Annotated in this window: 51 protein-coding genes (1 of these 51 only partly in view); 26 read left to right on the top strand and 25 right to left on the bottom strand. The window is 67.5% G+C overall.

Going from position 1 to position 55,794, the window contains the following annotated elements:
* The 7 genes from WA983_RS08285 to WA983_RS08255 all read right to left on the bottom strand — a co-directional run.
* Nucleotides 1–632, bottom strand: the 5' portion of a protein-coding gene (locus tag WA983_RS08285; protein ID WP_424249002.1) for an ABC transporter permease. Its footprint begins 127 nt before the window's first position; only the first 632 of its 759 coding nucleotides appear in the window; the start codon lies at nt 630–632; its stop codon lies off the left edge, out of view.
* A 29-nt stretch (nt 633–661) separates the two neighbouring features.
* On the bottom strand, nt 662–1,453 hold the full coding sequence (locus WA983_RS08280; protein ID WP_424248976.1) for an ABC transporter ATP-binding protein: 792 nt from the start codon (nt 1,451–1,453) through the stop codon (nt 662–664).
* A gap of 210 nt (nt 1,454–1,663) precedes the next feature.
* The gene (locus WA983_RS08275; RefSeq protein WP_424248974.1) at nt 1,664–2,314 is read right to left on the bottom strand and encodes an MlaC/ttg2D family ABC transporter substrate-binding protein; all 651 of its coding nucleotides are present in this window, start codon (nt 2,312–2,314) and stop codon (nt 1,664–1,666) included.
* 74 nt (nt 2,315–2,388) lie between these two features.
* Nucleotides 2,389–3,228 (bottom strand): MlaA family lipoprotein, encoded by an 840-nt coding sequence (locus WA983_RS08270; RefSeq protein ID WP_424248972.1) that lies wholly within the window; start codon nt 3,226–3,228, stop codon nt 2,389–2,391.
* A 65-nt stretch (nt 3,229–3,293) separates the two neighbouring features.
* Nucleotides 3,294–3,797 carry an outer membrane lipid asymmetry maintenance protein MlaD gene (gene mlaD, locus WA983_RS08265; protein WP_424248970.1) on the bottom strand — a complete coding sequence of 168 codons (504 nt, stop codon included), beginning with the start codon at nt 3,795–3,797 and terminating at the stop codon, nt 3,294–3,296.
* Nucleotides 3,798–3,834: 37 nt separating this feature from the next.
* Nucleotides 3,835–4,623, bottom strand: coding sequence for a lipid asymmetry maintenance ABC transporter permease subunit MlaE (gene mlaE, locus WA983_RS08260; protein ID WP_424248968.1), 789 nt, complete (start codon nt 4,621–4,623; stop codon nt 3,835–3,837).
* The gene (locus tag WA983_RS08255) at nt 4,620–5,441 is read right to left on the bottom strand and encodes an ABC transporter ATP-binding protein (RefSeq protein ID WP_424248966.1); all 822 of its coding nucleotides are present in this window, start codon (nt 5,439–5,441) and stop codon (nt 4,620–4,622) included. Before WA983_RS08255 ends, mlaE begins: the two co-directional genes overlap by 4 nt.
* Before the next feature lie 129 nt (nt 5,442–5,570).
* Between WA983_RS08255 and WA983_RS08250 the strand changes: the two genes are divergently transcribed.
* From WA983_RS08250 to WA983_RS08225, 6 genes are all read left to right on the top strand, one after another.
* Complete coding sequence (locus tag WA983_RS08250) at nt 5,571–6,119, top strand: RNA polymerase sigma factor (protein ID WP_424311902.1); 549 nt, start codon at nt 5,571–5,573, stop codon at nt 6,117–6,119.
* 15 nt (nt 6,120–6,134) lie between these two features.
* Complete coding sequence (locus WA983_RS08245; protein WP_424248962.1) at nt 6,135–6,563, top strand: anti-sigma factor family protein; 429 nt, start codon at nt 6,135–6,137, stop codon at nt 6,561–6,563.
* The gene (locus WA983_RS08240) at nt 6,560–7,021 is read left to right on the top strand and encodes a Spy/CpxP family protein refolding chaperone (protein WP_424248960.1); all 462 of its coding nucleotides are present in this window, start codon (nt 6,560–6,562) and stop codon (nt 7,019–7,021) included. The genes WA983_RS08245 and WA983_RS08240 overlap by 4 nt, the downstream gene beginning before the upstream one ends.
* Nucleotides 7,022–7,103: 82 nt before the next feature.
* Complete coding sequence (locus WA983_RS08235) at nt 7,104–7,598, top strand: hypothetical protein (RefSeq protein ID WP_424248958.1); 495 nt, start codon at nt 7,104–7,106, stop codon at nt 7,596–7,598.
* Between the two features lie 273 nt (nt 7,599–7,871).
* Nucleotides 7,872–12,563: a glutamate synthase-related protein gene (locus WA983_RS08230; protein WP_424311901.1), complete on the top strand. Its 4,692-nt coding sequence runs from the start codon at nt 7,872–7,874 to the stop codon at nt 12,561–12,563.
* Nucleotides 12,564–12,577: 14 nt separating this feature from the next.
* Entirely contained in the window at nt 12,578–14,041 is a 1,464-nt protein-coding gene (locus WA983_RS08225; protein ID WP_424248955.1) for a glutamate synthase subunit beta, read from the top strand.
* Nucleotides 14,042–14,119: 78 nt separating this feature from the next.
* On the opposite strand, the gene dhbA is transcribed toward WA983_RS08225, so the two are convergent.
* From dhbA to WA983_RS08165, 12 genes are all read right to left on the bottom strand, one after another.
* Nucleotides 14,120–14,920 (bottom strand): 2,3-dihydro-2,3-dihydroxybenzoate dehydrogenase, encoded by an 801-nt coding sequence (dhbA, locus tag WA983_RS08220; RefSeq protein ID WP_424311900.1) that lies wholly within the window; start codon nt 14,918–14,920, stop codon nt 14,120–14,122.
* Nucleotides 14,917–15,555, bottom strand: coding sequence for an isochorismatase family protein (locus tag WA983_RS08215; RefSeq protein ID WP_424311899.1), 639 nt, complete (start codon nt 15,553–15,555; stop codon nt 14,917–14,919). Before WA983_RS08215 ends, dhbA begins: the two co-directional genes overlap by 4 nt.
* Nucleotides 15,556–15,616: 61 nt before the next feature.
* The gene (locus WA983_RS08210; protein WP_424311898.1) at nt 15,617–16,837 is read right to left on the bottom strand and encodes an isochorismate synthase; all 1,221 of its coding nucleotides are present in this window, start codon (nt 16,835–16,837) and stop codon (nt 15,617–15,619) included.
* Nucleotides 16,838–16,845: 8 nt separating this feature from the next.
* Nucleotides 16,846–17,973: a YncE family protein gene (locus tag WA983_RS08205; RefSeq protein WP_424311897.1), complete on the bottom strand. Its 1,128-nt coding sequence runs from the start codon at nt 17,971–17,973 to the stop codon at nt 16,846–16,848.
* Entirely contained in the window at nt 17,970–22,013 is a 4,044-nt protein-coding gene (locus WA983_RS08200) for an amino acid adenylation domain-containing protein (protein ID WP_424311896.1), read from the bottom strand. The genes WA983_RS08205 and WA983_RS08200 overlap by 4 nt, the downstream gene beginning before the upstream one ends.
* Nucleotides 22,010–22,252 (bottom strand): phosphopantetheine-binding protein, encoded by a 243-nt coding sequence (locus WA983_RS08195; RefSeq protein WP_424247220.1) that lies wholly within the window; start codon nt 22,250–22,252, stop codon nt 22,010–22,012. Before WA983_RS08195 ends, WA983_RS08200 begins: the two co-directional genes overlap by 4 nt.
* A gap of 33 nt (nt 22,253–22,285) precedes the next feature.
* Complete coding sequence (locus WA983_RS08190) at nt 22,286–24,034, bottom strand: (2,3-dihydroxybenzoyl)adenylate synthase (RefSeq protein ID WP_424247218.1); 1,749 nt, start codon at nt 24,032–24,034, stop codon at nt 22,286–22,288.
* Between the two features lie 47 nt (nt 24,035–24,081).
* Nucleotides 24,082–24,729 (bottom strand): 4'-phosphopantetheinyl transferase family protein, encoded by a 648-nt coding sequence (locus WA983_RS08185; protein WP_424247216.1) that lies wholly within the window; start codon nt 24,727–24,729, stop codon nt 24,082–24,084.
* Nucleotides 24,730–24,806: 77 nt separating this feature from the next.
* Nucleotides 24,807–25,658: an alpha/beta hydrolase gene (locus tag WA983_RS08180; RefSeq protein WP_424311895.1), complete on the bottom strand. Its 852-nt coding sequence runs from the start codon at nt 25,656–25,658 to the stop codon at nt 24,807–24,809.
* Nucleotides 25,655–26,866 carry an ABC transporter substrate-binding protein gene (locus tag WA983_RS08175; RefSeq protein WP_424247212.1) on the bottom strand — a complete coding sequence of 404 codons (1,212 nt, stop codon included), beginning with the start codon at nt 26,864–26,866 and terminating at the stop codon, nt 25,655–25,657. Before WA983_RS08175 ends, WA983_RS08180 begins: the two co-directional genes overlap by 4 nt.
* A 7-nt stretch (nt 26,867–26,873) precedes the next feature.
* Entirely contained in the window at nt 26,874–27,659 is a 786-nt protein-coding gene (locus WA983_RS08170) for an ABC transporter ATP-binding protein (protein WP_424247210.1), read from the bottom strand.
* Nucleotides 27,660–27,661: 2 nt separating this feature from the next.
* Complete coding sequence (locus WA983_RS08165) at nt 27,662–28,717, bottom strand: FecCD family ABC transporter permease (protein ID WP_424247208.1); 1,056 nt, start codon at nt 28,715–28,717, stop codon at nt 27,662–27,664.
* Nucleotides 28,718–28,803: 86 nt separating this feature from the next.
* Here WA983_RS08165 and WA983_RS08160 point away from each other — a divergent pair, with 86 nt between their 5' ends.
* Nucleotides 28,804–29,598 (top strand): alpha/beta hydrolase, encoded by a 795-nt coding sequence (locus WA983_RS08160; protein ID WP_424247206.1) that lies wholly within the window; start codon nt 28,804–28,806, stop codon nt 29,596–29,598.
* Here the strand turns inward: WA983_RS08160 and WA983_RS08155 are convergent.
* Together WA983_RS08155 and WA983_RS08150 are read right to left on the bottom strand one after the other, a co-directional pair.
* Complete coding sequence (locus tag WA983_RS08155; protein WP_424247204.1) at nt 29,595–30,167, bottom strand: DUF937 domain-containing protein; 573 nt, start codon at nt 30,165–30,167, stop codon at nt 29,595–29,597. The two genes, WA983_RS08160 and WA983_RS08155, sit on opposite strands and share 4 nt — an antisense overlap.
* Nucleotides 30,168–30,174: 7 nt before the next feature.
* Entirely contained in the window at nt 30,175–30,549 is a 375-nt protein-coding gene (locus tag WA983_RS08150; RefSeq protein ID WP_424247202.1) for a DUF3597 domain-containing protein, read from the bottom strand.
* Nucleotides 30,550–30,755: 206 nt separating this feature from the next.
* Here WA983_RS08150 and WA983_RS08145 point away from each other — a divergent pair, with 206 nt between their 5' ends.
* The 5 genes from WA983_RS08145 (at nt 30,756) to WA983_RS08125 (ending at nt 38,346) form a co-directional block, all read left to right on the top strand.
* Nucleotides 30,756–31,265 carry an RNA polymerase sigma factor gene (locus WA983_RS08145; RefSeq protein WP_424247200.1) on the top strand — a complete coding sequence of 170 codons (510 nt, stop codon included), beginning with the start codon at nt 30,756–30,758 and terminating at the stop codon, nt 31,263–31,265.
* 71 nt (nt 31,266–31,336) lie between these two features.
* Nucleotides 31,337–32,131: a FecR family protein gene (locus tag WA983_RS08140; RefSeq protein WP_424311894.1), complete on the top strand. Its 795-nt coding sequence runs from the start codon at nt 31,337–31,339 to the stop codon at nt 32,129–32,131.
* 106 nt (nt 32,132–32,237) lie between these two features.
* Complete coding sequence (locus tag WA983_RS08135) at nt 32,238–34,685, top strand: TonB-dependent siderophore receptor (protein ID WP_424311893.1); 2,448 nt, start codon at nt 32,238–32,240, stop codon at nt 34,683–34,685.
* A gap of 42 nt (nt 34,686–34,727) precedes the next feature.
* Complete coding sequence (locus WA983_RS08130; protein ID WP_424311892.1) at nt 34,728–35,867, top strand: YncE family protein; 1,140 nt, start codon at nt 34,728–34,730, stop codon at nt 35,865–35,867.
* A 190-nt stretch (nt 35,868–36,057) separates the two neighbouring features.
* Nucleotides 36,058–38,346: a TonB-dependent siderophore receptor gene (locus WA983_RS08125; RefSeq protein WP_424311891.1), complete on the top strand. Its 2,289-nt coding sequence runs from the start codon at nt 36,058–36,060 to the stop codon at nt 38,344–38,346.
* A gap of 26 nt (nt 38,347–38,372) precedes the next feature.
* Here the strand turns inward: WA983_RS08125 and WA983_RS08120 are convergent, their stop codons facing one another.
* On the bottom strand, nt 38,373–39,107 hold the full coding sequence (locus WA983_RS08120) for a hypothetical protein (RefSeq protein ID WP_424250332.1): 735 nt from the start codon (nt 39,105–39,107) through the stop codon (nt 38,373–38,375).
* A 188-nt stretch (nt 39,108–39,295) separates the two neighbouring features.
* Between WA983_RS08120 and WA983_RS08115 the strand changes: the two genes are divergently transcribed.
* From WA983_RS08115 to WA983_RS08075, 9 genes are all read left to right on the top strand, one after another.
* Nucleotides 39,296–41,719 carry a 3-hydroxyacyl-CoA dehydrogenase/enoyl-CoA hydratase family protein gene (locus tag WA983_RS08115; RefSeq protein WP_424250333.1) on the top strand — a complete coding sequence of 808 codons (2,424 nt, stop codon included), beginning with the start codon at nt 39,296–39,298 and terminating at the stop codon, nt 41,717–41,719.
* A 61-nt stretch (nt 41,720–41,780) separates the two neighbouring features.
* The gene (locus WA983_RS08110) at nt 41,781–42,977 is read left to right on the top strand and encodes an acetyl-CoA C-acyltransferase (protein WP_424250335.1); all 1,197 of its coding nucleotides are present in this window, start codon (nt 41,781–41,783) and stop codon (nt 42,975–42,977) included.
* Nucleotides 42,978–43,163: 186 nt separating this feature from the next.
* Nucleotides 43,164–44,768, top strand: a complete 1,605-nt coding sequence (pgi, locus tag WA983_RS08105) for a glucose-6-phosphate isomerase (protein WP_424250352.1) — start codon at nt 43,164–43,166, stop codon at nt 44,766–44,768.
* A gap of 226 nt (nt 44,769–44,994) precedes the next feature.
* Nucleotides 44,995–46,479 (top strand): nucleobase:cation symporter-2 family protein, encoded by a 1,485-nt coding sequence (locus WA983_RS08100; RefSeq protein ID WP_424250337.1) that lies wholly within the window; start codon nt 44,995–44,997, stop codon nt 46,477–46,479.
* Between the two features lie 61 nt (nt 46,480–46,540).
* Entirely contained in the window at nt 46,541–46,786 is a 246-nt protein-coding gene (locus tag WA983_RS08095; RefSeq protein ID WP_424250339.1) for a CopG family transcriptional regulator, read from the top strand.
* Nucleotides 46,780–47,139, top strand: coding sequence for a type II toxin-antitoxin system VapC family toxin (locus WA983_RS08090; RefSeq protein ID WP_424250340.1), 360 nt, complete (start codon nt 46,780–46,782; stop codon nt 47,137–47,139). Before WA983_RS08095 ends, WA983_RS08090 begins: the two co-directional genes overlap by 7 nt.
* 2 nt (nt 47,140–47,141) lie before the next feature.
* Entirely contained in the window at nt 47,142–47,702 is a 561-nt protein-coding gene (gene nusG / locus WA983_RS08085) for a transcription termination/antitermination protein NusG (protein WP_424250342.1), read from the top strand.
* Nucleotides 47,703–47,866: 164 nt separating this feature from the next.
* Nucleotides 47,867–48,145 (top strand): BrnT family toxin, encoded by a 279-nt coding sequence (locus WA983_RS08080; RefSeq protein WP_424250344.1) that lies wholly within the window; start codon nt 47,867–47,869, stop codon nt 48,143–48,145.
* Nucleotides 48,120–48,398, top strand: coding sequence for a BrnA antitoxin family protein (locus WA983_RS08075; protein WP_424250346.1), 279 nt, complete (start codon nt 48,120–48,122; stop codon nt 48,396–48,398). Before WA983_RS08080 ends, WA983_RS08075 begins: the two co-directional genes overlap by 26 nt.
* Here WA983_RS08075 and WA983_RS08070 read toward each other — a convergent pair.
* The gene (locus tag WA983_RS08070) at nt 48,395–49,699 is read right to left on the bottom strand and encodes an O-antigen ligase family protein (RefSeq protein ID WP_424311890.1); all 1,305 of its coding nucleotides are present in this window, start codon (nt 49,697–49,699) and stop codon (nt 48,395–48,397) included. The two genes, WA983_RS08075 and WA983_RS08070, sit on opposite strands and share 4 nt — an antisense overlap.
* A gap of 97 nt (nt 49,700–49,796) precedes the next feature.
* Between WA983_RS08070 and galE the strand changes: the two genes are divergently transcribed.
* The 3 genes from galE to WA983_RS08055 all read left to right on the top strand — a co-directional run bounded on the left by galE (nt 49,797) and on the right by WA983_RS08055 (nt 53,513).
* Nucleotides 49,797–50,801: a UDP-glucose 4-epimerase GalE gene (gene galE / locus WA983_RS08065; RefSeq protein ID WP_424311889.1), complete on the top strand. Its 1,005-nt coding sequence runs from the start codon at nt 49,797–49,799 to the stop codon at nt 50,799–50,801.
* 106 nt (nt 50,802–50,907) lie between these two features.
* The gene (locus WA983_RS08060) at nt 50,908–51,288 is read left to right on the top strand and encodes a helix-turn-helix domain-containing protein (protein WP_424311888.1); all 381 of its coding nucleotides are present in this window, start codon (nt 50,908–50,910) and stop codon (nt 51,286–51,288) included.
* Nucleotides 51,289–51,404: 116 nt separating this feature from the next.
* Nucleotides 51,405–53,513 carry an autotransporter outer membrane beta-barrel domain-containing protein gene (locus WA983_RS08055; RefSeq protein ID WP_424311887.1) on the top strand — a complete coding sequence of 703 codons (2,109 nt, stop codon included), beginning with the start codon at nt 51,405–51,407 and terminating at the stop codon, nt 53,511–53,513.
* A 22-nt stretch (nt 53,514–53,535) separates the two neighbouring features.
* On the opposite strand, the gene WA983_RS08050 is transcribed toward WA983_RS08055, so the two are convergent.
* Complete coding sequence (locus WA983_RS08050) at nt 53,536–53,811, bottom strand: type II toxin-antitoxin system RelE/ParE family toxin (protein ID WP_424250910.1); 276 nt, start codon at nt 53,809–53,811, stop codon at nt 53,536–53,538.
* A 35-nt stretch (nt 53,812–53,846) separates the two neighbouring features.
* Nucleotides 53,847–54,065, bottom strand: a complete 219-nt coding sequence (locus WA983_RS08045) for a stability determinant (protein WP_424250908.1) — start codon at nt 54,063–54,065, stop codon at nt 53,847–53,849.
* Between the two features lie 295 nt (nt 54,066–54,360).
* On the opposite strand from WA983_RS08045, the gene wbpD reads away from it, so the two are divergent.
* Nucleotides 54,361–54,936: a UDP-2-acetamido-3-amino-2,3-dideoxy-D-glucuronate N-acetyltransferase gene (gene wbpD / locus WA983_RS08040; RefSeq protein WP_424250906.1), complete on the top strand. Its 576-nt coding sequence runs from the start codon at nt 54,361–54,363 to the stop codon at nt 54,934–54,936.
* 25 nt (nt 54,937–54,961) lie between these two features.
* The coding region (locus WA983_RS08035) for a DegT/DnrJ/EryC1/StrS family aminotransferase (RefSeq protein ID WP_424311886.1) at nt 54,962–55,794 on the top strand (833 nt) is incomplete at its 3' end.

The following is a 55,794-nucleotide window of genomic DNA, read 5'->3' as shown; positions in this document are numbered from 1 at the left end:
CGGAAGCCGTCGATCATGTAGAACACCGGGTTCCAGCGTGAGACTTCCTGCCAGAAGGGCGGCAGACTGTGAATCGAATAGAACACGCCCGACAGAAAAGTGGCGGGCAGGATCAGGAAGTTCTGGAAGGCCGCCAACTGGTCGAATTTTTCCGACCACAGGCCGGCGATCAGGCCCAGAACCCCCAGGATCCAGCAGGACAGCACCGCGAAGACCAGCAGCCACAGCGGGGCCGTGACCGGCAGGCGCACGAAGAACAGTGCCACCAGCCAGACACAGACGCCCACGGCCAGCCCGCGGGCGACCGCCGCCAGGATGTAGGCGGCGAAGATCTGGCGATGGGAAAACGGCGGCAGCAGCACGAAGATCAGGTTGCCGGTGATGCGGCTCTGGATCAGGGACGAGGACGGATTGGCAAAGCTGTTTTGCAGCATGCTCATCATCATCAGTCCGGGGATCAGGAAGGCGGTGTAGGAAACGGCGTCGTACACCTGCACACGGTCTTCCAGCACATGGGAGAAGATCAGCAGATACAGCAGCGCCGTCACCACCGGGGCGGCGATGGTCTGCAGGCCGACCTTCCAGAAGCGCATCAGCTCTTTGTGCAGCAGGGTCGGAAAGCCCGAACCCATCTCGGGGCGGGTCTGGGAGACGGGGCGGATCACAGTTCGGCCTCCAGCACGGAATCGTCGTGCATGATGCGTACGAAGGCGTCTTCAAGGTCGGCGCCGCCCACCCGTGCCATCAGCGACTGGGTGGTGTCCAGCGCCACGACCTGGCCGGCTTTCAGCATCGCCACGCGCCCGCACAGGGATTCGGCCTCTTCCAGGTAATGGGTGGTCAGCAGGATCGTGTGTCCGGCCTGGTTCAGGCGTGTGATGAAGTCCCACAGGGTGCGGCGCAGGTCCACGTCCACCCCGGCGGTCGGCTCGTCCAGGATGATCACGGGCGGACGGTGCACCAGGGCCTGTGCCACCAGCACACGGCGCTTCATCCCGCCGGACAGCTCGCGCATATTGGCATCGGCCTTGTCCAGCAGCCCCAGGTTGTCCAGGATCTCGTCGATCCAGTCGTCGTTGTTCCGCAGGCCGAAATACCCGGATTGCAGCCGCAAGGTTTCACGGACGCTGAAGAAAGGGTCGTAGACGATTTCCTGGGGCACGACGCCCAGCGACTGACGGGCCTGGCGGAAGTCGTTGACCACGTCGTAGTCGCAGACCCGGGCGCTGCCCCGGGTGGCGTGGGACAGTCCGGCCAGGATGGAGATCAGCGAGGTCTTGCCCGCTCCGTTGGGGCCCAGCAGGCCGAAAAATTCACCGTGCTCGACCGTCAGGCTGACGTCGCGCAGGGCCTGGAAGCCTGCGGACGCAGGGCGGCCGCTCAGGCGGTCGCGCCAGGATCGCTGGTGCGGGGCGTAGATTTTGGAGACGTGTTGCAGATCGAGAGCAGGCATGGGCAGGCAATGCGCCCTCAAGTGGGCGCCATCGGACATTATAGGCGGTCGTGAGGCGCCGGCGGCTTCCGAAGGGAGAGCGGGAGACAAGGCGGGTACTGTTTGAGGCCGTAGGCCGAGTTTGCCCGCCGCCCGTTCGTACGAGGAAGGACCGCCGAACAGGGCGGCCCTGCCTTCATGCCTGCGTGCAGGCGTGTTTAGAACACAAAATCACTGTTTCGCGTTCAGCGCCGAGATCAGCCCGTCGATGCCGCTGCGGTTGATTTCGGAGGCGAACTGGTTGCGGTAGTTCTGGATCAGCCAGATGCCTTCTACGTTCAGATCGTAGACCTTCCAGCCCGCGTCCGTCTGTTCCAGCCGGTAGTCCACCCCGATCGCCGGGCTGTTCTGCTGCGAGATCGTCGTGCGAACGACCGCGTCGTCCGCCTTCGGGTCGCCCCGGAAAGGCAGCAGCGAGATCGTCGTGCCCGACGTCACCCGCGTGAACGCCCCGCTGTAGGTGCGGATCAGTGTGCCCGTGAAAGCCTGGACCAGCGCATCCTGTTGAGCCGCCGAGGCCTGGCGCCAGTAGCGGCCCGCGGCCAGACGCGTCGTCTTGTTCATGTCCACGTAGGGGATGGCGTAGCGGCGCACCAGGTCCGCAATGTGGCCCGGGTCGCCGTGCAGCGCCTGGGGATCGGCCTTGACCGCGTCCAGCATGTTGTTGGCGACGGCTTCGAGGAAGTCGTTCGGTGCGGCCTTGGGGTCGACCGTGCGTTCGGCCGCGCCGGCGGAGGCGGCGGACAGGCCCAGGGCTGCGCCCAGCAGGCACGGGCCGATCGCTCGGCGCAGGGTCGGGAGGAAAGAAGAAAAGTGCATCATCGTCTCCGTGTGGCCGTCCACCCGCGTGGGGCGGAGCGGTGCCCGGGTCGAACGCGCCCCCGGGCTGGTTTGCATTATTTCGCCGGCGTCTCGTCCGGATCGTCGTAGACCGGCAGATTCGTATCGGCCGGCGCCGCCTCGCGGTCCAGGTCGTCTGCCGTCGAAGCGCGGCCGCCCTGCTGGCGGCTGTCCAGCATGGACTTGCGGCGCTGCAGGTAGGCGTCGCGGATGAAGCTGTACTTGTCGAGCGCGATCTGGTCCACCAGGCGGTCGGCTTCCAGCAGGTTGGCGCGCGTGTCGACGATGTACAGGCCCAGGATGGAATTGCGGACCGGCACGTTGTCGATGGTGAAGACGGCGGCGGCCGGGCTCGAAGGCACCGTCAGGGCGACGGCCGTGCCGACCCCGTCGCGCACCGTGCTGGGGCCCATGAAGGGCAGGACGAAGTACGGCCCCTGGCCAAAGCCCCAGACGCCCAGCGTCATGCCGAAATCGTTGGGAATCTTGCGGGCGCCGTGCATCGAAGCGACGTCGATGCAGCCGCCCAGGCCCGCCGTGGTGTTGAACAGCACGCGTCCGAAGGTGTCCACGAAATCGCGGCCACGCCCCTGCAGCAGGCTGTTGACGCCGGACCAGACGTCGCTCAGGTTGCTGAAGATGTTGTGGATACAGGTGCGCACCGGGCGCGGCGTGACGGTCTCGTAGCCCGTGGCGATGGGCTTGAGCACCGCGCGGTCCACCGTATCGTTGAAGGCGTACATGCCCCGGTTATAGGATTCCCAGGGATCGTTGGGCGAGGGGTGCGGCACCTGCGCGCAGCCGGCCAGCAGGGCGGCGGTCGCCAGGGCCAGCCCGGTGCGGGCCGTGAAGCGTCGGGAACGCGGCGTGGCCAGCGTCGGGGCGGTGGAATTCATGTCGTGTCTCGTGGGGTCGGGGTCCGGGAGGACGTCGAAGTGTCGCATATTGTAAGGGCAGCCGCTCAATGGCTGGCTGCCGGTGCGACGGCGCCCTCCGCGCCCTTCGAGCCTTCTTTTTCGGCCGAGCTGTAGAGGAATTTGCTGATCAGGTCTTCCAGTACCACGGCGGATTGCGTGAACTCGATCGTGCCCCCATCGGCCAGGTTCTTGTCGTCTCCGCCCGGGGTCAGGCCGATGTATTGCTCGCCCAGCAGGCCCGAAGTCAGGATCGAGGCCGAGGAATCCTTCGGGAAGACATAGGGCTGTTCCAGGTCCATCGTGACCGTGGCCTGGAAGCGCTGGTTGTCGAAGCCGATGGCGGACACCCGCCCGACCACCACGCCGCTGCTCTTGATCGGCGCGCGGATCTTCAAGCTGCCCACGTTGTCGAAATGCGCCTGCACCCGGTAGGTGGGGGCGAAGGAAAAGGAGCTCATGTTGCCGGCGCGCAGCGCCAGGAACACCAGAGCGATCAGGCCCAGCAGGATGAACAGGCCTACCCAGAAATCGGTTTTTTCGCGTGTCATGAATTCGTTCCGCAGGTTTCAGTTGGCGAACAGGCCCTTAGTGGGCGAACATCAGCGCCGTCAGCAGGAAATCCAGCCCCAGCACCGCCAGGGCGCCGCTGACCACGGTGCGGGTGGTGGCCCGAGAGACGCCTTCGGGCGTGGCGCGTGCCGTCCAGCCCTGGTAGAGGGCGATCAGGGTCACGACGATACCAAAGACCAGGCTCTTGATCACGCCGTTGAGCACGTCGTCGACCACGTCCACCCCGCCTTGCATCTGCGACCAGAACGCGCCCGGGTCGATGCCGATCAGCACCACGCCCACGAACCAGCCGCCCAGAATGCCGACCATGGAAAACACCGCTGCCAGCACCGGCATGGCGATCACGCCGCCCCAGAAGCGCGGCGCCAGAACACGGCGGATGGGGTCCACGGCCATGACTTCCATGGCCGAGATCTGTTCGCCGGCCTTCATCAGGCCGATCTCCGCCGTCAGCGAGGTGCCGGCCCGCCCGGCGAACAGCAGCGCCGTGACCACCGGCCCCAGTTCGCGCGTCAGCGACAGGGCCACCAGCAGGCCGAGCGCCTGTTCCGATCCGTAGCGGTTCAGCGTGTAATAGCCTTGCAGGCCCAGCACGAAGCCCACGAACAGACCCGAGACCCCGATGATCAGCAGAGAATGATTGCCGATGAAATGGACCTGCTGGGCCGTCAGGCGCGGGCGGCGCAGCAGCACGCTGCTGCGCGCCAGAATGGCACCGAACAGGCGGACAAAGGCGCCCAGGCCGGCGATCATGGACACGAAGCCGTGCCCCAGCGCAGCGATGCGTTGCGCAAACGTACTCATCCTGCCCTCCGGGCGGCCAGCCAGCGATCAAAGGCCGGCGTCTGAGGATAGTGGAAGCCGATCGGCCCGTCGGGCCGACCCTGCAGGAACTGCTGCAGATACTCGTCTTGCGAGGCCGACAGTTCTGCCGGTGTGCCGCGGGCCACCAGCCGGCCCTGGCCGATCAGGTACACCTGATCCGCGATGGCGAAAGATTCCGCCACGTCGTGCGTGATCAGGATCGACGCGCAGCCCAACTGGTCCGTCAGCGTGCGGATCAATTGCGCCGTGATGCCCAGAGAAATCGGGTCCAGCCCGGCGAAGGGTTCGTCATACAGAATGAGTTCGGGTTCCAGCACGATCGCCCGCGCCAGCGCCACGCGCCGCGCCATCCCGCCGGAAATCTCCGAGATTCGCAGATGCGCCGCGTGCCGCAGACCCACCGCCTGCAGCTTGTCCAGCACCCGTTCCAGAATCTGGTGTTCGGAAATGCAGGTGTGTTCGCGCAGCGGAAACGCCACGTTCTCGAACACGTTCAAATCCGTAAACAGCGCACCGCCCTGGAACAGCACGCCCATACGCTGGCGGGTCTCGCGCAGGGATTCGCCCCGCAGTTCGGCCATGTCGCGGCCAAACACCGAAATACGCCCGGCCTGCGCCGGCAACTGCCCGGTCACCGCTCGTAAGAGCGTCGTCTTGCCCGAACCTGATCCGCCCATCATGGCGACGACCTGCCCCGGCATGACCCGCAGGTCGACGTCGCGCAGCACGGTGAATTCGCCGTAGCCGAGCGAAACACCGTCGAATGTGACAAGGGGGGCGGGGTCGGTATGCGTCATGTTGGACCAATCGATTCCAGTGTGGCATTGTACCCTGGCCCTGTCCGCCGGCTTTCTGGTCGTCGCGAGAGCGAGGACCGCCGGGAAACGGCCCGGGAACTTTTGACGGCGTGGCGCGTTATAGCGGATGTGGACACAGAAATCGATTCCGAAGAGAAGCGACAGGCGGTGCGGGCCAGCGCCGGGGACCGGCGCGCCTATGCGTGGCTGGTCGAGCGCCATCAAGGAGCGATTCATCGCTACCTGGCGCGGATGATCCGTGATCCCGAGACGGCCCGCGATCTGGCGCAGGACACCTTTCTGAAGGCTTTCCAGGCGCTGCCCGGCTGGCGGCCGCAGGCCGCGTTCCGGACCTGGTTGTTCCGCATTGCGCACAACCGGGCCCTGGACTATCTGCGCCGGGCCCGGCATGCGCGGACCGAACCGCTGGATGCCGTTCTGGACGTGCCCGACCCCGCGCCCGGGCCGCACGCCCGCCTGGAAATCGCCCGAAAAGTGAGTCAACTGGAGTCCGCGCTGGCGACCCTGTCGCCCGCGCATCGCGAAGTCCTGCTGTTACGAGAAATCGAGGATCTGTCCTACGACGACATTGCGCGCGCCCTGGATCTGAGCCCTGGCACCGTTCGGTCCCGGATCGCCCGGGCGCGGGCCGCCCTGTTGGAAGCCCTGCGCCGCTGAATGAGGAGAATCGCCATGCCTTGTCCCAGAACCGTCCTGTTGTCCTCCTGGCTCGATGGGCCTCGCACGCCTCGGCGTCGAGCACTGATCCAGGCGCATCTCCAGACCTGCCCGCTTTGCTCCGGGGAACTGGCCGCCCTGCGCGGCCTGTCCGACGCCCTGCACGCCCTGCCGGACCCCCTGCCCGGGCTCGATCTGGCGCGTCCATACCGTCGACGCCGCTCCGTGTCCATGCCGGACTGGCGTGCCTGGGTCGGCGGCTGGCCGGCCGGTCTGGCGGTGGCGGCTTCCCTGGCGCTGGGTCTGGGCCTGGGCGCCTGGTCCGGCCTGGGTGCGGCACCCGGTCAGGCCGCTCCGGCCGTCTGGATGTCCCTGTTCGACCCCGTGCCCCCGGGTGGCTTGTGCGCCCCCGGCCTGTGCGGCACACCCGAGGAGCACACATGAACAGCCGTATCTTGAAACCTCTGCTGGCCGCATCCCTGGCCCTGAACCTGGGGTTCGCCGTCGCGGTCGCCTACCGGCATCTGGGGACGGCGGCGCCTGCGCATGACGCGGTCCTGGCGGACCGGCTGGGCCTGTCTCCCGTCCAGCGCGAAGCCTGGGATGCTCTGGAGCAGCCCTTTCTGCGGGATCTGGCACGGAACTGGGCTGACATTCATGCCCAGCGCGATGCCCTGCTGGACGCGATTTTCGCTGATGCGCCGGATCGGGGCCGGGTGGCCGCGCTGCGGGAACGGATCGCCGGGCTCCAGGATGAACAGCAGCAGCGGGTCGTCGCCCAGCTTCTGGCCGAGCAGGCCTTGCTCGACGCCGGTCAGAGGGCGGCGCTCAAGAGCCTGCTGGTGCGGGAATACGGGGACCCCGCCGCAGAGATCCGGCGTCTGCACGGCGCCGGTCGGTGATCGTGGAGGGAACTTTGAGCGGGGTGGTTCGTTTATTGGAATGTCGCAACGACATTTCTCTGACTTTCAAAGGAACCGTCTCATGAAAATCCGAACCCTCCGTTTCCTGCCCGCCCTGTGCCTGGCGCTGCCTTTGGCCCTGGTCGGCAGCCCTGCCTCTGCAGCCGATGCACACGATCACGGCGATGCTCCGGCTACGGCGCTGACCCTGGACCACGGCAGCAAGTGGGCGACCGACGAACCCCTGCGCCTGGCCATGGGCAATCTGCATCAGTCGGTGGCGCAGGCGCTGCCGGCCGCACATGAGGGCACGCTGACCGACGCGCAATATGATGCGCTGAGCGCCCAGGCCGGCCGTGAAGTGGCGTATGTCGTCGAGAACTGCAAGCTGAGCCCGCAGGCTGATGCCGTGCTGCACGTCGTTCTGGCCGACGTGGTTCAGGGCATTGAGGTGGCAGGCGGCAAGCAGGCCGGGCAGCCGCGCGCCGCCGGCGTCGTGCAGTTGGCGCGGGCGCTGAACCAGTATGGAGAGTATTTCAACCATCCCGGCTGGCAGGCGGTTGGCATTCCCCATTGATCGGGCGGGCGGCGCGCCCGGGCCTGGTGGCCGCAAAAAAATCCCAGCCCTGTTCAATCCGTATTTTCCCGTGAATCTGAAGCTCTGCTGACAGGAGAAGCTTTTTCATTTCAAATCAATTGATGCGTCCCTATATATGTGTATAAATCAATGCTGGCTTTATAAATAGGGACGCATCAATAAAAAATCCTATTGTCACCAAGGACTTGGGGCGGTAATTTCCCTGTTCTGCCGTTCGAACCGGTACCCGTTTTCCGCCTCGCGAGTTCTGCCATGACCCACCCCGTCTCCTGTCCCCCCGGCCTGCCGGCCGCCCAGGGTCTGTACCGCCCCGAACAAGAGCATGACGCCTGCGGCGTCGGCTTCGTCGCCCATATCAAAGGCCACAAAAGCCACGCCATCATCCAGCAGGCCCTCAAGATCCTGGAAAACCTCGATCACCGGGGCGCCGTCGGCGCCGACGAACTCATGGGCGATGGCGCGGGCATCCTCCTCCAGATCCCCGACCAGCTTTACCGCGAAGAAATGGCCGCCCAGGGCGTGACCCTGCCGCAGCCCGACGACTACGGCGTCGCCATGGTCTTCCTGCCCAAGGAAACCGCCTCGCGCCTGGCCTGCGAGCGTGAACTGGAACGCGCCGTGCGCGACGAAGGCCAGGTGGTGCTGGGCTGGCGCGACGTCCCTGTCGATCGCGACATGCAGATGTCGCCTACCGTGCGCGCCTGCGAGCCCGTCATCCGACAGCTTTTCATCGGTCGTGGGCACGACATCATGGTGCCCGACGCCCTGGAGCGCAAACTCTACGTCATCCGCAAGACCGCCAGTCACGCCATCCAGCGCATGCAGCTTGCGCACGGCCAGGAATACTTCGTGCCTTCCATCTCGGTGCGCACCGTCGTCTACAAGGGCCTGCTGCTGGCCAGCCAGGTGGGTCTGTACTACCGCGACCTGGCCGACACCCGCGCCGTCTCCGCCCTGGCCCTGGTACACCAGCGCTTTTCCACCAACACCTTCCCGGCCTGGCCGCTGGCGCACCCCTATCGCATGATCGCCCACAACGGCGAGATCAACACCGTCAAGGGCAATTTCAACTGGCTGCGCGCCCGCGAAGGCGCGATGAGTTCCGCCGTGCTGGGCGAGGATCTGGGCAAGCTTTATCCCATCGTCTACGAAGGCCAGTCCGACACCGCCACGTTCGACAACTGCCTGGAACTGCTGGTCATGTCGGGCTATTCCCTGGCCCACGCCATGATGATCATGATCCCGGAGGCCTGGGAGCAGCACGCCGACATGGACGAGTCACGGCACGCTTTCTACGAATACCATGCCGCCCTGATGGAGCCCTGGGACGGCCCGGCCGCCGTGGCCTTTACCGACGGCCGCCAGATCGGCGCCACGCTGGACCGCAACGGCCTGCGCCCGGCGCGCTACCTGATCACCGACGACAATATGGTGGTCCTGGCCTCCGAGGCCGGCACGCTGCCGATCCCGGAACATCGCATCGTCAAGAAATGGCGTCTGCAGCCCGGCCGCATGCTGCTGATCGACCTGCAGCAGGGCCGCATCATCGAGGATGAGGAGATCAAGTCGCAGTTGGCCAACGCGCACCCTTATCCGCAGTGGATCGAGCGCCTGCGCCTGAAGCTGGACGACCTGCCCGCCCTGAAGGCCGAGGACCTGCCCGAACCGTCCGCCAGCCTGCTGGATCGCCAGCAGGCCTTTGGCTGGAACCAGGAGGACCTCAAGTTCATCCTGGAGCCGATGGCGAAGAACGGTGAAGAAGCCATTGGTTCCATGGGCAACGACGCGCCGCTGACCGTGCTGTCGGACCGGGCCAAGCCTTTCTACAACTACTTTCGCCAGATGTTCGCCCAGGTGACCAATCCGCCGATCGACCCGATCCGCGAACAGATGGTCATGTCGCTGGTGTCCTTCATCGGGCCCAAGCCCAACCTGCTGGACATCAATAACGTCAACCCGCCGCTGCGCCTGGAGGTCAACCAGCCGGTGCTGGACGCTGCCGCCATGGCGCAGTTGCGCCACATCAGCCGCCAGACGGGCGACAAGTTCCGCTGCTGCGAACTGGACATCGTCTATCCGGTGGCCTGGGGCCGAGAGGGCATCGAAGCCTGCCTGGCTTCGTTGTGCGCCACTGCGGCCGATGCGGTGCGCAGCGGCGACAACATCCTGCTGATCAGCGACCGGCGCGTGGATGCGGAGCACGTCGCCATCCCCGCGCTGCTGGCGACCTCGGCCATCCACCAGCACTTGATCCGCGCCGGCCTGCGCACCCGCACCGGCCTGATCGTGGAGACCGGTTCGGCGCGCGAGACGCACCATTTCGCGCTGCTGGGCGGTTACGGCGCCGAGGCCGTACATCCTTGGCTGGCGCTGGAAACGCTCACGTCGATGGGTGACCCCCACGCCACCGAAAACTACATCAAGGCGATCGGCAAGGGGCTGAAGAAGGTCATGTCCAAGATGGGCATCTCGACCTACATGTCCTACACCGGCGCGCAGATCTTCGAGGCGGTGGGCCTGCACAGCAGCCTGGTGAAGAAATACTTCACCGGCACGCCCAGCAACATCGAGGGCATCGACATCTTCCAGGTGGCCGAGGAGGCTTTGCGCACCCACCAGGCGGCCTTCAGCACCGATCCGGTCCTGGCCAACGCGCTGGACGCGGGCGGCGAATACGCCTTCCGCATCCGGGGCGAACAGCATCTGTGGACGCCGGATTCGATCGCCAAGCTGCAGCACGCCACGCGCGCCAACAATTACTCGACCTTCAAGGAATACGCCCAGCTCATCAACGACCAGTCGCGCCGCCACATGACGCTGCGCGGCCTGTTCGAGTTCCGTGTCGATCCGGCCCGGGCCATTGCGCTGTCGGAGGTCGAGCCCGCCAAGGAAATCGTCAAGCGCTTCGCCACCGGCGCCATGTCGCTGGGCTCGATCTCGACCGAGGCGCACGCGACCCTGGCCGTGGCCATGAACCGCATCGGCGGCAAATCCAACACCGGCGAGGGCGGCGAGGACGCGTTGCGTTACCGCGCCGAGATGCGCGCGGGCAAGCCGACGGTGCGCAAGGGCGACAGCCTGGCCTCGGTGCTGGGGGCGGACCGCATCGCCGCCGACGTGCCGCTGGCCGCGGGGGATTCGCTGCGCTCGCGCATCAAGCAGGTGGCCTCGGGGCGCTTCGGCGTCACCGCCGAATACCTGTGCAGCGCCGACCAGATCCAGATCAAGATGGCTCAGGGGGCCAAGCCCGGCGAGGGCGGCCAGTTGCCGGGACACAAGGTCACGGACTACATCGCACAACTGCGCTATTCGGTGCCGGGCGTAGGCCTGATCTCGCCTCCGCCGCACCACGACATCTATTCGATCGAGGACCTGGCGCAACTGATCCACGATCTGAAGAACGTCAACGAGCGCGCCTCGATCTCGGTGAAGCTGGTGGCGGAGGTCGGCGTGGGCACGGTGGCCACCGGCGTGGCCAAGGCCAAGGCCGACCACGTGGTGATCGCCGGTCACGATGGCGGCACGGGGGCTTCTCCCGTGTCCTCGATCAAGCACGCAGGCATCCCCTGGGAACTGGGCCTGGCCGAGACGCAGCAGACCCTGGTGCTGAATCGCCTGCGCAGCCGCATCCGCGTGCAGGCCGATGGTCAGATGAAGACCGGCCGTGACGTGGCGATCGCCGCCATGCTGGGGGCCGACGAGGTCGGGTTTGCCACGGCGCCGCTGATCGTCGAAGGCTGCATCATGATGCGCAAGTGCCATCTGAACACCTGTCCCACGGGGGTCGCCACCCAGGACCCGGTGCTGCGCAAGAAATTCAACGGCAAGCCCGAATACGTCGTCAATTATTTCTTCTTCGTCGCCGAGGAAGTGCGCGAGATCATGGCGCAACTGGGCATCCGCACCTTCGACGAGCTGATCGGCCGCGCCGATCTGCTCGACATGCGCAAGGGCATCGATCACTGGAAGGCGCGCGGGCTGGACTTCGGCCGCATCTTCCACCAGGTCGCCACCGAGGATCCGGTGCATCACACGGACAATCAGGACCACGGCCTGTCGCACGCGCTGGACCATCAACTGATCGAGCGCAGCAAGGCCGCGCTGGAACGAGGCGAGAAGGTGTCCTTCATCACTCCGGTGCGCAACCGCAACCGCACCATCGGCGCCATGCTGTCGGGGGCGGTGGCTTCGCGTTACGGCCATGAAGGCCTGCCCGACGACACCATCCACATTCAGTGCAACGGCGCGGCCGGGCAGAGCTTCGGCGCCTTCCTGGCCCATGGCGTGACTCTGGACCTGGTGGGCGAGGCCAACGACTACGTCGGCAAGGGCCTGTCGGGCGGCCGCCTGATCCTGCGCTCGCCCAACGATTTCCGCGGGTTCGGGCCGGATCACATCATTGCCGGCAACACGGTGTTGTACGGTGCGACCGGCGGCGAGGCCTATTTCAACGGCGTGGCCGGCGAACGCTTTGCGGTGCGCAATTCGGGCGCCGCCACCGTGGTGGAAGGCACGGGTGACCATGGCTGTGAGTACATGACCGGCGGGACCGTGGTCGTGCTGGGCGAGACGGGCCGCAATTTTGCGGCCGGCATGTCCGGCGGCATTGCCTTTGTCTGGGACCCGGAGCAGGTCTTTGCGCGCCGCTGCAACAGCGGCATGGTGCGCCTGGACCCGATGGAGACGGACGAAGCCCAGCGGCAGGCAGGCGAAGAACAGTTCTGGCACAGCCTGGATCGCAATGGCCCGCGCGAGACGGACGAGGCCATCGTGCGCCGGCTGGTGGAAAACCATTTCCGCCTCACCGGCAGTTTCCGCGCCCGGGAAATCCTGGACGACTGGAATCAGGCGCGTCGCGCCTTCGTCAAGGTCACTCCGATCGAATACCGCCGCGCGCTGGGTGAACTGTGGCAGGCGGCCCAGACCCAGGCCCAGGCTGCCTGAAGGAACATTGCATCATGGGAAAAATCACTGGTTTCATGGAATTCGCGCGGGTCAAGCCGGCTTACGAGGCCCCGGAATCCCGCCTGCGTCACTGGAAGGAATTCGTCTCGCCGCTGACCGACGAGCAGGCCCGTGTCCAGGGCACGCGCTGCATGGACTGCGGGGTGCCGTTCTGCACGCATGGCTGTCCGGTCAACAACATCATTCCGGACTGGAACGACCTGGTCTACCGCCAGGACTGGAAGCGCGCGCTGGACGTGCTGCTGTCGACCAACAATTTTCCGGAATTCACCGGCCGCATCTGCCCGGCGCCTTGCGAGGCGGCCTGTACGCTGAATCTGAATGACGATGCGGTGGGCATCAAGTCGATCGAGCACACGATCATCGAGCGTGGCTGGAAGGAAGGCTGGGTGGTGCCGCAGCCGCCCGCGCGCAAGACGGGCAAGCGGGTCGCGGTGATCGGCTCCGGGCCGGCCGGCCTGGCCTGTGCGCAGCAGTTGGCGCGCGCCGGACACAGTGTGGCGGTCTATGAAAAGAGCAATCGCATCGGCGGGCTGCTGCGCTACGGGATTCCGGATTTCAAGCTGGAAAAACTGCACATTGACCGGCGTCTGGCGCAGATGGAAGCCGAGGGGGTGGAGTTCTTTCCCTCGACCTATGTGGGCGAGGCCGCGCACGCGGAGGACGGGCTGACGGTGGTGACGCCCGACGAGCTGATGGCGCAGTATGACGCGGTGGTGCTGGCGGGCGGGTCGGAGCAGCCGCGCGATCTGCCGGTGCCGGGCCGCGAGTTGCGCGGGGTGCATTTCGCGATGGATTTTCTGCGGCAGCAGAACAAGGTGAATCATGGCGACCGCATTGCCAAGCCGATCAGCGCGAAGGGCAAGCACGTGGTGGTGATCGGCGGCGGCGATACGGGGTCGGACTGCGTGGGGACGAGCAATCGCCAGGGCGCGGCGTCGGTGACGCAGTTCGAGCTGATGTTCCGTCCGCCGGAAGAAGAAGACAAGCTGCAGACCTGGCCTTATTGGCCGATCCGGCTGCGCACTTCATCTTCGCACGAGGAAGGTTGCCAGCGCGATTGGGCGGTGGGGACGCAATCTTTCGAGGGCAAGGGCGGCAAGGTGGAAAAGCTGGTGGCGACGCGTCTGGAATGGTTGAAGGACAAGGCCACCGGGCAGATGAAGATGCGCGAGGTGAAGGATTCGCAGTTCGAGGTCCAGGCGGATCTGGTGCTGCTGGCGATGGGGTTCGTGTCGCCGGTGCGGTCGGTGCTGGAGGCGTTCGGGGTGGAGATGGACGGACGCGGGAATGCGCGGGCGAACACGGATGATTACTGCAGTTCCCGGGCGAAGGTGTTTGCGGCGGGGGATATGCGGCGTGGCCAGTCGCTGGTGGTGTGGGCGATCCGCGAGGGGCGGCAGTGCGCGCGGTCGGTGGACGAGTATCTGATGGGTTCGTCGGTGTTGCCGCGCTGATTTTTTGTGTTCTAAATCCGCCGTCGCAGGGTGGCCCTCCAGAGCCGGAGGGCCGCCCCACACCGGCTCACGCTTCTCTTACTGATCCAGCGTCGCCCCGCCATCGACACGCAGGTCGTGCAGGGTGATGTGGCTGGCCTGGTCGGAGAGCAGGAACAGGACGGCCTGGGCGATTTCGTCGGGGGTGGCGATCTTGGCCAGGGGGATGCCCAGGCGCCAGCGGGCGGGGTCGCCGGCGATGACGGTGTCGCGTGAGCTGCCCTGTGACCACATGGCCTGCTGCATGGCGGTGTCGGTGGAGCCTGGAGAGACGATGTTGACGCGGATGCGGTGGGGGGCCAGTTCCAGGCCCAGGCAGCGGGTGAGCTGGGTGGCGGCGGCTTTGGAGGCGGCGTAGGCGGCCATGCCGGGGCGCGGGGTGGTGGCGGCGTTGGAGCTGACGGTGACGATGGCGCCGGCGCGGCGTGCGCGCAGGCGGCGGGCGACGGCGCGGCAGAGGTGGAAGACGCCGGTGGCGTTGACGTCGAAGCAGTGCGCCCATTGGCCGTCGTCCAGGTCGGTGACGTCGCCCATTTCGAGGACGCCGGCGACGCTGGCCAGGCCGTGGAGCGGTCCGAGGGCGGCTTCGGCCCGGGTGAGGGTGTCTTCGACTTGCGCGGCGTCGCGCACGTCCAGCGGGGCGGTCCACAGGCGGTCGGACAGGTCCGCGCCGCCCTGAGCGGCGTCCACTGCGAGCGCGTGCAGGCGCTGCAGGCCGGTTTCGTCGAGGTCGACGGCGCAGACGCGGGCGCCCCGGGCGAGCAACTGGCGGGCGACGGCGGCGCCGATGCCGCTGGCGGCGCCGGTGACGAGGATGTGACGGTCGTGGAAGTCGTTCATGATCGGAGATTTCCTAAGATTTCGTCCAGGGTCAGGCTGACGCCGCAGCGGCGGGCGACGTGGGTGATGGCCATCCGGTGGTCCTCCAGGCTGAAGTCGGCGCAGGCGTCGATGGCCAGGAAGGGCTGGACGTCCTGCATGAAGGCTTCCAGCGCGGTGGCCAGGCAGCCGATGTGGGCGTAGACGCCGGTGATGATCAACTGGTCGCGGCCTTGCGCGCGCAGCCGTTCGCGCAGATCGGATCGCTGGAAGGCGCTGTAGCGCCATTTGGTCAGCACGGTGTCTTCGGGGTGTGGCGTCAGGGCCGCGACGAGGTGCGCGCCGGACTGGTGTTCCGGTGCGGTCAGGCCGGGTCCCCAGAAATCGTTCAGCAGTGCCCGGTCGGCGTCGGGCTGCACGGGGGGCTGGGCGGTGTAGTACACGGGAATGCCCAGGTCGCGGCAGTGGTCGCGCAGGCGGGCGATGGCGGCGATCAGGTCGGGGATCGGCGCCTGCGTCACATCGTATTTGCCCAGGAAATAGTCCTGCATGTCGTGGATCAGCAGGGCGGCGCGGCGCCTGTCGGGGCGCCAGTCCACGCGGTTGCGCACGGACTGGCGGGGCATGGCGTAGGGCGGGAGAGAGGGGATGGTCATGGTGCGGGTTTTTAAGAGCGTGCGGGCTGGTCTGTCGCGGCGCCGGGGACGGCTTCGAGGCTCAGGCGAGCCCCAGCGCGTCCAGGACGGTGCGCAGCTTGTTGCCGGTTTCCTGGTATTCGAGTGTCGGGACTGAACCGGGTACGATGCCCGCGCCCGCCGACAGGGTCAGCCGGCGGCCGCTGGCATGGGCGCAGCGGATGGCGACCGCCCAGGCGCCGTCGCCGGCCGTGTCGCACCAGCCCACGGCGCCGGCGAAGTAGCCGCGCTCGAAGGGTTCGAGTGCCGCGATGGCGCGCCGGGCGTCCGCCGTGGGCAGGCCGCAGACGGCGGGAGTGGGGTGCAGGGTGATGGCCAGGTCCAGGGCGCTGATGGCGGGATCGGACAGTTCGCCTTCGATCAGCGTACCCAGGTGCCAGAGCCGGGCGGTCGAGGTCAGGCCGGGTTGCGCGGGGATGTCCAGCGTGCGGCACAGCGGCCGCAGCGCGGCCTCGATGGCTTCGACCACGACGGTGTGTTCCAGCCGGTCCTTGGGTGAGCCCAGCAGCGCCTGGGCGATGCGGGCATCCTCGGCCGCATCGGGGTGACGCGCGGCCGTGCCGGCCAAGGGGTGCACCCGCACCCGGCGGCCTTCCCGGCGCACCAGCAGTTCCGGGCTGGCGCCCAGGAAATAATCCTGGCTGTGTGCGCAGACCGGCAGCGCGTAGGTGTGGCCGTGCGGGCTGGCCTGCCAGAGCCGCGCGAGGACCTCGGGCAGGTCCAGAGGGCGCTCCAGTTCCAGTTCCAGGGTGCGTGACAGCACCAGTTTGCGCAGGCCATCGTTCCGGTGCAGCCGTTCAAGCGCCGCGTATACGCTGCGTTCATATCCGGTCTGGTCGGGGTACTCCCGGCGCTGAAGGATGGCGGTGCCGGGCGCGGGCGGCAGGCCGGACGGCGTGTGGATGCGTCGCAGCGACCGGGGCACGCGCAGTTGGGCGGGTGCCGGGCCGGCTGGGTCGTAGGGCAGCAGGCCCAGCAGCAGCGGGCGCGCGCCATCCGCACCGGACGGGCGGGGCCCGCCTGGCGTGGACGTATCCGTGTTCGTCGCGTCCGCTTCTGCGCGCAGTTCAGCCGCCTGGGCGAGCAGGCGCGCGGCGCAGGCGCCCACGTCTTCGCGGGGCGTGGCCTGCAGCAGGCAGCCCTGGCCGTGGAATCCCTGGCCCTGGGCGGTGAACAGGCTGTCGCCCGGCTGGAAACCGGCCAGGGCGCCAGTGTCTGATGCGGTGGATGTGCGGACGGGCATGTCCATGATCAGCGGTGCGCCTCGATGCGTACCAGGCGGTCACCGCGCGGATCGTTCTTGCCCTGTTTTACCGTGACCCAGGCGGTGCCCTGTGCATCCAGCGCGATGTGGTTCGGGGCGGAACCGGTGTCCACCTGGGCCTGGATCGCACCGTGCTCGTCCATGACGGTGACGGTGCCTGCGCCGCGATTGGCGACGTAGGCCAGGCGGTGGACCGGGTCGAAGGCGACGTTCAGGGCGCCGGCCCCGGTCGCCTGGTGGTGCAGGACCCGGCCGTCGCGGGCATCCAGCACGGTCAGGTCGCCGGATTTCTGGGCCGCCACGTAGATCCGCTGCGTCTGGCTGTCGATGGCGATGCCGGAAGCGCCCTGGGCGCCGGGCACGGGGTAGCGGGCGGCCTGGCGGCCCGTGGCCGTGTCGATGGCGAAGACTTCGGCGGTGTTCAGGCTGACGGCGTACAGGCGCTGATGATCGGCATCCAGCGCCAGGCTCATGGGCTTGGGCGCTTCGCCGGCGCCGGTCAGCGTGATGCCGGGCAGCGGCTGCAGCGTGGCGCTGTCGAACACGTGGATGACGTTGGCGGCGGGCGAGGAGACATAGGCGCGGTGGCGCGCGGCGTCGACCAGCACGTCGCGCGCATGGGGCGTCGCGTCATCGGGGAACTGCTTGATCAGGGACAGGTCCGATTGCCGGTAGACCGCGACGGAGCCGCTGCGGGTGTTCGTGGTCCAGATCTGGTTGCGGTCGTCCTCCGCGGTCAGGCCGTAGACGGCTTGCACCTGGCCGTCCGCACGGCTGGCCTGCAGGGGCGGTGTGGCGGACGCGACGACGCGCAGGCTGGTCGGATCGAAGGCCAGCAGGCGCGATTCCTTGACCGGCGGGCGGCCGATGGCAGAGGTGATATACAGGCGCTGGGCGCGTGCGCTGTAGGCGCCTTGGTAGATGCCTGGCGGCATGTCGATGGCCTGCGCGGTGACGGACCAGGCCGGGGCGCTGGCCGGCGGGTTCGCCGCCGAGGCGGCGGGTGCGGACGGAGGGGGGGCGGCGCAGCCGGCGGCCAGGGCCAGGGTGGCGCCGGCCAGCAGGATGCGGGCGCCGCGCCGCAGCGTCGAATGGGCAATCATGTCTGTGTTCATGCGGGTTCCTCGTGCGATCGAATGGGGGGGAAATGCGATTCAATGGGGGCGGCGATCGGTGTTTTCCGGTCGGCCATGCGCAGACTGGCGTCCAGGATGGGAGCGATCCGGGCCGCCGCAGCGGCGCCCGGCAGGCCGGCGTGGGTGCTGTCCACCCCGTGGCGGGTCAGCGTGCCGACGTGCGGCTGCCACAGATCGGGGTCCAGGCCCGAATCCGTGTGATCCAGGGCGGCCTGGAAGTGCAGTGCCGGACCGTCGTAGCGTGCGTGCCGGTGACCGCGCACCAGGCGGTTGGTGTGGCCGACGGTCTCGAAGACCGCGTCCAGCCGCGCGTCGGACAGTTCGCCCAGCGGGTGGCCCTGGGCGCGCAGGAATTCGATGACACCGCTGCGGCTCAGGCGCTCCGGCGGCAGGGCGTCCGGGTCGGCGCCGGCGATGTGCAGCAGCGCCTTGTACAGGTCCTCGGGAGCGGGCGCCGGACGGTCCCGCCAGGCCTCGCAGGGATAGGCGTCGAGCAGGGCGACGACGCCCACGGTCCGGCCGCGCGCCTGCAGCTCGGCGGCCATGGCCTGCGCCAGGATGCCGCCCACGGACCAGCCGGCCACGTGATACGGGCCTTCGGCCTGCAGCGACAGCACCTGGTCGGTGTAGGCCTGCACCAGCGCGTCCAGGCTGTCGGCAGGCGGCTGGCCGTCCAGGGCCAGGGCGGCTGCCTGCAGGCCGTGGACCGTGCGCGGCGTGGGCAGGGCGCGGGCCAGGATGCCGTAGCACCAGGACAGGCCGCCGGCCGGGTGGATGCAGAACAGCGCTGGACGGCCGGCGGCCTCGCGCAGGGTCACGATGGGACCGAAGCCGGCCTGTGCGGCCCCGGAGGCGCGTCCGGACGCGTCCTCCAGGTGGGCGGCCAGGCGTGCCACCGTGGGGTACTGGAAGACCGTGCCCAGCGACAGATCGTAGCCGTCGCGCAGCGCCAGGGCCAGGCGCGCCGCCAGCAGCGAATGTCCGCCCAGAGCGAAGAAATCGTCGTCCGCACCCGGCAGATCCGGCAGATTCAGCACGGTGCGGAAGGCCTCGGCCACACGGTGCTCCACACCCGTGCGCGGGGGGCGGGATGCGGTGTGTGCGGACCGTTCAGGGGCGGGCAGCGCCTTGCGGTCGAGCTTGCCGTTGGCCGTGACCGGCAGCGCCGCCAGCGGCACCCAGGCAGAGGGCACCATGTAGTCCGGCAGATGGTCGGCGATATGGGCGGCCAGGGCGCGGCAGTCGGGGATGCGCCCGGACTCGGTCACCACGTAGGCCGCCAGCAGCGGCTGGCCGGGCTGGTCCTCGCGGGCCAGGACGGCCGCCTGGACGACGTCCGGATGGGCGGTCAGCACGGCCTCGATCTCGCCCAGTTCGATGCGCTGGCCGCGCAATTTGACCTGATGATCCAGGCGACCCAGGTAGACCACGGCGCAGTCTTCGCGCAGCGTAGCCAGGTCGCCGGTGGCGTACAGGCGGTCGTCCGGCAGGCCGGGCGGGGCCGCGATGAAGCGTTCGGCGGTCAGGTCGGGCCGGCCCAGGTAGCCGGTCGCCAGTTGGCGGCCGCCCAGATAGAGCTGGCCGGGCGTGCCGGGCGGCACGGGCCGCAGATGCGGGTCCAGCACGTGCAGCCGGGTATTCCAGACCGGCAGGCCGATGGGTACCGGCCGGCTGTCGTCGTCCGCCGTGGCCGGCCAGTACGATACGTCCACGGCGGCCTCGGTCGGGCCGTACAGATTGTGCAGTTCCGCCCGGATCATGCGGTGAAAGCGGTCGCGCAGGGCGGCGGGCAGCGCTTCGCCGCTGCAGAACACCAGGCGGGCCGCCAGGCCGTGCGCGGCGGGCTCGTCCAGCACGGCGGCCAGCATGGACGGCACGAAGTGCAGCACGGTGATGCGGTGCTCGCGCATCAGGCGGCACAGCCAGGCCGGATCGCGGTGGGCGTCGGGCGGGGCGACCACCAGACGGGCGCCGCTCAGGAAGGGCAGGAACAGTTCCCAGACGGACACGTCGAAGGTCGCCGGGGTCTTTTGCAGAATGCGATCCTGCAGCCCGATGGCGTAGTGCGCGCGCATCCATTCCAGCCGGTTGACGATGGCCGCGTGGGACACGATCACGCCCTTGGGCGTGCCGGTGGAACCGGAGGTATAGATCACGTAGGCCGGGTCCTCGGGGCCGGCCGCCGGTGTGTCGGGGAGCTCGTGGGCAACCGCGTGCGCGGTGCCGGGACGAGCCTCGTCCTGGTTTCCCAGCGTGTCCGCCGACAGCGACCGGGTGTCCAGGCCATCGCACAGTTCGGCAGAGCCGATCAGGACGCAGGCGCGCGCGTCGGCCAGGATGCCGCGCAGGCGCGCGGCCGGCTGGCGCGGGTCCAGGGGCAGGTAGGCCGCGCCGCTGCGCAGGATCGCCAGCAGGCACAGCACGCGCCGTGCCGAACGCGGCAGGGCCACGGCCGCCACGCCGCCGGGGCCTGCGCCCAGAGTACGCAGACGACCGGCAGCGCGTGCCGTCCAGGCGTCGATCTCGGCATAGGTCCAGGTGCCCGTTTCGTCTTCCAGACCGACGTGACCGGGTGCGGCGCGCAGTCGGTCCTGGATGCGCGACCAGAGCGTGCCGTCGGGCACGGGGTGTTCGGTGCGGTTTGGGGCCAGCACCCAGCGCTCGTGCTCATCCGCCGTCAGCGTGGGCACATCGGCCAGCCGGGGGGCGGCCAGAGCGGCGGCCAGGAAAGCCGCCAGGCGCCGCAGATGGGCCTGGGCCTGCGCCGAGGGATACAGCGCGGGGTTGGCCTCGATTTCGAGACGCAGGCCGCTGCCGTCGGGCGCCGCCCGGAAACTGATCGTCAAGTCCTCGACCGGGCCGGTGCACAGCACGGCCTGTGCGGCATCCAGGCCGGCGGCCGCGTAGGGGGCGTCGAAGGGCAGGACGTTCAGGATCGGGCCGTGCAGGCGCGGCAGGCCGCCCGGCAGCGTCAGGTCGCGGCGCAGGTGCTCGGCGCGGTAGCGGCTGTGGCGCCGCAGGCCGCGCAGCGAACGGGCGGCGTCCCGCAGCGTGTCGGCCAGCGGGGCGTCCTCGTCCGGGGTCCAGGCCCAGGGCAGCACGTTCATCACGGTCGCCACGGCGCGGGCGCTTTTGCTGCCCAGGCGGCCCATGGCGGGCACGCCCGTCACGCAGGCGGACGGTCCCAGGTGGCGGGCCACGTAGGCGGCCCCCAGGGTGGTGAGGATGTCGGGCCAGCCGACCTCGGTGGCGGTTTCAAGAGCCTGCAGCGACTCGATCAGCGCGAGGGGGGCATCGAGTTCCAGGCGCAGACAGTCGTGGGCGCTCAGCGCCGATCCGGCGGCCAGGCTGGCGGCGGGTACGTGGTCCGCGCATTGCGTCCGCCAGAATGCGCGGGCCTGTTCCCGCTTCGGATCGGCGCGCCAGGCGCGGTCTTCTTCCCAGACCGGCGCCAGCGGCGCCAGCGGCGGTTCCCGGTCGGCGGTGTTTTCGCCCAGCGCCCGGTACAGGCGGATGGCGCGGCCTTCGATCAAGGCCATGGCGTAGCCGTCGGCCGCCAGGTGGTGTACGCGCTGGTACCACAGCGCCAGGGCCGGGCCGCAGCGGAACAGGATCTGGCGCGACAGGGGATCGCGCATGGGAACCACGGGGCGCCGCAGGTCGTCCTGTATCCAGTCGTGTGCGTGTGCCTGCGCTTCCGGCAGATGGCGCAGGTCGCGGATCTCCAGGCGCGGCGCGCGCGTGGGGTCGATGCGTTGCACCGGGCCTGCGGGGCGGTCCTCGAAACGCAGGGCCAGGGATTCGGCCTCGGCCAGCGCCTGATTCACGGCCTGTTCGAAGCGCGGCACGTCCAGCGCGCCGCGCAGGGTGGTGCAATGCGCCGGATTGAAGATCGGATTGCCCGGGTCCAGGCGCTGGGCGTACCACAGGCCTTCCTGGGCCTCGGTCAGCGGCGACCAGACTGGATCGGCGGTGGGCGGGACCGTGCCCGTGTCCGTCCGATGGGACTGTACATTCATGTGGGGTTCGCCTGGCCGCGCGCCACGATCGCCCACCAGTGCGCCAGGGTGGCATCGGCGGCCAGATCGGCGAATTCCAGCCGTGCGCCGGCTTCGCGCCATTGCGCGGCGAGCTTCATCAGGCGCATGGAATCCAGACCCAGGTCCATCAGGTTGTCGTCGTCCCGAATGTCTTCAGGTGATTCATGCAGCATGCGGGCGACGTCGGCGCGCATGGATTCGAGGCTGAGGGTGCTCATATCGGTGTTTCGGTTCGGTGCAAGAGGGCCGGTTCACTGCGCCGCAGCGCGTTCCTGCTCCAGCAGTTGGGCGCGCAACTGGGCACGCAGGGCCTTGCGGCTGATCTTCATCGCGGCGGTGGAGGCGAAGGCGTCCACGCACACGATCTGGTCGGGAACCTTGAAGTCGGCGATGCCGCGTGCGCGGATCCAGCGTTTCAGGTCCGCCGGGCGGGGGCGCTCGCCCTTGGGAATGATGAAGGCGCAACTGCGCTCGCCCAGGTATTCGTCCGGCACCGACACCACGGCGGCGTCGAAGACCTGCGGGTGCGACAGCAGATGGTCCTCGATCTCTTCGGCGGAGATCTTTTCGCCGGCGCGGTTGATGTGGTCGCCCGCGCGGCCCTGGACTTCCAGGTAGCCTTCGGGCGTCATCCGCACCACGTCGCCGGTGCGGTAGTAGCCGTCCTCGGTGAAGGCGCGCGCATTGGCCGGCGGATTGTCGTGATAGGCGCGGATCGTGTAGGGGCCGCGCGTCAGCAGGTGGCCCGCCTGGCCAGGTTCGACCGGCCGGCCCTCGTCGTCCAGGATCAGGATCTCGTCGTCCGGACTGATGGGGCGGCCCTGGGTGTGGATGATCAGATCGTCCGGATCGTCCAGGCGGGTGTAGTTGACCAGTCCTTCGGCCATGCCGAAGACCTGCTGCAGTGTGGCACCCAGTGTGGGGCGTACACGGCGGGCGATCTCGGCCGACAGCTTGGCGCCGCCCACCTGGATGGCGCGCAGGCTGCCCAGGTCGTGTCCCGAGGCGGGTGCGCGGTCCAGCCATTGCAGCAGCAGCGGCGGCACCAGGCTGGTGACCGTGACGCGTTCACGCTCGACCAGGGCAAAACACGATTCCGGATCGGGCGAGGGGCTGAGCACCACGCGGCCGCCCGCGTACAGCGTGCCTAGAAAGCCTGGCGAACTCATGGGGAAATTGTGCGCGATCGGCAACGCGCCGAGGAACACGGTGTCCGCGTCCAGTCCGCAGATGCGGGCGGATTCGCGCAGGGTGTAGATGTAATCGTCGTGCGTGCGCGGGATCAGCTTGGACAGCCCCGTGCTGCCGCCGGAGATCTGCAGAAAGGCCACGTCCGGGCCTTGCGAGACGCTGGCCGGGACCGTAGAGCCGTCCGTGGCGTACAGCGTGCTCAGGCATGGAAAGGGATCGGTGCCCGGCTGGGCGCTCGTGTCTTGAGCGCCGGCTGGTCCGGCGCCCGGTGTACGTGTCGCGGATCCGGCGATCCAGATGTGCTCGACGTGGGGCTGGCGGGCCTGCAGTTCGCGGGCCAGCGCGGTGTAGTCGAAGCCGGCGTGTGCCGCAGCGGCCACGTAGGCGCGCGCGCCCGAGCCCCGGGCGAAGTGCTCGATTTCGGTGATACGGTGTGCAGGCAGGGCGTAGACCGGGATCAGGCCGGCGCGAAACAGCCCCATCACCACGGCGATGAAGTCGGGGATATTGGGCAGGTGCACCAGCACGCGGTCGCCTTGCCGCAGTCCGGCGCCCAGGAATCCGGCCGCCAGGGCGCTGGCGCGGCGGTCCAGGTCGGCGTAGGTCCAGCGCTGGTCGCCAGCGATCACGGCCGGGCGGTCCGGGTAGGCCGTGGCGCGTTCGCGCAGCCAGGCGCCGAAGGTTTCGTTGCGCCAATGGCCGGCTGCCCGATAGCGGGCGGCGAAATCGTCAGGCCAGACCTGGACGGGGTGGGGTGTTTCGACGGATGCGCCGTCGGCGGGAGCAAGCGTGGTTGGGACTGTCGTCATGATTCAGGCGTTAAGATTCTGAGCATGATAATGAGAATGATTATATTCTATGCCCAATCGGCCAGCGCCAGCGTTTTCAGCGTCCAGGCGCCCGGGGCCGGAGTGTTCGTCAGGCACAGGGCGGCGCAGTGATCCGGGGTGGCTTGCAACAGCCGCACCTGCAGGCCTTCGACTTCGGGCCGGCCCGCGACCGGCGTCCAGCCCCCGTCATCGGGCTCCGACAGTCGCAGCGTCCCGGGCTCGGCCCTCAGCCCCAGGCCGCAGGCTTTGAGGACCGCTTCGCGGCGGACCCAGTGGGCGCAAAAGGTTCTGGGATCGGGCGCGGTGTCGGCCCTGCCGGTGACCAGCCGCCACAGGTCCGCGTCCACCGTGTCCGGGCAGTGCTCCACGTCCACGCCCAGCGGCTGCGGTCCGGCGCCGACCAGCACTAGATCGCCGCTGTGCGCGATGTTGAAGTGCCAGGCTGGGGTGGGCACGGCGAGCATGGGCTTGCCGTGCGGCCCTGTGTCCAGGGGGACGGCCCCGGGCGCCAGTCCTAGGCGTTGGCCCAGCAGGCGGCGGGCCAGGACGCGGCCGACCAGGCTGCGCAGGCGGTCTTCGGGGCGTCGCAGACGGGTGATCCAGCGCCATTCGGCTTCGGGCAGGTCGCGGCGCAGGCGGATGGCTCCGGCCTCGTCCGGCAGCCCTCGGGACAAGATCAACTGGTATGGAGCGCAGTCACCGTCCCGGATGGGCGCGGAACAGTCTCCTGTCCGAGGCGCGTCGCGCGCCGTCATGTAGCGGCGAGCGTCATTGCCCGCTGTGCGCTGGCCCGCAGCGCGTCGCCGTGCCGGGCACCGTCCAGGCGTTCCAGCGCGCAGTCCAGCCAGGGGGTGTCCGACAGCCGGCGGCGCAGTGCTTCCAGCCGGGGCAAGGTCGGGATGCCGTCGGCCGGGCGGCGCGGGTGCATGGGATCGGGCGGCAGGGGATACCAGCGCTCGTCCGTGCCGGCCATGAGAGTCAGGCGCATCGGACCGGAGGGCGCCGGCAGCGCGCGCGGCAGTCCGTCGAGCAGGGCTTCGATCCTGCCGTCGCGCCACCAGAGCGAGGGGCTGGCACAGATCGTGTGGGCGAAACGTCCGGGGTGGCGGACCAGTGCGTAGAGCGCGCACAGGCCGCCGTAGGAGTGGCCGTACAGGTTCAGGCGGGCCGGATCCAGGGGCGCCTGAGCTGCGGCCCAGGCCAGCATGGGGCCCAGCAGCGCAGCCAGGAATGGGTCTGCGCCGCCGCATTGCCATTCGGGCTGGCGTGGATCGGGCCAGCGGCTGCCGTCCGGCGCGGGCGGTGTGAAATCCAGCGCGCGTTGCGCCAGGGCCTGCGCCCGGGGCACAGCCTGGGACGAGGCCAGTGAGCCTTGCTGGCTCCAGCGGGGCAGAACCGGACCGTGCAGGCCGCCGTGGCCCGGGATCAGCACGGCGCAGGCCGCTGCACCTTCGGGCGGCGCGTCCAGGGGCCAGACCCAGTCCCCGTCCAGCAAGACCAGCAGCGGCCAGCCGTTCCGGGGCGATGTCCCGGCCGGGACATGCAGGCGCAGGCGGCGCGCATCGGGCGTGCCGTTCGCCAGGACGGTTTCCCGCAGGTTCATGGTTGCGGACCGGGCGTCCGCAGTGCCGCGCCGGAGGCATCGGTTTTGGCTGCAGGGGCGCGCAGATCGATCAGATAGGTGCCTTCCAGGGGGACGGCCAGGAACCGTTCGTTGATCTCGCGCAGCGTCGCGGCCGGGTCCACGTCGGCGAAGCGGTCCGGGTGGACCCAGTGGGCCAGGGCCTCGATGAACACCACGTGCAGCGGCGAATCGTTGAAGGCGTGCCAGATGCCGTGGCTGTTGCCCGAGCGCACTGCGGGCAGCGCGTCCAGGCGGTTGGATTCGATCAGGCGCGCCAGGCTGGCGCGGGCGGTGGTCTCGTTCACGCCGGCGCCGATCGCCAGGCCCGTGCCCGATTGCGAGCCGGTGCCGGTGGCGACGTAGACCTGCGGCGCGCGCGCGTGGATGTATTCGAAATTCAGCTTGCCTGTGGCGCTTTTCAGCACGTCGGCGCCGATGTTGTGGCCGCCCGCGTAGGTGATCATGTCGTTGAAGGTGCCTGTGCCCGGCGAACTGCAGCAATCCGTGACGCCTGCGTGCGCGTGGACGAAGACCGGCGGGCGTTGATCTGCAGGCAGGTCTGCCAGTCGTCTGGCGACGGCGTCCATGTGCTGCTGATAGAAGGCGATGAAGGCTTCGGTCCGCTCCGGCTGGCCGATGGCCTGTCCCAGGGCGCGCAGGCTGGGCACGGTGTTTTCCATCGGCCGGATGAAGAAGTCGATCACGATCACCGGCACCCCGGCGGCTTCCAGACTGCCGATCAGCGGCGATTCGCTGGCGGTCTGACCTGGGGCGAGGCCCGCGAAGGTGGCCGTCATGACCACCAGGTCGGGACGTAGGGCCAGCGTGCGTTCCACCGAGAACGACTCCGGCGTGTGGCGTCCCACGACGGGCACCTGCGCCAGTGCGGGGAAGCGTTTCAGGGCGGCCCGGTAGTCCGGCGCGAACGAGGTCCGCAGTTCGTCCGACCAGCCCGCCAGCAGGGCGGCCGGGTCCGGTGTCAGCAGGGACAGCACCTGGAAATGCCGGGCCTGCGCCAGCACGACGCGGTGTGCGGGTGCGGGCAGCGTCACCTGGCGTCCCAGGACGTCGGTGACCTGGATGGGGGCGGCCGTCGCCGTGCCGGCCAGGCAGGCCAGGGCCAGCGGCAGGGCGCGCAGGATGTTCAGGACGTTGAAGAAATGCAGGAAAGCGGACAGGGTTTTCATTTCGGGTTCAGGAGGCCGGGGCGCAGAGCCCGTCGATCAGTACGTGGGACAGCCCGCGCGAGCAGGCCTCGACCCGGGCGTTGACCTGGTAGACGTCGGCCAGGGATTCGGCGGTGATGACCTGGTCCGGCTGGCCGTGGCCGACCAGCGTGCCTGCGCGGATCAGCAAGGCCTCGTCGCTGCGCTGCAGGGCGATGTTCAGATCGTGCAGCACGATCAGCGTGGTCAGGCCGTGTTCGCGGGTTTCCTGGGCCAGCAGGTCCATCACGTGGCATTGGTAGTTCAGGTCCAGGGCCGACAGGGGTTCGTCCAGCAGCAGCAGGCGCGGCGTGCGGATCAGCGCCTGGGCCAGGCCCACCAGTTGCTTCTGTCCGCCGGACAGTTGATCCAGGTAGTGCATGGCCAGGTGCTCGATGCCCAGGCGCCCGAGCACGTCCAGAATGCGCTGCGGACTCACGTCCTGGGCGTGCGGATCCAGGTCCGAGGCGCGTGCGGCCACCATGACGGATTCGAAGACCCGCAGGTGCACGGCCGCCGGCAGGGATTGCGGCAGGTAGACCACGCGCTGGGCGCGGCGTTCGAAGGACAGTTTCGTCAGGTCCTGACCGTCCAGCACCACCTGGCCGTGCGTGACTTTCAGCAGGCCGGCCAGGGCCTTCAGCAGCGTCGATTTGCCGCTGCCGTTGGGGCCTAGCAGGGACACCACCCGGCCGGGCATCAACGGTCCGGCCGACAGGTCGTGGATGATGGGGTGGCGGCCGTAGGCGACCGACAGGTCCTGGATCTGCAGCATGGTTATTTCATTTGGCGGCGCAGCACGACCGCGAGGAAGAACGGCACCCCGACCAGCGAGGTGACGATGCCCACCGGCACGATGATGCCGGGCACGATGTTCTTGGAGGCGATCGAGGCCAGCGACAGGATCGTCCCGCCCACCAGCGCGCTGCCCGGCAGGTAGAAACGGTGGTCTTCGCCGAACAGGCGGCGCGCGATGTGCGGCGCGATCAGCCCGATGAAGCCGATGGTGCCGACGAAGGACACGGCCAGCGCGGCCAGCACGCTGATGCGCACCAGCGCCGTCAGCCGCAGACGCGGGACGTCGATGCCGAAGCTGGCGGCGCGATCCTCGCCCAGGCGCAGCGCGGTCAGCTTCCAGGTGTCGCGCAGCGACAGCGGCAGCAGCACGGCGAAGACCAGCAGCAGGATGCCGACCTTGGGCCAGGACGAGCGCGCCAGGCTGCCCATGGTCCAGAACACCAGGCCCTGCAGGGCTTCGGCGCTGGCGACGAACTGCACCAGCGACACCGCCGCGTTGAAGGAGAACACCAGCGCGATGCCGAACAGCACCAGCCCGGACGTGCTCATCGAGCCCCAGCGCGCCACCGCGTCCAGCAGCAGCGCCGACACCAGCGCGAAGACGAAGGCGTTGGCGGCGATCGTCCAGGACTGCGGCACGCCTGGCAGCGACAGGCCCAGCACGATGGCCAGCGATGCTCCAAAGGCCGCTGCCGAGGAGATCCCCAGCGTGAAGGGGCTGGCCAGCGGATTGTTCAGGATGGTCTGCATTTCCCCGCCTGCCAGGCCCAGGGCCAGGCCCACCGCCACCGCCATCAAGGCGTAGGGCAGGCGGATGTCCCAGACGATGACGCGGGTGGTCGGGTCGGCCTGGTCGGGGTGGAACAGCGCGTGGCTCAGGTCCCCCCAGCCCAGGCCCGACGGCCCCAGCATGAAGTCCGCCAGGATCGAGGCCAGGATGATGACCGACAGCAGTGCGACCAGCAGCCAGCGGCGGCGCAGCATGCGCCGATAGTCCAGCAGGACCGGGGCGGTGGGTGTCAGTGAGGCATCCATGGGGCTTGGGGGGGAATCCGATCGGGTGGATCAGGGAAGCGGGGTTAGAATGAGAACCGTTTACGGTTGCGTCAGTATAGTGGAACATGACCTCGCTTGCCTTTGACCTGCTTCAGGAGGATGGCCGCGCCTGTGCCGTGCGCGTCGCCGTGCCGCCCGGCCCGATGCCGGCGGACGGCTGGCCCGTGGCCTATGTGCTGGATCTCAAGCAGTTCGAGTCGATGCGCGCCGATCCCTCGGGCTTGCCCGGTCTGCTGGTGGGTCTGGGGCCGGCCGTGCCCGAGGACCGCCGCTGGGACTACGTGCCGGTGAGGTGGGAACCGCCCGGCCTGCGGTCGGGGGCCGCCCGCTGGTTGCGCGTCCTGGATCGCGTGCGCGCACGGATCGCCGGCGACTGGCGTCTGGACCCGCGCCGCCAGGTCCTGTGCGGCCATTCCCTGGGCGCCCTGTTCGCCCTGTACGTGCTGACCCATCGTCCGCGCGCCTTCGACGGCTATGTCCTGTCCAGCCCTTCGGTCTGGTGGGGCGATCGCTACGCCGCCCGTCTGCTGCGCCGCCGACGGGCGTGGCTGTGCGCCCGGGGCTTGCCGGCCCTGGGCATGCGGCTGAGCGTGGGAGAACACGAACAGGGCCTGGCGCCGGAAGAGCACGGCGCCGGACTGACCGACGACGAACGTTCCCGCCGCCTGGCCATGCGCCGGGCGCGCGCCATGGTGGACGGCATGCAGGAGCTGGCCGGCGTGCTGGCGTCATGCCCTGGTCTGCGTCTGGACAGCGCGGTACTGCCCGGGCACACCCACCGCACCGCGCCGCTGGATGCTTTGATGCCGGGCTGGCGCTGGCTGCTGGCGGGTGGCGTGCAGACGAGCGGCCGCTCTTAGCGGGAGCCCGTCTTGCCCACCATGCGCAGGATGTCGTCCAGGGCGTTGCCGTCGCCGTTCGTGTCGAGCAGCGAATTCAGCGTGCCGAGCAGACCGCCGCCTGCGGGCTGCGATGTGCCGCCCTGACCGCCGAGCCCGCCCAACAGGCCGCCCAGCAAACCACCCATCGGCGAGGCCTGGGCCGAGGCGTCGGAGCCGCCCTGGCGGGACATGAAGCCGGCCACCAGCGTGGCCAGCAGAGGCAGCATCTGTTTCAGCAGGGCGGGGTCCAGTCCACTGCTCGAAGACGCGTGCTGGGCCACGGTGCGGCTGACGTCCTTCGAGCCGAAAATCTGCCCCAGCACGTCGTTGCCCTGGGCCGCATCGGCGTTGCCCGTCAGGCCCAGGCCGCCCAGTTGGGACAGCAGGCCATCGAGCCCGTTGGCGCCCTGCGCCTGTTTCTGGAAACCGCCCATCACGGCCGGCAGCAGCGCCTGGGCGCCGCTGGCCGCCTGGGTTTCTGTGATGCCCAACTGACGGGCGATGGATTCCAGCCCGCCCGCCTGGGCGAGGATGTCCGTGATCTGCATGATGGGCTCAGTTCAGCAGATCGGCCGGCACGTTGCCGCCGTTTTCCGCCAGACGGGCCAGCACGGCCTTGTGCAGCCACATGTTCATCTGCGCCGAGTCACCCATCTTGTCGGCCGGGCAGCCCAGTTCGGTCGCCAGTTCCTTGCGCGCGCCCAGGCTGCTGTCCATGTCCAGCAGCTTCATCAGGTCGACGATGGAGGTCTTCCAGTTCAGCTTCTGGGCGTTGGCGGCGGCCTTCTGTTCCAGTTGGCCGACCACGTCCACCACGGAAATCGCCTGACTGGCCGGCGCACTGGCGGGGACGGAGGCCGCTTCAGGTGCCGGGGCGGCCTGTGCGCCGCCGAAGCCCAGTTTTTCGAGAATGGTGCTGAACAGTCCCATGGCAATCTCCTTGAAGCCTTAATGAATGAATGTCAGGGTATTTGACCATTCTCATGTGACAGCGGAGCGTTTGTTGACATTGTTTGATGTGATCGCTCGGGTGGACACCGCCTGATGCTATATTCATTGATTAATATTAATTCTCATTTGCATTCCTTGGAATGTGGCGGATCATCGCCGGCCGTCCGGGGAGTAGGCACCTCATCATGGAACCCATCGAGCCGAGGACGGGCGGCCTGGTTGCCAGCCTGACCTATCACTACGACGATCTGGTTGGATATGTCGGCCGCCGCTTTGGCGACCCCGAGCTTGCGCGCGACGTGGTGCACGAGGTCTGCGCCGACCTGTTGGACCGGCCCGAACCCGCCGGGGTGCGCGAACCGCTGGCCTTTCTGCGGCGCGTGCTGCGCAACCGCGCGATCGACAGGCGTCGGGGCGATACCGTGCGCGCCCGCCTGGCCGAGACGCTGGCGGGCCACATGACCCAGGTCGTCCATGAGGACGCCGCCACCCGCCTGCGCGGCATGCAGGCCACGGAGGCGCTTGCCGCCGTGATTCTCGACCTGCCCGACCGGGCGCGTCAGATATTCATTCTGCACCGTCTGTACGACATGCCTCAGACGGCGATCGCCGGCGAACTGGAACTGTCCCTCAATGCCGTCGCCAAGCATTATGCGAACGCGATCCGGCGCATCCGTGAGCAGTGGGTGCCCTGATGCCGGACCGGCGGCTGTCTTCGGCGCCTGAGCGGTCCCGGCAAGCGGATGCCGCGCCCGCCGATCCGTTCATGCCGTTCGAGGACGTGTTGCGGGCCCGGCTGCCTTCGCGCGAAGAAATCCTGCGCGAGGCCAAGGCGCAGTCGGCCCAGCGGCGGCTGCTGCGGCATCAGGGCGTTGCGGCAGTCTGCGTGGCGCTGTGCGCGGGCTTGTGGGCCTGGAATCCGGTGCTGAGGGAACGCACCGTGGTCGTCGCGGCGGGCGCTCCCCGCGTCTGGACGGCGCACGACGGCACCGTGGTCGCGCTCGACAGCCGTTCGTCCCTGACGATGCAACTGCGGCTGCGGTCCCGCGATCTGCGCCTGAATGCGGGCCAGGCCGTGCTGGACGTGGCCGCGCACTGGCGGCCGTTGCGTGTGCGCATAGGCGACACGGTCATCCGCGACATCGGCACGGTTTTTCGCGTGCGGCGCGATGACGGCGGTGCGCAGGTGGCCGTGCTGGAGGGCCGGGTGCAAGTCTCGAATCCGGACGGCCGGGCGGAACTGGGCGCCGGGCAGGCGATGGATCTCGGGACGCTGCGTCCGTTGCCCGCCAGCGTCGCCGGTCTGGAACGCGAGACCGCCTGGCGCGAGGGACGTCTGCGGTTCGACGGCGCGTCCTTGTCCGAGGTACTGGCGCAACTGAGCCATTATCGCGCCGCCCCCGTCCGATGGGCGGGCCGGCCGTTTGTCGGCGACGAACCGCGCCTGTCGGGCGAATACCGCATCCGGGACGTCGAGTCGCTCATCGACAGTCTGCCTGCCATCCTGCCTCTGCGGATCGAGCGCCGTCCGGATGGTGCCGTCCTGGTGTCTGCCCGGTAAAACGTAAAAATCAGTAACGCAACATCCATATCGGGTCGCGCCGGATCGTCATGGCTTCTGATTAGATCAATTCTCAATCTCATTATTGATAACAGGAGCGAAGACGATGGTGAATTCCAGGAGATCCCGGCGCGGTGCCGTGGCGGCGCTGTCCGTGGCCTTGGCGGCGGGCGGCCTGGCCTGCGGCCAGGCCACTGTCTGCGCCCAGACGGCCGTGATGGCGCTGGATCTGCCTGCCCAACCGCTGGATCAGGCCCTGAATGCGCTGGCTGCGCGCACCGGACTGCAGGTGATCTTTCCGACTGCGCTGGCCGAGGGGCGCCGGGCGCCGGCCCTGCGGGGGAGCTACTCCGCGCCGCAGGCCCTGGACCGGTTGCTGCAGGGCTCCGGGCTGGAGGCCCGGATGACTGGACCGAACCGCTATGCGGTCGTGCGCCGGGGCGAGGACGCGGGCGGCGACGCCCAGGTGTTGCAGCCAGTCGTCGTGCGCGGTGCGCTGGACCCGACCACGGAAGGCACAGGATCCTACGCCGCACAGGCCAGCAACACCTCCACGCGCCTGAACCTGTCGGTGCGCGAGACGCCGCAATCGGTCAGCGTCATCACGCGCCAGCGCATGGACGATCAGGGTTTGACGCAACTGGCCGACGTGGTGGACAACACGCCGGGCCTGGTGATGAACACCTCAGGCAATCGGGGGTCGGACACCAGCCCGATCTATGCGCGCGGCTTCCAGGTGGAGAACTATCAGGTCGACGGGGTCAACCAGGTCTACAGCAACTACAAGGGCATCTTCCAGACCGCCGACATGGCGCCCTACGATCGGGTCGAGGTGATCCGGGGCGCCAACGGCTTGATGAGCGGCGTGGGCGCGCCCGGCGCGACGATCAACCTGATCCGCAAGCGCCCCACGCGCGAATTCCAGGCGCGTGCCAGTGTCGAGACCGGGTCCTGGGACCTGTACAGGACCGAGGTGGATCTGTCCTCGCCCCTGAATGAAGCGGGCACCGTGCGCGGCCGGCTGGTCGCCGCCTGGCAGAAGAACGGCTCGTACCTGGAACGCCTGCAGGAGCGCGGCAAGACCCTGTACGGTATCGTCGAGGCCGATCTGGGCACCGATACCCTGGCCACCCTGGGCTTCCTGTTCCAGAACCAGGACGCCACCGGCCATTCGCGCGGCGGCCTGCCGATGTTCTATGCGGACGGCGGGCGCACGGACTGGGACCGTTCCAAATCCGCCGCCGCCGACTGGGCCTATTCGCGGCGTCACAACCAGACCTGGTTCGCCTCGCTGGAGCATCGCTTCGATAACGACTGGAAGGTCAAGGGCACACTGGAGCACAGTGTCTACCGCTATGACGAGGTGCTGGGCTATGCCCTGGGGGGATACCCTGACCGCGCCACTGGCGCAGGCGTGAATCTGTGGGCGGGCCGCTGGGCCGGCAAGCCGGTGCAGAACTCCCTGGACGTGTATGCCACGGGTCCCTTCACCCTGCTGGGCCGGAAACATGATCTGGTGGTCGGCGCCACCGTGTCTCGCACGCGTGACGAGACCTCGCCGTACGGCCTCTGGTTCAGGACCCTGCCGGGCTGGTCGGCGGACATCGACAATCTCTACACCTGGAACGGCCGGACACCGGATGCGCCCGTCAACCCGGCCACTGGCGATATCGTCAACCGCGAGAACCTGACCAGCGCCTACGCCACCGCGCGCTTCAAGCCCACCGACCGCCTGTCGCTGATCATCGGCGGACGCGTCACCAGTTGGGAAAACATCAAGGACACGTACTCCTACAACGGAAAGGCGAGCCACCTGGACCGCCACGAGTCCGACAAATTCACCCCCTACGCCGGCATCGTCTACGATCTGAGCGACGAATGGTCCGTCTACGCCAGCTACACGGACATCTTCAAGCCGCAGAACAGCCAGGACTCCGGCGGCAACTACCTGGATCCCCTGCTGGGCCGCAGCTACGAGGTCGGCACCAAGGGCGAACTGTTGGACGGCGGGCTGAACGTGTCGGCGGCCTTGTTCCGCGTGCAGCAGGACAATTTCGCCGTCGCGATTCCCGGCGTCAAGGCACCGGACGGCAGCCAGGCGTACGAGGCCGTTTCCGGCACCACCACCCGGGGCATCGACCTGGAAGCGGCAGGCGAAGTGCTGCCGAACTGGCAGGTGTCCGCCAGCTTCACCCGCGCCCTGGCGCAGGATCGCGATCGCGTCACGCTGAACACGAACGTGCCGCAGAACACCGCCAAGCTGTTCACCACCTACCGCTGGCCCGGCATCGGCCACGGCCTGACGGTGGGCGGCGGCGTGCGCTGGCAGAGCCGCGCCTACACCAAGCTGAAGGACCCCAAGGGCAACGAGCGCATCATCGAACAGGATGCCTACGCCGTGGTGGACCTGATGGCGCGCTACCAGATCAGCCGCGACGTCTCGGCTCGACTGAATGTCTACAACGTGTTCGACAAGTACTACCACCCCGATCCGGGCTCGACCTACTACGGCGCGCCGCGCTCGTTCCGGCTCGGCCTGGACATGCGTTTCTGAGGTCTCCGACCGCTCACCTGCTTCATGAAAGGAATCCGCATCATGCAAACTCGATCCTTGCGCGTCCTGCGCGCTCCGGCCCGCCTGGGCATGCTCGTCCTGTGCGCGGCGCTGGCCGCGTGCGCCGCTCCCGGCAGACAGGCGGACCAGACCATCCCGGGCGCGCAGGCGCAGGCCCCGGCGCGACAGGCCGTGCTGCGCCGCGACCTTGCCCCCGGACTCTATGAGCTGGTGGTGGCCGGCGGCGACGTGTTCGTGGCGTCTTCGGGCAAGAGCTTCAAGGCCGACGAAGGCGGCGCGATCTACCGGCTGGATCCGGACACTCTGGAAACCAGGGCCGTCATCCGTACCGAGCGCAAGCCCTACGGGCTGGCTTACGACAAGCGCACGGATACGCTGTACGTCGGCAATACCCTGAATGGCGCCGTGCAGGCCATTGATCTGCAAGCCGGGCTGGCGGCCAATTACCAGCTTGGCCAGGCCGCCGCCAAGGGCGGGTTCGAGCATGTCCGGCAGATCGTGCTGGACGAGGCGGGCGACCGCATGTTCGTCACCAATCCCGACGCTGCGGGAAAAGTCTGGATCGTGGACCTGAAGCGCGGCACCCTCCTGCATACGCTGACCGGTCTGCGCAAGTGGCCCGCCGGCGCGGCCTACGACGCGGCCTCGAACCGCCTGTACGTCGGCCAGGGCGGCGACTACGGCGTGACCGTCATCGATCCGGACAGCGGCAGGGTCCTGCGTCGCGATGCCCTGGACGGCGCCGAGCCCTTCCTGGTGAACGTCGCGCTGGACGGCAGGGGCGCGCGCCTGTTCGGCGCCGACGCCAACAGCGGCCGTCTGGTCGTTTTCGACACGGCGACGGGCCGCCTCCTGGCGGCCGTTCCCGTGGGCGATAGTGCCCTGGACGTCCTTTACAACCCGGTCCGCGACGAGATCTACGTGAGCAACCGGGGCGCTTCGCGCGCGCATCCCATGGGTACGGGCGCGATCACGGTGATCGACGGTGCGACCTACGCCGTCAAGGCCCGCCACGATCTGCCGGCTCATCCGAACAGCCTGGCGCTGTCGGCGGACGGCCAGATCCTGTACGCCACGATCAAGGGGCCGCACGACGACAAGCACCCTGCCTACCGGGCCGACGGCATGGAAAGCGTCGTGCGTATCGACCTGCGCGGATGAGCGGCGGAGCGGTCGCAGCGGCATCCGCATGGCGGCCCGGCTCGATCCGGTGGCCGCGCTGTCGGGCGGATAGGGCGGCCTGCCGTTGCGCAGGATCAAAGTGAGGAAAGATTAAAATTGTAAATAGGAACGGTTATCGTTTATATTCTCATCTTATTTTTGACACAGCGCAGCAATCGAAGGAATCCCAATGTCCGTTTCCAGCACCCAGGGCCGTGCCCTGCCGCCGCTTGGCCTCCTCATCGCCCTGGGCCTGGCCGCCGCTCCCGCAGGCGCGCAATCGTCCGATGGCGTGGCCCAGCTCGACCGTGTCGTCGTCAAGGCCGAACAGGAATTGAAACAGACCCCGGGCGCGTCCACCATCACGGCCGAGGACATCCGGAAATCCCCGCCTGCCACCGATGTGTCGGAGATCATCCGCACCATGCCGGGTGTGAATCTGACCGGCAATTCCTCCAGCGGCCAGCGTGGCAACAACCGTCAGATCGACATCCGCGGCATGGGTCCGGAAAACACCTTGATCCTGATCGACGGCAAGCCCGTGTCCTCACGCGGTGCGGTGCGCTTCGGCTGGCGCGGCGAACGCGACACGCGCGGCGACACCAATTGGGTTCCTCCCGAACAGATCGAACGCATCGAGGTCCTGCGCGGTCCCGCCGCCGCCCGCTATGGCAACGGCGCGGCCGGCGGCGTGGTGAACATCATCACCAAGCCCGCCTCGGACACGCTGACCGGCTCCGTGACTGTCTATGGCAATCTGCCCGAGCACAGCGACGAGGGCTCGACCAGCCGCACGACCTTCAGCCTGGCCGGCCCGATTTCCGACAGTCTGGATTTCCGCCTGTCCGGCAGCGCGGCGAACTTCCAGGGGGATGCGTCCGACATCAATCAGGGCCATGAATCGGCGCGTGGCGGCAGCAACAAGGGCACTTTTCCCGCCGGTCGCGAAGGTTTCAAGAACCGCGACATCAACGGCGTGCTGAGCTGGAAACCCGCCGCCGGTCACAAGATCGATTTCGAGGCCGGCTATGGGCGCCAGGGCAACATCTATGTCGGCGATACGCAGAACACCAATACCAACGATATGGTGAAGCGTGAGCTGGGCGGCGAGACCAACCGCGTCTACCGGCAGGCGTATTCCATCACCCATAACGGCGACTGGAACGCCGACACGCATACCTTGAGCTACCTGCAGTACGAGCAGACGCGCAACACCCGGCTGCTGGAAGGTCTGGCCGGGGGCACCGAGGGCGCGTTCAACGACCCGACCAACCCCAAGGTTGCCGATGGCGGCTATGGCGACATCAATTTACGCACGCTGACGGCCCACACCGAACTGAGCCGGCGTTTGAACTGGGGCGGCATCGATCAGATGGGGACGTTCGGCCTGGAATGGGTGCGCCAGGATCTGGAGGACTATTCCTCCGATCTGTCTGCGCGCAACAGCCCGAACGCCAAGATGCCCAAGGTGCCTTTTGCCTACAGCCCCAAGGCGCATGCCAACATCTATTCCGTGTTTGCCGAGGACAATCTGTACATCGGCGATCACTGGACCGTGACCCCGGGCCTGCGCTTTGACCACCATAGCCTCCAGGGCAACAACTGGAGTCCGTCGCTGAACCTGGCCTATATGGTCAATGAGCAATGGACGGTCAAGGCCGGCATCGCGCGGGCCTACAAGGCGCCCAATCTGTACCAGAGCAATTCCGGCTATCTGTTGTACAGCGCGGGCAATGGCTGCTGGGGCAACCCGCCGGGCGGCACGGATGGCTGCTTCCTGCTGGGGAATTCGGATCTGAAAGCGGAAACCAGCATCAACAAGGAACTGGGGATCGAATTCCGCAGCCCGGAAGGTGTGGGGGCCAGCCTGACCTATTTCCACAATGACTATCGCGACAAGATCGAGGCAGGACGCAGCCCCATCGATTCCTTCGTCGGCAGCACCAAGTTCAAGCAGAATGTCTTCCAGTGGGAAAACATCCCACGCGCCGTCGTGCAAGGGATCGAGGGCAATCTGACCTGGCCTTTCGCCCAGGATTGGCTGTGGTCCACCAACTTCACCTACATGATCGAGTCGAAGAACAAGGACACGGGCGAGCACCTGTCCACCATTCCCGAATACACGGTCAACAGCACGCTGGACTGGTCCGTGACGCCGGCCTGGTCCCTGCGCGCCAAGGCCACGGTCTATGGCGAACAGGAAGGGCCGAAATACGACTATTACGGCCAGCCGCTGACCGGCAGCGCCACCGACAAGATCCCGCCCTACGCGATCTTCGGCCTGAGCACGCAATACAAGGTCAACAAGCACTTGCGCGTCACGGCGGGCGTGGACAATGTGTTCGACAAGCGCATCTTCCGCCGGGGCAATGCGATCGGCGTCAACATGGACAACGCCAATTACATCTACGGTGCCGGCGCCTACACCTACAACCAGCCCGGCCGCACCTTCTTCATGGAAGTGACCAGCTCGTTCTGATCGATTCGCCGCCGGGGATTGCGCGCCTAAACCGCCTTTCTCGGCCGCCCTCGCGGCGCCGGGCTGACCCGCCGGGACGCCAGGCGTCCCAGGTGCGTCAGGAAGATCCTTTCCCCCAGCGCCCATTGTCCCGAGAGCGCGGCTTCGATCGGCAGGCGCTGCGATTCGCCCAGGCCGGCGGCCAGGCGGCTGCGCCAGGCGGCCTGGCGGGCGAAGGGCGTGTCGCCCTCGCGCCAGTAGTCGGGGTGGTCCGTCAGCGCCGGACGCGGGCCTGTCCCGCCCAGCCCCGCATGTTCTGCTGCGGACGACCAGGGCCATTGCGTCGCCGTGCCGACCTGGCCGGTCGAGACGGGCAGCGATTCCAGCCAGATCATGGCCGGCAGTATCCAGCGTCCCGGTTCCAGCAGGGCGTTGCGGTAGCGCCCCGCGTACACCCGCGCGCGCACCAGGCCTGAACCCATGCGCCGCCCCAGCGCCTGCATCAGATGCGACAGCGCGGTTTCATCGCCCGGGGTGGCCAGCAACGTGATCCGGTCCGGCAGGACGATCCAGGCATGCAAGGCCACGGTGCCGGCGGCGGCTGCCGATCCTGCATTTGGCGTGGTCATCGCCGCACGTCCGATTTCCTCTGTCAGCCAGCCGCCGATCCGATCCAGCGCCGCCGCGGGAGCAGGGGCGTCGGCCGGTGCCAGCGGGCGTGCGAAGCGCGCCTGGACCAGTTGGGGGACGCGCGGGGCGTAGAGGCGAGGCAATCGGGCCATGATGTGGGGAACACAGGAGCATCTTTAAATTCAAACGATTGTTTGAATTTTCATCGTAAATCAGCGACAATCAAAAAATCGGCCTGGGAAGACCCTGAAAATCCACTCGAAGCATGCAGCCGCCGGGTGACTTGTTCAGAGGCCTCCAGCCTCGGCCAGCCCATTAAAACCAGCGAGGACACAATATCATGCAAACCAGCCAGTCCGCCCCCCTGTTCATCCGCCGCGTGGCGGTGTGCGGCGCCGGAGTCATGGGCGCGCAGATCGCCGCCCACTGCGTCAATGCCGGCGTGCCGGTCGTGCTGTTCGATCTGGCCAAGGACGACGGCCAGGGCGGCAAGGACGGCATCGTCCAGCGCGCCATCGCTCAGTTGAAAAAGCTCAGCCCCGCGCCCCTGGGCGTCGACGCCCTGGCCGACCTGATCACGCCGGCCAACTACGACGAGGATCTGGCGCTGCTGGCCGATTGCGACGTCGTCATCGAGGCCATCGCCGAACGTCTGGACTGGAAGCGCGACCTGTATCACAAGCTGGCACCGGCCCTGAATCCGCACGCCATCGTCGCCAGCAACACCTCGGGCCTGTCCATCACGTCCCTGTCCGAGGCGCTGCCCGAGACGCTGCGCCACCGTTTCTGCGGCGTGCACTTCTTCAATCCGCCGCGCTACATGCCGCTGGTCGAACTGATTCCCACCGCCGCCACCGAACCGGCGCTGCTGGACCACCTGGAAACCTTCCTGGTGTCGCAACTGGGCAAGGGCGTCGTGCGCGCCAAGGACACGCCGAACTTCATCGGCAACCGCATCGGCGTGTTCGGCATCCTGTCGGTCTTCCATCACACCCAGGCTTTCGGCCTGCCCTATGAACTGGTGGACGACCTGACCGGCACCCGTCTGGGCCGCGCCAAATCCGGCACCTACCGCACCGCCGACGTGGTCGGCCTGGATACGCTGGCGCACGTCATCGACACGATGAAGAACCAGTTGCCCGACGATCCCTTCCGCGCCCATTTCGGCGTGCCGCCCGTGGTGGCTGCCCTGATCGAGAAGGGCGCCCTGGGCCAGAAGACCCAGGCCGGCTTCTTCAAGAAGGAAGGCAAGGCCATCCTGCGCCTGGACCCGCAGGCCGGTGCCTACGTGCCCTCCGGCGAAAAGGCCGACGACGAGGTCAAGGACATCCTGAAGGAACGCGATCCCGCCAAGCGCCTGCGGGCGCTGCATGATTCCACGCATCCCCAGGCGCAATTCGTCTGGGCCGTGCTGCGCGACACCTTCCACTACAGCGCCGTGCATCTGGGCGACATCGCCGACAGCGCGCGCGAACTGGATCAGGCCATGAAGTGGGGCTTCGGCCACAGTTTCGGCCCCTTCGAGATCTGGCAGGCCGCCGGCTGGCGCCAGGTCGCCGAATGGATCAATGAAGACATCGCCGCCGGCAAGACCCTGTCGGATGCGCCGCTGCCCGCCTGGGTCACCAGCGGCCCGGTCTGGGACGCGCAGGCCGTGCACACGCCGGCGGGTTCTTACAGCCCGGCGACCAACGCCTATGTGCCGCGCAGCGCGCTGCCCGTCTACCAGCGCCAGATCGGCGCCCCGCGCCTGATCGGCGAAGGCCCGGCCCTGACGCCGAACGTCGTGCACGAAGACGACGCCGTGCTGTGCTGGACGCTGCCCGCTCCGCATCCCCAGGACGTGCTGCTGGTGTCGTTCAAGACCAAGATGCACACCCTCAGTCCGGACGTGGTGCGCGGCGTGATCCATGCCGTGGATCTGGCCGAGCAGGGTTACAAGGCCCTGGTCGTCGCCCAACTGGACGATCCGTTTTCCGCCGGCGCCGACCTGAAAGCCATGCTGCCCGCCTTCATGTCCGGCGGCGTCAAGGCCGTCGAGCCGATCCAGAAGGAAATGCAGGACATGGTCATGCGCCTGCGCTACGCCCAGGTGCCCGTGGTCGCAGCGGTGGCCGGCCTGGCGCTGGGCGGCGGCTGCGAGCTGTCCGTGCATTGCGCCCGCCGCGTCGCCCACCTGGAAAGCTACATCGGTCTGGTGGAAGTCGGCATCGGCCTGGTGCCGGGCGCCGGCGGCATCACCTTCAGCGCCCGCCGCGCAGCCGAGATCCAGGCCCAGTCGGCCCCGGACGCCCCGCTGCTGGCCTACGTCAAGGATTTCGTCCTGGCCGTGGCCACGGCGCGTGTGTCGAAGTCTGCCCTGGAAGCCCGCCAGATCGGCTTCCTGCGCGACTCCGACCCCATCGTCATGAACCGCTACGAACTGCTGTACGTGGCCGTGCGCGAAGCCGCCAACCTGGCCGAACAGGGCTACCGCGCACCGCTGGCGGCGCGCTTCCCCGTGGCCGGCCGCGACGCCATCGCCACGCTGAAGGCGCAACTGGTGAACATGCGCGTGGGCGGCTTCATCTCGGACTACGACTTCCACATCGCCGAACAGGTCGCCACGGCCATCTGCGGCGGCGACGTCGATCCGGGCAGCCTGGTCGACGAGGCCTGGATGCTGCGGCTGGAGCGCAAGGCCTTCCTGGGCCTGCTCGCCAACCCCAAGACTCAAGAGCGCATCGCCGGCCTGCTGCAAACCGGCAAGCCCGTGCGCAACTGACGCGTCGCAGACGAAGCCCGGGCCGCCGGCCGGCCCGGAACCCCGAACAAGGAGACTTTCAATGACTGCCCTTCAACAAGCCTATATCGTCGCTGCGACGCGCACGCCCATCGGCAAAGCCCCGCGCGGCATGTATTCCCACACCCGGCCCGACGAACTGCTGGCCAAGGCCATCCGGGGCGTGCTGGCCCAGGCGCCCAATCTGGACCCCGCCGCGATCGAGGACGCCATCGTCGGCTGCGCCATCCCCGAAGGCCCGCAGGGCCTGAATGTCGCGCGCGTCGGCGCGCTGCTGTCCGGTCTGCCGCAATCCGTCGGCGGCGTCACCGTCAACCGCTTCTGCGCGTCCGGCCTGACCGCCATCGCCATGGCGGCCGACCGCATCCGCGTGGGCGAGTCCGACGTAATGCTGGCCTGCGGCACCGAGTCCATGAGCCTGGTGCCCACCATGGGGATCAACACTTCTTTCAGCCCCGACGTCTACCTGAAGGACGAGAACATCGGCATCGCCTACGGCATGGGCTCCACCGCCGAACAGGTCGCCCAGCGCTGGCAGATTTCCCGCGAGGACCAGGACGCTTTCGCCCTGCGTTCGCACCAGCGCGCCCTGGCCGCCCAGCAGTCCGGCGAATTCAGCGACGAAATGCTGCCGGTGGAAATCGTGCGCCGCGTCCCCGACCTGACGACCGGCGAAGTCCGCGAGACCCGCCACACCGTCAGCCTGGACGAAGGCCCGCGCGCCGACACCAGCCTGGAAGCCCTGGCCCGCCTGCGTCCCGTGTTCGCCGCCAAGGGCAGCGTCACCGCCGGCAACAGCTCGCAGACTTCCGACGGTGCCGGCGCCCTGCTGGTCGTGTCCGAACGCGCCCTGAAGGCACATAATCTGACGCCGCTGGCGCGCTTCGTGTCCTTCGCCGTGCGCGGCGTGCCGCCCGATATCATGGGCATCGGTCCCAAGGAAGCCATCCCGCTCGCCCTGAAGAAGGCCGGCCTGACGCAGGACCAGATGGGCTGGATCGAACTGAACGAAGCCTTCGCCGCCCAGTCCCTGGCCGTCATCCGCGACCTGGGCCTGAACGAGGACGTGGTCAACCCCATGGGCGGGGCCATCGCCCTGGGCCACCCCCTGGGTGCGACCGGTGCGATCCGTGCCGCCACCACCATCCACGCCCTGCGCCGCCGCAATCTGCAGTACGGCATGGTGACGATGTGCGTGGGTACGGGCATGGGTGCGGCAGGCATCTTCGAACGCTGCTGAATTCGGCGCCTGGGCTCGCCATGCTGCGTTGCAAACTCTCGCGATAGTCTGACTATCGCTGCGGTTTGCGCCTTGCCTGACAAGCCCAGGCATCCGAATCGATACCCGAAGGGCGCAGCGCCGGGGTGTTTCACGTGACCGCATGACATAATGACCGGCGACCCCGTCGATCCCGAATCCGCCGCCATGTCCGATCGTCTCACCCCCGCCGACACGCCCGCCCCGCTGACTGAGCTTTCCGAATGGAAGCGCTTTGCGCTGGCGGTGCAGACCTGCGCGCCGCGTCCTGATGCGCTGGATCTGATCGAGGCCCCTGGTCTGGCGCTGGATTCCAGCGGTCAGCGCCATTCACCCGAGCTCATGGCTGCGGGCGAGGCCTTGTTGAAGGCGCGTGGCTTCGAGACACAGCGTGCGCGTCTGCTGGCGGGCGAGATCGTCAACCTGACCGAGGATCGCGCCGCCTGGCATACGCTGTTGCGCGCGCCTGAAGCATCGCCCGAGGTGCAGGCCGAACGTGAACGCATGGACGCCTGGGTGCAGCGTGCCGACGCCGGGCGGCGCTGGCGCCACATCGTGCACATCGGCATCGGCGGTTCGGATTGGGGTGTGCGCCTGGCGGTGACGGCCTTCGGCTACGCCGGCACCTGGCGCGACGTGCGTTTCGTCGCCAACATCGACGGCCACGCCATCGAGGGCGGGCTGGCGGGGCTGGACCCGCGCGAAACCCTGGTCGTACTGGTCTCCAAGTCCTTCACCACCGCCGAAACCCTGGAAAACGGCGCCCGCGCCCGCGAATGGCTGGCCGGCGCAGGTCTGGACCCGGCCAACCACCTGGTCGCGGTCACTGCCCGGCCCGACCGCGCCCGCGCCTGGGGTGTGCCGGAAAACCAGATCTTCCAATTGTGGGACTGGGTCGGCGGGCGGTTTTCCCTGTGGTCGGCGGTCAGCCTGAGCACTGCGCTGGCCGTGGGCGTCGACGTGCTGGAGGGGCTGCGCGCGGGCGCCGCCGCCATGGACGCGCATTTCGCCCAGACGCCTCTGGCGGAAAACGCCCCCGTGCGCATGGCGCTGGCAGGGGTCGCCAACCGCAGCGTGCTGGGGCACGGGTCGCTGAACATCGCACCCTACGATTCGCGCCTGGCGAACCTGGTGCCCTACATCCAGCAACTGGACATGGAATCCCTGGGCAAGTCGGTGGACGTCGCCGGCCGCCCCGTGGGGGTGCCCACCGGCCCCGCCGTCTGGGGCATGCCGGGCACCGACGCGCAACACACCTTCTTCCAGTGGATGCACCAGGGCAGCGACGGCGCCCCGGTGGATTTCATTCTGTGCCGCGAGGCCGATCACCATTGGCCGGCGCACCACCGCCAGTTGCTGGCCAACTGTCTGGCCCAGCGCGAGGCCCTGATGCGCGGCAAGACCCTGGCCCAGGCGCGCGCCGAATGCCTGGCCGAGGGCATGGACACGGCCCGCGCCGACTGGCTGGCCCCGCACCGCGTCCATCCGGGCGGGCGTCCCAACCACCTGATCGCCCTGCCGCGCCTGTCGCCGTATTCCCTGGGCGCGCTGCTGGCCCTGTACGAACATCGCGTCTTCACCCAGGGCGTGATCTGGGGGATCGACCCCTTTGACCAGTGGGGCGTCGAATACGGCAAGGTCCTCGCGCGCGGCATCATCGCCGAACTGGATCCCGCCGCGCCGGCCGCTGCCGGCACGGCCACCGACCGTCACGACACCTCCACCCGCCACTGGATCGACCGCCTGCGAGTTGGAGCGTCTCCCCGCTCCTAGGGACTTTCCCTGCAATCCCCGTCCATTCCCTGAAAATCCCCAGGGTTTACCCGGGATTATGCGTCTGGTCGAAAAGTCCTTATCGCGCTTTGCACATGATGACGCCAACAGGCCTCCGGTAGAGTGACCGCAAGACGCCGGCATGGCGTTTTTGGACTTTCCGATTTGGTTCACACGTGATGGAATGCGCCAGCCACGGCGACATTCCGCGCCTTGGAGACAATACATGAGCAAAACCGTTGCCCCGGTGGACGAGATCCTGCCGATGGGCCAGTTGACGGCCCTTGGGCTGCAGCACGTGCTGGTGATGTACGCCGGCGCCGTGGCCGTCCCTCTGATCATTGGCCGGGCGCTGGGCCTGGATTCGCATGAGGTGTCACTGCTGATCGCCGCCGACTTGTTCGCCTGCGGCATCGCCACCATCATCCAGTCCATGGGCGCCACTCAGTGGTTCGGGATCAAGCTGCCCGTCATCATGGGCGTCAGCTTCGCACCTGTCGGGCCCATGATCCACATCGCCCAGTCCAATCCCGGACACGAGGGCGCCCAGTTGCTGTTCGGCACCATCATCGCGGCGGGGATCATCACCATTCTGATCGCCCCCTGGATCAGCCGGCTGCTGCGCTTCTTCCCCCCGGTCGTGACCGGCACCATCATCGCCATCATCGGCATCACCCTGATGCGCGTGGGCATCAACTGGATCTTCGGCAACCCCGTCGGCCCCACCGCGCCGGCCCTGGTCGATCCCAACTACGTCAACTGGCTCAAGGACATCCGGGCCGCCTCGGGTGCGCCGGGCTCGCCACTGCCGGGAGTCCCGCAGGGCCTGTCCATCATGCCCACCGTGCCCAATCCCAAATACGCCAACCTGACCGGGGTGGGCATCGCCGGCATCGTGCTGGTGTCGATTCTGGTGATCGCCAAGTTCTGCAAGGGCTTCCTGTCCAACATCGCCGTGCTGCTGGGCATCGTGGTCGGCGCCGTCATCACGGCCGCCATGGGCATCATGACGTTCGAGAAGGTCGCCAAGGCCGAGTGGGTCGACGTGGTTCTGCCCTTCCATTTCGGGATGCCGAAGTTCGACCTCTGGATGATCGTGACCATGGTGCTGGTCATGATCGTGATCCTGATCGAATCCACCGGGATGTTCCTGGCCCTGGGCGACATGACCGGCAAGAAGATCGGCCAGAAGGATCTGGCGCGTGGCCTGCGCACGGACGGCCTGGGCACCTTGATCGGCGGCATCTTCAACACCTTCCCGTATTCCAGCTTCTCCCAGAACGTAGGCCTGGTCGCCGTCACCGGCGTGCGCAGCCGCTACGTCTGCGTGGTCAGCGGTGTGATCCTGCTGGTCCTGGGCCTGCTGCCGAAGCTGGCGGCCCTGGTCGAGTCCCTGCCCACCGTCGTGCTGGGCGGCGCCGGCATCGTGATGTTCGGCATGGTCACCGCCACCGGCATCCGCATCCTGGGCGGCGTGGATTTCGTCAAGAACCGCAACAATGCGATGGTCGTGGCCATTTCCATCGGCATGGGCATGATCCCCGTGGTCGCGCCCAACTTCCGCCAGTGGATGCCGCACGCCATCCATCCGCTGATCGAATCGGGCATCCTGCTGACCTCCCTGTCGGCCGTGCTGCTGAACCTGTTCTTCAACGGCGCCCCGCACGATACCGACGCCGCCGTCGAGGCCGCCAAGCACGCGGAGGCTTGATCTTCAGGTTGGCTGGATGGCGTCAGCCATCCGGTCTCGAGCTTCTGGATGATATATGATAATGATATCCAATGAAGCCTCAAAAGCCATGGCCAGAATCCTCATCGACCTCTCGGAAACGCAGTTGCAGGCCCTTGCCGCAAAAGTGCACACTGAGGGGCGGTCCCGCGCAGCCATCATCCGGGATGCCATCGATGCTTATCTCGCACGCCATGCGCCGGGTGATGCATCGGCAGTGTTCGGTCTCTGGCGAGATCGCTCGATCGACGGGCTCGAATACCAGGAAGCGCAAAGAGCGGAATGGTAAGAGTGCTGATCGATACCAACGTGCTCATCGATTTCCTGAGCGGGCATGAAAAAGCGCGCATGGAAATCGGACGCCATGCGCGGCCGGCCATCAGTGTCATCACCTGGATGGAGGTGCTGGTGGGTGCTGCGCCGCACGAGGAATCTACGATCCGTCGCTGGCTGGATTCTTTCGAACGCATCGGGGTGGATGATCAGGTGGCGGGCCGCGCCATCGTCATCCGCAGGGAACGGCGCATCCGGCTCCCGGACGCCATCATCTGGGCTTCCGCCCAGATTCATGGGATGCTGCTGGTGTCGCGCAATCACCGGGATTTCCCCGCAGATGCCCTGGATGTGCGGGTGCCGTATTGACGATGCCTGATCTTTCCACCGCCTGGTACGTCGCCCATACCAAGCCTCGGCAGGAACGCACCGCCGCCGAACAACTGCGGCGCCAGGACTTCGAGGTCTACCTGCCGCTGTTCAAGGTCTTCCGGGAACCGGGGCGGCGGCGCGCGACTGCCACCCTGCAGTCCGGGCCGTTCGCCCTTGCGTCCGCCCCCGCCCTGACCGCCCACGAACCCATGTTCCCCCGCTACCTGTTCCTGCGGCCGACCCGGGCGACGCAATCCCTGTCCGTGGTGCGTTCTACCGTGGGCGTCAGCCGGCTCGTCATGTTCGGCCACCAGCCTGCGATCCTGGCCGATGCCGCCGTCCAGGCCATCCGCCAGGCGGAAGACCTGCGCGAAACCACCGATCTGGTCGACATCAGCCCCTACCAACCCGGCATGGCCGTGCGCCTGCGGGATCCCGCCCTGGCGGGCGTTCAGGCCCTGGTCCAGTCCGTCTCGGCCGATCGCGTCACCCTGCTGTTGAACATCCTGGGCCGCCCGCAGACCGTGCAGGTCGAGTTTGGGCGGATCGCGCCGTTGTAGCTGCAGTAAGCCTTTGTGTTTCGGGCTGACTGAGACCAATCTGTCCGGCCTGCCTCGCTTTCCAGCGTGGGTGTCCATAAGATGGGCGTATGCCATGCGACCCATCCCGTCAATGTCGCTACAAAAAAATAGACCATTGATTTGAATGCATCTACAATTAAATTATGGACATCGAGTTTGATCCACATAAATCAAGGATCAATGAGCAAGAGCGCGGCCTGTCGTTCATGTTGGCAGCTCGGTTCGAATTCCAGACCGCCGTATTCAAAGTCGATACTCGGTGCGATTACGGCGAGGTGCGGATCCGTGTGTTGGGCAAGATCGAGGGCCGTGTACATGTGATGGTCTTCACAGAGCGTGAGCATGCGATCCGCATCATCAGCTTGCGCAAGGCCAATCGGCGGGAGATTCATTTGTATGAGCAAGAAATCAATCGATCCTGAGCGCGCGGATGATGACAACCCGGAATGGACTGAGGCCGATATGCGTACGGCTGTGCGTCTGGACGGATTGCCCGCGTCGCTTCAGCAGAAATTACGCGGCCAGCGGGGGCCCCAGAAAGCACCGCGCAAGATTCAAACGGCGGTACGATACGACGCCGATATCATCGAGGCCTTCAAGGCCGGAGGACCTGGCTGGCAAACGCGGATGAATGAAGCTCTGCGGGAGTGGTTGCTCGGTCGGGAAAAGGTCTAATCCCCGGCCGCCGCGTCCTGTTCCGCCTGCCGCATGGCGGCCCACAGCACCGCCAGGGACACCAGGAAGAACATCACGCCGTTGTTGCGGCCCAGGATCACCTGGGTCAGGCCGAAGGCGGCAAAGGCGGATGGCAGCGCTGCGCCGCAACAGGCCAGCACCCGCACCACCGGCTCGGGTGCGCGCAGGCGGCGGCAGAAATACCAGAAGCTGGCGATCAGCAGCGCCAGGAACGCGATCAGCCCCAGGGAGCCCTGGTGCAGCCAGATCTCGATGAACTGGTTGTGCGTATTGGACAGGGTGCCTACAAAGGGAGCGATGCGTTCGGCTGCGATCAGTTCCTGCAGATGGTCCCTGTATTGCGCGTGGCCCCAGCCCAGCAGGGGCTGTTCCGGAATGCTGATCAGCGCGGCCTTCCAGGCCTCCAGGCGGGAACCGACGTTGTTCGTGGCATCGCCCTGCTGACTGTAGGCTTGCCATTCATTCAGTGCGGCGGCGTAGCGGTTTTCGGCGATCTGGCTGGCGGGCAGGGTCGCCAGCACGAGGGTCGTGGCCGCCGCCAGGATGGCGGCGCCCGTCAGAAGGGGGCGCAGATGCGCGCGGCGCAACAGCGCGATGGCGGCCAGCGCCGTCAGGATCGGCAAGGCCACCAGACTGCCGCGCGAGGCAGAGGCGATCATGGCATAGGTCCCCGCCAGCGCCCCGGCCAGCAGCAGGGCGGTCCAGGTCCAGCGCCGCTGGATCGCCGCCAGCGCGGCCCCCATCAGGCACCAGAACGCCATGGTCAATGCCATGTCGCCAAACGGGATGGCACTGGTGACGAAGCCTTCGGCACGCACGAGACCCACCCAGCGCGTTTGCCAGGCGGCGATCCCCGCCGTGGCGAACAGCCCCAGCGCCAGCCCCGCCGCCAGCCAATCCAGGCGCAGCCGGACGCGCCGCAGCCCGATCAGGATGGGCAGGGCCAGCAGGTAGCGGACGCCCTGATCCAGGTATTTGCCCGAGTCGCCGTGCCACAGAACGGCCAACGTGTTGATGGCGAACACCGCCAGCAGCAGCGCGCATAGCGTGCTGTCCTCGACCGTCCAGGGGGCGGGCGACTGCCCGCCGGGCGTGCCCGCCTGATGCGTAGCGTTCGCACGCCGGCCCGTCCACCAGGCCGCCAGGCCACCCAGCAGCAGCACGCCTCCGCCCACGGAATAGCCTGACGGCGCCGACAGCATCAGCAGGAAGAACAGCGCGGCGCTGGCCGACATCCAGGTCGACAGCCAGACGGGGGGAGCGGCCGGGTGGGTGGGCATGACGGAATTGATGACAAAATGTGATGGTGGATTGTAGCGGGTGACCACGCAGGCTGTACTATTCGACGATCCTTCCATACAGAGAACAGCAGTCCGCATGAACATTCTGCTCACCGGCGGCACGGGCTACATCGGCAGCCACACCGCCACCGTCTTGGTGCAACAGGGCCATCACGTCGTCCTGCTCGACAACCTGAGCAACAGCAGCGACGCCGTCATCGGCCAATTGGCGCACATCCTGGATGCACCGCCCGTCTTCGTCCGGGGCGACGTGCGCGACGGTGCCCTGCTGGACCGCGTGCTGCGCGAGCATGCGATAGATGCCGTCATCCATTTCGCCGGCCTGAAGGCCGTGGGCGAATCGGTCGAAAAACCGCTGGACTACTTCTCCAACAACGTTCAGGGCACGCTGTCCCTGTTGCAGGCCATGCGTGCCGGCGACGTGCGCTCGCTGGTCTTCAGCAGCAGCGCCACCGTCTATGGCGAACCGCACTACCTGCCCCTGGACGAGCACCATCCCACCGGCGCCATCAACCCCTATGGTCGCAGCAAACTGCATATTGAAGAAATCCTGGGTGATCTGGCCGCCTCCGATCCGTCCTGGCGCATCGCCTGCCTGCGTTACTTCAACCCGGTCGGCGCGCACGACAGCGGCCTGATCGGCGAAAGCCCCCGGGGCGTGCCGAACAACCTGATGCCCTACGTCGCCCAGGTCGCTGCGGGTCTGCGGACCGAGCTGAACGTCTTTGGCGATGACTATCCCACGCCCGACGGCACTGGCGTGCGAGACTACATCCACGTGATGGACCTGGCCGAAGGCCACGCCGCCGCCCTGGGCTTCCTGGCGGATCATGCCGGCTGGCATGCCTTCAACCTGGGTACCGGGCAAGGCCATAGCGTGCTGGAAGTCGTGCGCGCCTTCGAGCAGGCATCCGGGCGGGATGTGCCCTGCCGCATCCAGCCGCGCCGCCCCGGCGACGTCGCCGCCTGCTACGCCGACCCCGCCAAGGCCCGCCGCGACCTGGGCTGGACGGCGACTCGCACGCTGGAGGAGATGTGCAGCAGCACGTGGAAGTATCAGCAGAGAGTCGATACGGATTGATGAGATAAAACCGTCCCGGCTCGTCTCGCTTTCATTGTTGAACCTTCATAAGATCAACGATTCAGTGCCGTGTTCAGGTGCTTAGATCTTTGATCGGAGTGGGCCAATGAACTATCATGACCCAATCAGCGAGAGGTTCGACGTTATGAAAACCGTACGTATGACCATTACTCAGGAAGATCTCGCGTCTCGGTCCATCGGGCGTATCAATGCCGCGCTCGTGGATGCAACGACTGAAGCCGACCTAGTCAGGCAGATGGCGGCGGACGAGGCTGACGCCATGCAAGATGCGGGCCGATTCGTGCGACGGGTGCGGCACCGCTTGGGATTGAGCCAAGCCGAATTTTCAGCACGGATCGATGTCTCGCTGGAAACCATCCGGAATTGGGAGCAAGGCAAGCGCAGCCCCACCGGTGCCGCCAAATCGCTGTTGAAGATATTGGACGGGGCGCCCAAAGCCGCGCTGGCGGCCTTGTCTCGGCGATAGAAGCCCCGGCTTGATCCATCCTAATTCCATCGCATTCCAAACCACGCTTCCGCCCTGTCTTCTGTAAAACCAGAGCTGTCACATTTTGTGACTGTTAACTCTGACAGGAGACATTCATGTCCATCTTCACCACCAACCGCATCCGCGCCATGCTGGCGCTGTGCTGCCTGGGCCTGCCGCCGCCGGGCTTGACGCAGGCATCGACCGAGGCGCCGTGGGATGAATCCCCGGCGCCTTTCGTTTTGCGCGACGAATGGATCACCGTCGCCGGCGACCGGCGCGTTGAGCGGGATCTGCAACTGGAAGGCGCCGTCGGGTTCCAGGTCGCATCGGGCCGGACCCTGTGGCTCCAGGGGGCCACGCTGGGTCATCCCGCTGACCCCTTGAGTCCCGTTTCGCTCTGGAAGCTGGGGGATGGGCACCTGGAACTGTCTGGTGCCGGCACCTTGTCCGGTCAGGTCGTCCTGGCCGAAGGCAGCCTGGGCCTGGCGCATGACGACGCCCTGGGCGCGCCGGGCAACAGCCTGGACATGGCAGCCGGCACTCGCCTGGAATTGCGCCCCGGGGTGCGCGTCGCGCAGATCCTGCAGGTCCGATCTGCAGTTACTGCCCAGACGCCGCCGGCGCACTGGGGGCTGCCACCCGTCGCCGGCCTGGCCGGGGCCGCTGTCTGGCGCGTCGCGTCCGGCGAGGCGACGCTGGTGGGCAATATCCAGACCGACGCCCCCATCATCAAGGACGGCACCGGAACCCTGAGGCTGACGGGCGCCGGCTTCAGTCTTGGCCGCGACCCGCTGATCCTGGCGCAGGGCGGGCTGCGGGTCGATCATCTGTGGTGGGGGCCGGTGCTGACCCAGCCCGGCACCGTGCTGTCCGGTGTCGGCCAAGTGGACGAAGCCCGCATCGCCGGTCGATTGCAGCCCGGCGCGCCGGATCGGACCGGCGCCCTGCTGATCGGCCAGCGGCTGGCGCTGCTGCCCGACGCGCAGACCCGCATCCGCATCGACGCCGATGGTCAGGCCGACCGGGTCTGGTCCTTCGGCACCGCGCGCCTGGGCGGCGAGTTGCAGATCGAGCCATCGCCCGGTGACTGGACGCCCGATCACCGCTGGGTGATCGTCCAGGCGGATGGCGGCCTGGAATACGGGGCGGATGGCGGCGGCGATCCTGTGCCTGGCGACGGCCGCTACGTCCGGGCCGTCAGCACCTTGCGCTATCTGGATCCCGTGCTGGACTACGGCGCCCGCACCGTCACCCTGGGTTTGCAATTCAACGACCAGGGCCTGAACACGGCCGACGCCGCCTGGCGCGGCGCCTTGCTGGACGACGGCCGTTTCCTGCGGGAATCCGCCCTGGCGCACACCGCTGACGGCCGGGTCTGGGCGCAAAGCTGGGCTGCGAATACCGAACGGTCCAGTGCCCACGGTCTGCCGGGCGACGACCGGGATACCGCAGGTCTGCAGATCGGCGTCAGCCGCCTGGTGGGCGCGAACAGCGCGCTGGCCGTTTTTGCGGGCACGCAGGAAACCCGTTTGGCGACCGTGGGGATGGCCGCGCAGTCATCGGCCATGGCCGGCGCCTACCGCCTGCGGGATCGGTCCGCGCACCTGGGCCTGGGTGTCAGCCTGGCCCGGCACGGCGGGCGCCTGACCCTGGGGGCGGCGCAGTCCTGGCATCGGGCCGATCTCGACCGCCAGGCCGATCCGGCCGAATCTCCGCTGCGCAGCCGTCCCGTCGCACGGCTGTCCCAGGCCTGGCTGCACATCCAGCCGGAGACGCCGATTCCCCTGGGATCGTGGCAACTGACGCCCTATGCTCGGATGGTCTGGCTGCGCCTGCATCGCCCCGCCGTGGATGAACACGGCGGACTGGCCGCCGTTTCGCTGGACGCGCAGACCGATCAGCGCTGGATCGGGCAACTGGGCGTTCAGGTCCAGCGCCCTTGGGCCACCCCGCATGGCGATGCCTTGATGAGCCTGAACCTGGGCGTGCGCCGCCTATGGGGCGGGTCGGCCCTGAGCAGCCCCCAGGCGTATCAGGCCGACCCGGCACGGCGTTTTGAGGCAGAGGGCCTGCCCCTGCCGCGCCATGCCCTGCGCGTGGACCTGGGCGTGCAGGCGCCTGTTGCGCGACGTGTCCAAGTGACCTTGGCCTACACAGGCCAGCATGGGGGAGGGCAGATGCAGCACGGGGTGTGGCTGGGGGTGAGGGGGGATTTCAGATAAAAACAAAGATTGGCGCGTGTGCCTAGGGATATTCCTGGCGAGCATGCAGGACGGCCATGACCTCGATGTGAGCTGCCCGAACCTCGTACACGATGATGTAATTCGGGTGCGCCACGATTTCACGGGTACCTGGCACGCGGCCTTGTTTGTAGAGGTAGGGGTGTTCCGAGGTCGGCTGAATCGAACTCTCGATCAAGCCGTGCATGGCGATGGCGGCGTCTACATCGAACTCTGCAATGTAATCAATGATATGACCCAGGTCATCGAGTGCAGCGGCGCTCCAGGAGATGGGGAGCATGGTTGCCTGATGTGTCTTGTGGTGATGTCGCGCACTCAGGCGTCCCGATTGCGGGGGCGGGAGGAGGTTTTGTCTTGATCTTCCAGCTTGGCGGTCAGCTTGTCACGCATCAGCGCCATTGCCTGATCGTGGGGAATGCTGGGACGTGGGTCGTCGCGGCTGGCTTGTACCTTGGCATGAAACCAACGGTCGTAACTGGCCGCTTGTTCTTTGGTTTCGAATTCTGAAACGATAGGAGAGAGGGCAGTGCGCATGGCAATAGCTCCTTTTGACCCTTGTTAGTGTAAGGCACTCCTCGGTGCTTAGAGGGTTCGGCCTGATATGGGATGCCTTATTCTGGGCAAATCTCATTGTTCCCGCCAGTCCGGAATCCCCGGACGGCCAAAAACATCACAGCGGTTTCAGATAATTCCCATAGGCAATTCCGGGTTTCAGTGCTTGCGCAGGTGATGTATCATCCCGTTCACTCGATGAACATCACTCTTGCGCTTGCTGACCGTGTCACAGCACGGCGGTAGCGTGCCCGAAACACCCCCACACCCGAACCCCATGCCCCACTACCAACACGAAACCGCCATCGTCGATCCCGGCGCGCAGATCGGCGAAGGATCCCGCGTCTGGCATTTCGTCCACGTCTGCGGCGGCGCCCGCATCGGCGCGGGCGTATCCCTGGGCCAGAACGTTTTCGTCGGCAACAAAGTCGTCATCGGCGACCGCTGCAAGATACAGAACAACGTCTCCGTCTACGACAACGTCACCCTGGAAGAGGGCGTCTTCTGCGGCCCCAGCATGGTGTTCACCAACGTCTACAACCCGCGATCCCTGATCGAGCGCAAGGACGAATACCGCGACACCCTGGTCAAGAAAGGCGCCACCCTGGGCGCCAACTGCACCGTCGTCTGCGGCGTCACCATCGGCGAATACGCCTTCGTCGGCGCGGGTGCCGTCATCAACAAGGACGTCAAGCCCTACGCCCTGATGGTCGGCGTCCCCGCCCGTCAGATCGGCTGGATGAGCGAACACGGCGAACAACTGGACCTGCCCCTGAGCGGCCACGGCGAGACCACTTGTTCCCATAGCGGGGCTACCTACCGTCTGACCGACGGCCGGTGCGAGCGGCTCTGATCCCTATCCAAAAAGAAACATGACCATGCAATTCGTCGACCTGCAGGCCCAATACCAGCGCCTGAAATCCGAAATCGATGCCGGCATCCAGCGCGTGCTGGCCCACGGCCAGTTCATCCTGGGGCCGGAAGTCGCCCAACTGGAAGAGCGTCTGGCCGACTATACCGGCGCCAAACATTGCATCACCGTCGCCAACGGCACCGACGCCCTGCAGATCGCCCAGATGGCCCTGGGCATCGGGCCGGGTGACGAAGTCATCACCCCGGGCTTCACCTATATCGCCACGGCCGAGACCGTCGCCCTGCTGGGCGCCAAGCCCGTCTACGTCGACATCGACCCGCGCACCTATGCCCTGGACCCGGCCAGGCTGGAAGCCGCCATCACCCCGCGGACCCGCGCCATCATCCCCGTGTCCCTGTACGGCCAGTGCGCCGACATGGATGCCATCAACGCCGTTGCCGCCAGGCACGGCCTGACGGTCATCGAGGACGCGGCGCAGAGCCTGGGCGGCAGCTACAAAGGCCGCAAGAGCGGCAACCTGTCCACGATTTCCTGTACCAGCTTTTTCCCCAGCAAGCCCCTGGGCTGCTACGGGGACGGCGGCGCGATCTTCACCAACGACGACGCCCTGGCCGTCGTGCTGCGCCAGATCGCCAGGCACGGCCAGGACCGCCGCTACCATCACATCCGCGTCGGCGTGAACAGCCGCCTGGACACCCTGCAGGCCGCCATCCTGCTGCCGAAGCTGGCTGTGCTGGACGACGAGATCGCCGCCCGCCAACGTGTGGCGGACACCTACAACCGCCTGTTCAATGCCGCCGGCATCCAGGCCACCCCGGTCATCGAAGCCCACAACGT

The organism is Castellaniella sp., assembly GCF_049650445.1.
Lineage (GTDB): Bacteria > Pseudomonadota > Gammaproteobacteria > Burkholderiales > Burkholderiaceae_B > Castellaniella.
Note: the sequence above shows the minus strand (reverse complement) of the source record. Positions and strands in the feature narration are given on the sequence as shown.

What these genes read in the sequence shown, in the direction of transcription:
- WA983_RS08280 (WP_424248976.1), bottom strand. Translation starts at nt 1,453, where the DNA reads ATGCCTGCTCTCGATCTGCAACACGTCTCCAAAATCTACGCCCCGCAC.
- WA983_RS08275 (WP_424248974.1), bottom strand. Translation starts at nt 2,314, where the DNA reads ATGATGCACTTTTCTTCTTTCCTCCCGACCCTGCGCCGAGCGATCGGC.
- WA983_RS08270 (WP_424248972.1), bottom strand. Translation starts at nt 3,228, where the DNA reads ATGAATTCCACCGCCCCGACGCTGGCCACGCCGCGTTCCCGACGCTTC.
- mlaD (WP_424248970.1), bottom strand. Translation starts at nt 3,797, where the DNA reads ATGACACGCGAAAAAACCGATTTCTGGGTAGGCCTGTTCATCCTGCTG.
- mlaE (WP_424248968.1), bottom strand. Translation starts at nt 4,623, where the DNA reads ATGAGTACGTTTGCGCAACGCATCGCTGCGCTGGGGCACGGCTTCGTG.
- WA983_RS08255 (WP_424248966.1), bottom strand. Translation starts at nt 5,441, where the DNA reads ATGACGCATACCGACCCCGCCCCCCTTGTCACATTCGACGGTGTTTCG.
- WA983_RS08245 (WP_424248962.1), top strand. Translation starts at nt 6,135, where the DNA reads ATGCCTTGTCCCAGAACCGTCCTGTTGTCCTCCTGGCTCGATGGGCCT.
- WA983_RS08240 (WP_424248960.1), top strand. Translation starts at nt 6,560, where the DNA reads ATGAACAGCCGTATCTTGAAACCTCTGCTGGCCGCATCCCTGGCCCTG.
- WA983_RS08235 (WP_424248958.1), top strand. Translation starts at nt 7,104, where the DNA reads ATGAAAATCCGAACCCTCCGTTTCCTGCCCGCCCTGTGCCTGGCGCTG.
- WA983_RS08230 (WP_424311901.1), top strand. Translation starts at nt 7,872, where the DNA reads ATGACCCACCCCGTCTCCTGTCCCCCCGGCCTGCCGGCCGCCCAGGGT.
- WA983_RS08225 (WP_424248955.1), top strand. Translation starts at nt 12,578, where the DNA reads ATGGGAAAAATCACTGGTTTCATGGAATTCGCGCGGGTCAAGCCGGCT.
- dhbA (WP_424311900.1), bottom strand. Translation starts at nt 14,920, where the DNA reads ATGAACGACTTCCACGACCGTCACATCCTCGTCACCGGCGCCGCCAGC.
- WA983_RS08215 (WP_424311899.1), bottom strand. Translation starts at nt 15,555, where the DNA reads ATGACCATCCCCTCTCTCCCGCCCTACGCCATGCCCCGCCAGTCCGTG.
- WA983_RS08210 (WP_424311898.1), bottom strand. Translation starts at nt 16,837, where the DNA reads ATGCCCGTCCGCACATCCACCGCATCAGACACTGGCGCCCTGGCCGGT.
- WA983_RS08205 (WP_424311897.1), bottom strand. Translation starts at nt 17,973, where the DNA reads ATGAACACAGACATGATTGCCCATTCGACGCTGCGGCGCGGCGCCCGC.
- WA983_RS08200 (WP_424311896.1), bottom strand. Translation starts at nt 22,013, where the DNA reads ATGAATGTACAGTCCCATCGGACGGACACGGGCACGGTCCCGCCCACC.
- WA983_RS08195 (WP_424247220.1), bottom strand. Translation starts at nt 22,252, where the DNA reads ATGAGCACCCTCAGCCTCGAATCCATGCGCGCCGACGTCGCCCGCATG.
- WA983_RS08190 (WP_424247218.1), bottom strand. Translation starts at nt 24,034, where the DNA reads ATGACGACAGTCCCAACCACGCTTGCTCCCGCCGACGGCGCATCCGTC.
- WA983_RS08180 (WP_424311895.1), bottom strand. Translation starts at nt 25,658, where the DNA reads ATGAACCTGCGGGAAACCGTCCTGGCGAACGGCACGCCCGATGCGCGC.
- WA983_RS08175 (WP_424247212.1), bottom strand. Translation starts at nt 26,866, where the DNA reads ATGAAAACCCTGTCCGCTTTCCTGCATTTCTTCAACGTCCTGAACATC.
- WA983_RS08170 (WP_424247210.1), bottom strand. Translation starts at nt 27,659, where the DNA reads ATGCTGCAGATCCAGGACCTGTCGGTCGCCTACGGCCGCCACCCCATC.
- WA983_RS08165 (WP_424247208.1), bottom strand. Translation starts at nt 28,717, where the DNA reads ATGGATGCCTCACTGACACCCACCGCCCCGGTCCTGCTGGACTATCGG.
- WA983_RS08160 (WP_424247206.1), top strand. Translation starts at nt 28,804, where the DNA reads ATGACCTCGCTTGCCTTTGACCTGCTTCAGGAGGATGGCCGCGCCTGT.
- WA983_RS08155 (WP_424247204.1), bottom strand. Translation starts at nt 30,167, where the DNA reads ATGCAGATCACGGACATCCTCGCCCAGGCGGGCGGGCTGGAATCCATC.
- WA983_RS08150 (WP_424247202.1), bottom strand. Translation starts at nt 30,549, where the DNA reads ATGGGACTGTTCAGCACCATTCTCGAAAAACTGGGCTTCGGCGGCGCA.
- WA983_RS08145 (WP_424247200.1), top strand. Translation starts at nt 30,756, where the DNA reads ATGGAACCCATCGAGCCGAGGACGGGCGGCCTGGTTGCCAGCCTGACC.
- WA983_RS08140 (WP_424311894.1), top strand. Translation starts at nt 31,337, where the DNA reads ATGCCGTTCGAGGACGTGTTGCGGGCCCGGCTGCCTTCGCGCGAAGAA.
- WA983_RS08135 (WP_424311893.1), top strand. Translation starts at nt 32,238, where the DNA reads ATGGTGAATTCCAGGAGATCCCGGCGCGGTGCCGTGGCGGCGCTGTCC.
- WA983_RS08130 (WP_424311892.1), top strand. Translation starts at nt 34,728, where the DNA reads ATGCAAACTCGATCCTTGCGCGTCCTGCGCGCTCCGGCCCGCCTGGGC.
- WA983_RS08125 (WP_424311891.1), top strand. Translation starts at nt 36,058, where the DNA reads ATGTCCGTTTCCAGCACCCAGGGCCGTGCCCTGCCGCCGCTTGGCCTC.
- WA983_RS08120 (WP_424250332.1), bottom strand. Translation starts at nt 39,107, where the DNA reads ATGGCCCGATTGCCTCGCCTCTACGCCCCGCGCGTCCCCCAACTGGTC.
- WA983_RS08115 (WP_424250333.1), top strand. Translation starts at nt 39,296, where the DNA reads ATGCAAACCAGCCAGTCCGCCCCCCTGTTCATCCGCCGCGTGGCGGTG.
- WA983_RS08110 (WP_424250335.1), top strand. Translation starts at nt 41,781, where the DNA reads ATGACTGCCCTTCAACAAGCCTATATCGTCGCTGCGACGCGCACGCCC.
- pgi (WP_424250352.1), top strand. Translation starts at nt 43,164, where the DNA reads ATGTCCGATCGTCTCACCCCCGCCGACACGCCCGCCCCGCTGACTGAG.
- WA983_RS08100 (WP_424250337.1), top strand. Translation starts at nt 44,995, where the DNA reads ATGAGCAAAACCGTTGCCCCGGTGGACGAGATCCTGCCGATGGGCCAG.
- WA983_RS08095 (WP_424250339.1), top strand. Translation starts at nt 46,541, where the DNA reads ATGATATCCAATGAAGCCTCAAAAGCCATGGCCAGAATCCTCATCGAC.
- WA983_RS08090 (WP_424250340.1), top strand. Translation starts at nt 46,780, where the DNA reads ATGGTAAGAGTGCTGATCGATACCAACGTGCTCATCGATTTCCTGAGC.
- nusG (WP_424250342.1), top strand. Translation starts at nt 47,142, where the DNA reads ATGCCTGATCTTTCCACCGCCTGGTACGTCGCCCATACCAAGCCTCGG.
- WA983_RS08080 (WP_424250344.1), top strand. Translation starts at nt 47,867, where the DNA reads ATGGACATCGAGTTTGATCCACATAAATCAAGGATCAATGAGCAAGAG.
- WA983_RS08075 (WP_424250346.1), top strand. Translation starts at nt 48,120, where the DNA reads ATGAGCAAGAAATCAATCGATCCTGAGCGCGCGGATGATGACAACCCG.
- WA983_RS08070 (WP_424311890.1), bottom strand. Translation starts at nt 49,699, where the DNA reads ATGCCCACCCACCCGGCCGCTCCCCCCGTCTGGCTGTCGACCTGGATG.
- galE (WP_424311889.1), top strand. Translation starts at nt 49,797, where the DNA reads ATGAACATTCTGCTCACCGGCGGCACGGGCTACATCGGCAGCCACACC.
- WA983_RS08060 (WP_424311888.1), top strand. Translation starts at nt 50,908, where the DNA reads ATGAACTATCATGACCCAATCAGCGAGAGGTTCGACGTTATGAAAACC.
- WA983_RS08055 (WP_424311887.1), top strand. Translation starts at nt 51,405, where the DNA reads ATGTCCATCTTCACCACCAACCGCATCCGCGCCATGCTGGCGCTGTGC.
- WA983_RS08050 (WP_424250910.1), bottom strand. Translation starts at nt 53,811, where the DNA reads ATGCTCCCCATCTCCTGGAGCGCCGCTGCACTCGATGACCTGGGTCAT.
- WA983_RS08045 (WP_424250908.1), bottom strand. Translation starts at nt 54,065, where the DNA reads ATGCGCACTGCCCTCTCTCCTATCGTTTCAGAATTCGAAACCAAAGAA.
- wbpD (WP_424250906.1), top strand. Translation starts at nt 54,361, where the DNA reads ATGCCCCACTACCAACACGAAACCGCCATCGTCGATCCCGGCGCGCAG.